Origin of the sequence: Cellulosimicrobium sp. RS (assembly GCF_046159675.1) — a bacterium.
GTDB lineage: Bacteria > Actinomycetota > Actinomycetes > Actinomycetales > Cellulomonadaceae > Cellulosimicrobium > Cellulosimicrobium funkei.
In genome coordinates this window covers 114337-171113 of the sequence record NZ_JBJXVU010000008.1, presented here as the reverse complement: position 1 = coordinate 171113, position 56777 = coordinate 114337, and the positions used below count along the sequence as shown (strand labels likewise).

At 74.7% G+C, this 56777-nt stretch carries 54 protein-coding genes and 1 riboswitch (2 of these 55 only partly in view); of the genes, 13 read left to right on the top strand and 41 right to left on the bottom strand.

Annotated elements, in window-relative coordinates; translation table 11 throughout:
- The 11 genes from carB to ACI769_RS13820 all read right to left on the bottom strand — a co-directional run.
- Positions 1-2433, bottom strand: the 5' portion of a protein-coding gene (carB, locus tag ACI769_RS13870; protein ID WP_409141764.1) for a carbamoyl-phosphate synthase large subunit. It extends 939 nt beyond the left edge of the window; only the first 2433 of its 3372 coding nucleotides appear in the window; its start codon is at positions 2431-2433; its stop codon lies off the left edge, out of view.
- A 2-nt stretch (positions 2434-2435) separates the two neighbouring features.
- Positions 2436-3674, bottom strand: coding sequence for a glutamine-hydrolyzing carbamoyl-phosphate synthase small subunit (carA, locus tag ACI769_RS13865; protein WP_409141763.1), 1239 nt, complete (start codon positions 3672-3674; stop codon positions 2436-2438).
- Between the two features lie 44 nt (positions 3675-3718).
- Entirely contained in the window at positions 3719-4417 is a 699-nt protein-coding gene (locus ACI769_RS13860) for a hypothetical protein (RefSeq protein ID WP_409141762.1), read from the bottom strand.
- On the bottom strand, positions 4414-5775 hold the full coding sequence (locus ACI769_RS13855) for a dihydroorotase (protein WP_051028381.1): 1362 nt from the start codon (positions 5773-5775) through the stop codon (positions 4414-4416). The genes ACI769_RS13860 and ACI769_RS13855 overlap by 4 nt, the downstream gene beginning before the upstream one ends.
- A complete protein-coding gene (locus ACI769_RS13850; protein WP_086150375.1) occupies positions 5772-6863 on the bottom strand; it encodes an aspartate carbamoyltransferase catalytic subunit in 1092 nt (363 codons plus the stop codon). Before ACI769_RS13850 ends, ACI769_RS13855 begins: the two co-directional genes overlap by 4 nt.
- Positions 6860-7543 carry a bifunctional pyr operon transcriptional regulator/uracil phosphoribosyltransferase PyrR gene (pyrR, locus tag ACI769_RS13845; RefSeq protein ID WP_409141761.1) on the bottom strand — a complete coding sequence of 228 codons (684 nt, stop codon included), beginning with the start codon at positions 7541-7543 and terminating at the stop codon, positions 6860-6862. The genes ACI769_RS13850 and pyrR overlap by 4 nt, the downstream gene beginning before the upstream one ends.
- 180 nt (positions 7544-7723) lie before the next feature.
- Entirely contained in the window at positions 7724-8143 is a 420-nt protein-coding gene (nusB, locus tag ACI769_RS13840; RefSeq protein WP_021482611.1) for a transcription antitermination factor NusB, read from the bottom strand.
- 33 nt (positions 8144-8176) lie between these two features.
- A complete protein-coding gene (gene efp / locus ACI769_RS13835; protein ID WP_021482610.1) occupies positions 8177-8740 on the bottom strand; it encodes an elongation factor P in 564 nt (187 codons plus the stop codon).
- A gap of 107 nt (positions 8741-8847) precedes the next feature.
- Positions 8848-9330, bottom strand: a complete 483-nt coding sequence (locus tag ACI769_RS13830; RefSeq protein WP_409141760.1) for a hypothetical protein — start codon at positions 9328-9330, stop codon at positions 8848-8850.
- Positions 9327-9965: a hypothetical protein gene (locus ACI769_RS13825; RefSeq protein ID WP_409141759.1), complete on the bottom strand. Its 639-nt coding sequence runs from the start codon at positions 9963-9965 to the stop codon at positions 9327-9329. Before ACI769_RS13825 ends, ACI769_RS13830 begins: the two co-directional genes overlap by 4 nt.
- A 60-nt stretch (positions 9966-10025) precedes the next feature.
- Entirely contained in the window at positions 10026-10481 is a 456-nt protein-coding gene (locus ACI769_RS13820) for a type II 3-dehydroquinate dehydratase (RefSeq protein ID WP_409141758.1), read from the bottom strand.
- A gap of 197 nt (positions 10482-10678) precedes the next feature.
- Between ACI769_RS13820 and ACI769_RS13815 the strand changes: the two genes are divergently transcribed.
- Positions 10679-11446: a glycerophosphodiester phosphodiesterase family protein gene (locus ACI769_RS13815; protein ID WP_061267279.1), complete on the top strand. Its 768-nt coding sequence runs from the start codon at positions 10679-10681 to the stop codon at positions 11444-11446.
- 16 nt (positions 11447-11462) lie between these two features.
- Here the strand turns inward: ACI769_RS13815 and aroB are convergent, their stop codons facing one another.
- From aroB to aroC, 3 genes are read right to left on the bottom strand one after another with little or no spacing between them, the layout of a single operon-like run.
- Positions 11463-12638: a 3-dehydroquinate synthase gene (aroB, locus tag ACI769_RS13810; protein ID WP_409141757.1), complete on the bottom strand. Its 1176-nt coding sequence runs from the start codon at positions 12636-12638 to the stop codon at positions 11463-11465.
- Complete coding sequence (locus tag ACI769_RS13805; RefSeq protein WP_409141756.1) at positions 12635-13261, bottom strand: shikimate kinase; 627 nt, start codon at positions 13259-13261, stop codon at positions 12635-12637. The genes aroB and ACI769_RS13805 overlap by 4 nt, the downstream gene beginning before the upstream one ends.
- Positions 13261-14478: a chorismate synthase gene (aroC, locus tag ACI769_RS13800; protein WP_043658430.1), complete on the bottom strand. Its 1218-nt coding sequence runs from the start codon at positions 14476-14478 to the stop codon at positions 13261-13263. The genes ACI769_RS13805 and aroC overlap by 1 nt, the downstream gene beginning before the upstream one ends.
- A gap of 181 nt (positions 14479-14659) precedes the next feature.
- On the opposite strand from aroC, the gene ACI769_RS13795 reads away from it, so the two are divergent.
- Positions 14660-15370, top strand: a complete 711-nt coding sequence (locus ACI769_RS13795) for a prepilin peptidase (RefSeq protein ID WP_409141755.1) — start codon at positions 14660-14662, stop codon at positions 15368-15370.
- Between the two features lie 15 nt (positions 15371-15385).
- On the opposite strand, the gene ACI769_RS13790 is transcribed toward ACI769_RS13795, so the two are convergent.
- The 8 genes from ACI769_RS13790 to ACI769_RS13755 all read right to left on the bottom strand — a co-directional run bounded on the left by ACI769_RS13790 (position 15386) and on the right by ACI769_RS13755 (position 24022).
- Positions 15386-16264: a shikimate dehydrogenase gene (locus tag ACI769_RS13790; protein WP_409141754.1), complete on the bottom strand. Its 879-nt coding sequence runs from the start codon at positions 16262-16264 to the stop codon at positions 15386-15388.
- Positions 16261-17415, bottom strand: a complete 1155-nt coding sequence (gene mltG, locus ACI769_RS13785) for an endolytic transglycosylase MltG (protein WP_034654989.1) — start codon at positions 17413-17415, stop codon at positions 16261-16263. Before mltG ends, ACI769_RS13790 begins: the two co-directional genes overlap by 4 nt.
- Positions 17412-17948, bottom strand: a complete 537-nt coding sequence (gene ruvX / locus ACI769_RS13780; protein ID WP_409141753.1) for a Holliday junction resolvase RuvX — start codon at positions 17946-17948, stop codon at positions 17412-17414. Before ruvX ends, mltG begins: the two co-directional genes overlap by 4 nt.
- On the bottom strand, positions 17945-20632 hold the full coding sequence (gene alaS, locus ACI769_RS13775) for an alanine--tRNA ligase (RefSeq protein WP_175008586.1): 2688 nt from the start codon (positions 20630-20632) through the stop codon (positions 17945-17947). The genes ruvX and alaS overlap by 4 nt, the downstream gene beginning before the upstream one ends.
- 66 nt (positions 20633-20698) lie before the next feature.
- Positions 20699-21058 (bottom strand): hypothetical protein, encoded by a 360-nt coding sequence (locus tag ACI769_RS13770; protein ID WP_144682685.1) that lies wholly within the window; start codon positions 21056-21058, stop codon positions 20699-20701.
- Positions 21058-21456 carry a DUF948 domain-containing protein gene (locus tag ACI769_RS13765; protein ID WP_211933590.1) on the bottom strand — a complete coding sequence of 133 codons (399 nt, stop codon included), beginning with the start codon at positions 21454-21456 and terminating at the stop codon, positions 21058-21060. The genes ACI769_RS13770 and ACI769_RS13765 overlap by 1 nt, the downstream gene beginning before the upstream one ends.
- Positions 21457-21703: 247 nt before the next feature.
- Positions 21704-22330, bottom strand: a complete 627-nt coding sequence (gene rpsD, locus ACI769_RS13760) for a 30S ribosomal protein S4 (protein ID WP_021483439.1) — start codon at positions 22328-22330, stop codon at positions 21704-21706.
- Positions 22331-22528: 198 nt separating this feature from the next.
- Entirely contained in the window at positions 22529-24022 is a 1494-nt protein-coding gene (locus ACI769_RS13755; protein ID WP_061267269.1) for a replication-associated recombination protein A, read from the bottom strand.
- Between the two features lie 121 nt (positions 24023-24143).
- Between ACI769_RS13755 and ACI769_RS13750 the strand changes: the two genes are divergently transcribed.
- On the top strand, positions 24144-26390 hold the full coding sequence (locus ACI769_RS13750) for an MMPL family transporter (RefSeq protein ID WP_409141752.1): 2247 nt from the start codon (positions 24144-24146) through the stop codon (positions 26388-26390).
- A gap of 90 nt (positions 26391-26480) precedes the next feature.
- The gene (locus ACI769_RS13745) at positions 26481-27239 is read left to right on the top strand and encodes a response regulator transcription factor (protein WP_061267267.1); all 759 of its coding nucleotides are present in this window, start codon (positions 26481-26483) and stop codon (positions 27237-27239) included.
- Here ACI769_RS13745 and ACI769_RS13740 read toward each other — a convergent pair.
- From ACI769_RS13740 to aspS, 3 genes are all read right to left on the bottom strand, one after another.
- Positions 27215-27607 carry a hypothetical protein gene (locus ACI769_RS13740; protein WP_085387988.1) on the bottom strand — a complete coding sequence of 131 codons (393 nt, stop codon included), beginning with the start codon at positions 27605-27607 and terminating at the stop codon, positions 27215-27217. The two genes, ACI769_RS13745 and ACI769_RS13740, sit on opposite strands and share 25 nt — an antisense overlap.
- Positions 27604-27741 carry a hypothetical protein gene (locus tag ACI769_RS13735; RefSeq protein WP_158097192.1) on the bottom strand — a complete coding sequence of 46 codons (138 nt, stop codon included), beginning with the start codon at positions 27739-27741 and terminating at the stop codon, positions 27604-27606. Before ACI769_RS13735 ends, ACI769_RS13740 begins: the two co-directional genes overlap by 4 nt.
- 197 nt (positions 27742-27938) lie before the next feature.
- Positions 27939-29774, bottom strand: a complete 1836-nt coding sequence (gene aspS, locus ACI769_RS13730; RefSeq protein WP_409141751.1) for an aspartate--tRNA ligase — start codon at positions 29772-29774, stop codon at positions 27939-27941.
- A gap of 283 nt (positions 29775-30057) precedes the next feature.
- Here aspS and ACI769_RS13725 point away from each other — a divergent pair, with 283 nt between their 5' ends.
- Positions 30058-30525: a PPOX class F420-dependent oxidoreductase gene (locus ACI769_RS13725; RefSeq protein WP_043660852.1), complete on the top strand. Its 468-nt coding sequence runs from the start codon at positions 30058-30060 to the stop codon at positions 30523-30525.
- A gap of 6 nt (positions 30526-30531) precedes the next feature.
- Here ACI769_RS13725 and ACI769_RS13720 read toward each other — a convergent pair whose 3' ends face one another.
- Together ACI769_RS13720 and ACI769_RS13715 are read right to left on the bottom strand one after the other, a co-directional pair.
- Complete coding sequence (locus ACI769_RS13720; protein ID WP_144723136.1) at positions 30532-32187, bottom strand: Rv2578c family radical SAM protein; 1656 nt, start codon at positions 32185-32187, stop codon at positions 30532-30534.
- A 43-nt stretch (positions 32188-32230) separates the two neighbouring features.
- Complete coding sequence (locus tag ACI769_RS13715; RefSeq protein WP_034650696.1) at positions 32231-32668, bottom strand: hypothetical protein; 438 nt, start codon at positions 32666-32668, stop codon at positions 32231-32233.
- A gap of 144 nt (positions 32669-32812) precedes the next feature.
- Positions 32813-32932, top strand: a riboswitch (TPP riboswitch).
- 103 nt (positions 32933-33035) lie between these two features.
- Here ACI769_RS13715 and ACI769_RS13710 point away from each other — a divergent pair.
- The 3 genes from ACI769_RS13710 to ACI769_RS13700 are packed head-to-tail and all read left to right on the top strand — an operon-like array spanning position 33036 to position 36392.
- Positions 33036-33740, top strand: a complete 705-nt coding sequence (locus ACI769_RS13710; RefSeq protein WP_081600204.1) for an ECF transporter S component — start codon at positions 33036-33038, stop codon at positions 33738-33740.
- A complete protein-coding gene (locus ACI769_RS13705) occupies positions 33733-35607 on the top strand; it encodes an ABC transporter ATP-binding protein (protein ID WP_409141750.1) in 1875 nt (624 codons plus the stop codon). Before ACI769_RS13710 ends, ACI769_RS13705 begins: the two co-directional genes overlap by 8 nt.
- Entirely contained in the window at positions 35604-36392 is a 789-nt protein-coding gene (locus tag ACI769_RS13700; protein ID WP_409141749.1) for an energy-coupling factor transporter transmembrane component T family protein, read from the top strand. The genes ACI769_RS13705 and ACI769_RS13700 overlap by 4 nt, the downstream gene beginning before the upstream one ends.
- A 17-nt stretch (positions 36393-36409) precedes the next feature.
- Here ACI769_RS13700 and ACI769_RS13695 read toward each other — a convergent pair whose 3' ends face one another.
- From ACI769_RS13695 to ACI769_RS13685, 3 genes are read right to left on the bottom strand one after another with little or no spacing between them, the layout of a single operon-like run.
- The gene (locus tag ACI769_RS13695) at positions 36410-37078 is read right to left on the bottom strand and encodes a M23 family metallopeptidase (RefSeq protein WP_409141748.1); all 669 of its coding nucleotides are present in this window, start codon (positions 37076-37078) and stop codon (positions 36410-36412) included.
- A 28-nt stretch (positions 37079-37106) separates the two neighbouring features.
- Positions 37107-38504 (bottom strand): histidine--tRNA ligase, encoded by a 1398-nt coding sequence (gene hisS / locus ACI769_RS13690; RefSeq protein WP_409141747.1) that lies wholly within the window; start codon positions 38502-38504, stop codon positions 37107-37109.
- A 60-nt stretch (positions 38505-38564) separates the two neighbouring features.
- The gene (locus ACI769_RS13685; RefSeq protein ID WP_396051510.1) at positions 38565-39347 is read right to left on the bottom strand and encodes an MBL fold metallo-hydrolase; all 783 of its coding nucleotides are present in this window, start codon (positions 39345-39347) and stop codon (positions 38565-38567) included.
- Positions 39348-39560: 213 nt separating this feature from the next.
- On the opposite strand from ACI769_RS13685, the gene ACI769_RS13680 reads away from it, so the two are divergent.
- The 4 genes from ACI769_RS13680 (at position 39561) to ligD (ending at position 44069) form a co-directional block, all read left to right on the top strand.
- Entirely contained in the window at positions 39561-40310 is a 750-nt protein-coding gene (locus ACI769_RS13680; protein WP_409141746.1) for a peptidylprolyl isomerase, read from the top strand.
- Positions 40307-42238, top strand: a complete 1932-nt coding sequence (locus ACI769_RS13675; RefSeq protein ID WP_409141745.1) for a DUF349 domain-containing protein — start codon at positions 40307-40309, stop codon at positions 42236-42238. Before ACI769_RS13680 ends, ACI769_RS13675 begins: the two co-directional genes overlap by 4 nt.
- A 90-nt stretch (positions 42239-42328) precedes the next feature.
- On the top strand, positions 42329-42982 hold the full coding sequence (locus ACI769_RS13670) for a hypothetical protein (protein WP_171467848.1): 654 nt from the start codon (positions 42329-42331) through the stop codon (positions 42980-42982).
- A 10-nt stretch (positions 42983-42992) separates the two neighbouring features.
- Positions 42993-44069 (top strand): non-homologous end-joining DNA ligase, encoded by a 1077-nt coding sequence (gene ligD / locus ACI769_RS13665; protein WP_396051504.1) that lies wholly within the window; start codon positions 42993-42995, stop codon positions 44067-44069.
- Positions 44070-44098: 29 nt separating this feature from the next.
- Here ligD and ACI769_RS13660 read toward each other — a convergent pair whose 3' ends face one another.
- The 11 genes from ACI769_RS13660 to pdxT form a co-directional block, all read right to left on the bottom strand.
- A complete protein-coding gene (locus ACI769_RS13660) occupies positions 44099-45205 on the bottom strand; it encodes an ATP-dependent DNA ligase (RefSeq protein WP_409141744.1) in 1107 nt (368 codons plus the stop codon).
- A 70-nt stretch (positions 45206-45275) separates the two neighbouring features.
- The gene (locus ACI769_RS13655; protein ID WP_043651895.1) at positions 45276-47618 is read right to left on the bottom strand and encodes a bifunctional (p)ppGpp synthetase/guanosine-3',5'-bis(diphosphate) 3'-pyrophosphohydrolase; all 2343 of its coding nucleotides are present in this window, start codon (positions 47616-47618) and stop codon (positions 45276-45278) included.
- 74 nt (positions 47619-47692) lie between these two features.
- Positions 47693-48298, bottom strand: a complete 606-nt coding sequence (locus ACI769_RS13650; protein WP_081895974.1) for an adenine phosphoribosyltransferase — start codon at positions 48296-48298, stop codon at positions 47693-47695.
- The gene (gene secF, locus ACI769_RS13645) at positions 48295-49413 is read right to left on the bottom strand and encodes a protein translocase subunit SecF (protein WP_043651870.1); all 1119 of its coding nucleotides are present in this window, start codon (positions 49411-49413) and stop codon (positions 48295-48297) included. Before secF ends, ACI769_RS13650 begins: the two co-directional genes overlap by 4 nt.
- The gene (gene secD / locus ACI769_RS13640) at positions 49413-51410 is read right to left on the bottom strand and encodes a protein translocase subunit SecD (RefSeq protein ID WP_409141743.1); all 1998 of its coding nucleotides are present in this window, start codon (positions 51408-51410) and stop codon (positions 49413-49415) included. Before secD ends, secF begins: the two co-directional genes overlap by 1 nt.
- An 81-nt stretch (positions 51411-51491) precedes the next feature.
- Positions 51492-51950: a preprotein translocase subunit YajC gene (gene yajC, locus ACI769_RS13635; protein ID WP_021483634.1), complete on the bottom strand. Its 459-nt coding sequence runs from the start codon at positions 51948-51950 to the stop codon at positions 51492-51494.
- A 188-nt stretch (positions 51951-52138) separates the two neighbouring features.
- Positions 52139-53215: a Holliday junction branch migration DNA helicase RuvB gene (gene ruvB, locus ACI769_RS13630; RefSeq protein ID WP_043651865.1), complete on the bottom strand. Its 1077-nt coding sequence runs from the start codon at positions 53213-53215 to the stop codon at positions 52139-52141.
- Positions 53216-53217: 2 nt separating this feature from the next.
- On the bottom strand, positions 53218-53853 hold the full coding sequence (gene ruvA / locus ACI769_RS13625) for a Holliday junction branch migration protein RuvA (protein WP_043651863.1): 636 nt from the start codon (positions 53851-53853) through the stop codon (positions 53218-53220).
- Between the two features lie 198 nt (positions 53854-54051).
- Positions 54052-54621 carry a crossover junction endodeoxyribonuclease RuvC gene (ruvC, locus tag ACI769_RS13620; RefSeq protein WP_034654762.1) on the bottom strand — a complete coding sequence of 190 codons (570 nt, stop codon included), beginning with the start codon at positions 54619-54621 and terminating at the stop codon, positions 54052-54054.
- 207 nt (positions 54622-54828) lie between these two features.
- A complete protein-coding gene (locus tag ACI769_RS13615) occupies positions 54829-55590 on the bottom strand; it encodes a YebC/PmpR family DNA-binding transcriptional regulator (protein WP_034654766.1) in 762 nt (253 codons plus the stop codon).
- 6 nt (positions 55591-55596) lie between these two features.
- A complete protein-coding gene (pdxT, locus tag ACI769_RS13610; protein ID WP_043651857.1) occupies positions 55597-56259 on the bottom strand; it encodes a pyridoxal 5'-phosphate synthase glutaminase subunit PdxT in 663 nt (220 codons plus the stop codon).
- Between the two features lie 83 nt (positions 56260-56342).
- Here pdxT and ACI769_RS13605 point away from each other — a divergent pair, with 83 nt between their 5' ends.
- Positions 56343-56777, top strand: partial view of a hypothetical protein gene (locus ACI769_RS13605; protein ID WP_043651854.1) — the 5' portion only. The gene runs 237 nt beyond the window's last position; only the first 435 of its 672 coding nucleotides appear in the window; the start codon lies at positions 56343-56345; the stop codon falls past the right edge of the window.

Below are 56777 nucleotides of genomic sequence, written 5' to 3'. Positions count from 1 at the left end.
CGACACGGGCGGCAGGACGCACGCCGAGTCGCCGGAGTGGATGCCGGCCTCCTCGATGTGCTCCATCACGCCGCCGAGGAAGAGCTCGGTGCCGTCGTAGAGCGCGTCGACGTCGATCTCCATGGCGTCGTCGAGGAACCGGTCGATGAGCAGCGGCGCGGGCAGCGTCCCGGCCGTGCGGTCCTCCGCCGCGGCCGCCACGAGGGCGCGCTCGACGTACCCCGTGAGCTGCTCGGCCGAGTACACGATCTCCATGCCGCGCCCGCCGAGCACGTAGGAGGGGCGCACGAGCACCGGGTACCCGATGCCGGCCGCGACGTCCTTCGCCTCGTCCAGCGAGCGCGCCGTGCCGAACGCCGGGGCGGGCAGGCCCGCCTCGACGAGCACGCGGCCGAACTCGCCGCGGTCCTCGGCGGCGTCGATCGCCTCGGGGCTCGTGCCGAGGATCGGCAGGCCCGCGTCGGCGAGGCGCTGCGCGAGCGCGAGCGGGGTCTGGCCGCCGAGCTGGACGATGATGCCCTTGACCGGTCCCGCGGCGAGCTCCGCCTGGTAGACCTCGAGCACGTCCTCGAACGTCAGCGGCTCGAAGTAGAGGCGGTCGGACGTGTCGTAGTCGGTCGAGACCGTCTCCGGGTTGCAGTTGACCATGACCGTCTCGTAGCGCTCGCGCAGCGTGAGGGCCGCGTGCACGCAGGAGTAGTCGAACTCGATGCCCTGGCCGATGCGGTTCGGGCCCGAGCCGAGGATGATCACGGCCTCGCGCTCGCGCGGGGCGACCTCGGTCTCCAGGTCGTACGACGAGTAGTGGTACGGCGTGCGGGCGGCGAACTCGGCCGCGCACGTGTCGACCGTCTTGTAGACGGGCCGGACGCCGAGCGCGTAGCGGACCTCGCGCACCGTCGCCTCGCCCGCCGGGCCCATGCCGCGCAGACGCGCGACCTGCGCGTCGGACAGGCCGTGCTTCTTCGCCTCGCGCAGCACGTCCTCCGTGAGCGCGGGCGCGTCCGCGACGGCCGCCGCGACCTCGTTGACCAGCTGGATCTGGTCGAGGTACCACGGGTCGATCTTCGTGGCCTCGAACACCTGCTCCACGCTCGCCCCGGCGCGCAGCGCCTGCTGGACGCCGATGATCCGGTTCTCCGTGGGGCGCGCGATGCGCACGAGCAGCGCGTCGAGCTCCGCGCCGGAGACGGGCTCGCCGTCCCAGTGGAAGACCGAGCCGCCCTTGTCGATCGAGCGCAGCGCCTTGCCGAGCGCCTCCGTGAAGTTGCGCCCGAGCGCCATCGCCTCGCCGACCGACTTCATGGTCGTCGTCAGCGTCGGGTCCGCGGCCGGGAACTTCTCGAACGCGAACCGCGGCACCTTGACGACCACGTAGTCGAGCGTCGGCTCGAACGAGGCCGGCGTGACCTGCGTGATGTCGTTGGGGATCTCGTCGAGCGTGTAGCCGACGGCGAGCTTCGCCGCGATCTTCGCGATGGGGAACCCGGTCGCCTTGGACGCGAGCGCGGACGACCGCGAGACGCGCGGGTTCATCTCGATGACGATGACGCGGCCCGTGTCCGGGTCGACGGCGAACTGGATGTTGCAGCCGCCCGTGTCGACGCCGACCTCGCGGATGACGGCGATGCCGATGTCGCGCAGCTTCTGGTACTCGCGGTCGGTGAGCGTGAGCGCGGGCGCGACCGTGATCGAGTCGCCCGTGTGCACGCCGACGGGGTCGACGTTCTCGATGGAGCACACGACCACGACGTTGTCGTTCTTGTCGCGCATGAGCTCGAGCTCGTACTCCTTCCAGCCGAGGATCGACTCCTCGAGGAGCACCTCCGTCACCGGGGAGTAGTGCAGGCCCTGGCCGACGATGCGACGCAGCTCGTCCTCGTCGTACGCGAAGCCCGAGCCGAGGCCGCCCATCGTGAACGACGGGCGCACGACCATCGGGTAGCCGAGGTCGCCCGCGGCCGCGATCGCCTCGTCGACCGTGTGGACGATGACGGAGCGCGCGGACTCGCCGCCGCACGTCTCGACGACGTCCTTGAACTGCTGGCGGTCCTCGCCCTTCTGGATCGCCGCGATGTTCGCGCCGATGAGCTCGACGCCGTACTCGGCGAGGACGCCGGCCTCGTCGAGCGCGATCGCCGCGTTGAGCGCCGTCTGACCGCCGAGCGTCGGCAGCAGCGCGTCCGGGCGTTCCTTGGCGATGATCGACGTGAGGACCTCGGTCGTGATCGGCTCGACGTAGGTCGCGTCGGCGAACTCGGGGTCGGTCATGATCGTCGCCGGGTTCGAGTTCACGAGGACGACCCGCAGGCCCTCCTCCTTGAGCACGCGGCACGCCTGGGTGCCGGAGTAGTCGAACTCGCACGCCTGGCCGATGACGATCGGGCCGGACCCGATGACCAGGACGCTGGAGATGTCGGTTCTGCGAGGCACGGTCAGCTCTCCTTGGTGGTCTGCTCGACGGCGTCGGAGCCCGCGCCCGCCGCGCCGGCGGCGCGACGCGACGTCATGAGCTCGACGAAGCGGTCGAAGAGGTACGCGGCGTCGTGGGGGCCGGCCGCGGCCTCGGGGTGGTACTGGACGGAGAAGGCGGGCAGGTCGAGGCACTCGAGCCCCTCGACCACCTGGTCGTTGAGCCCGACGTGGGACACGACGACGCGCCCGTAGCGGCCGCCGTCGTGCGGGGCGACGGACTCGCCGTCGAGCGGCGCGTCGACCGCGAACCCGTGGTTGTGCGCCGTGACCTCGACCTTGCCGGTGCGGCGGTCCATGACGGGCTGGTTGATGCCGCGGTGGCCGTACGCGAGCTTGTACGTGCCGTAGCCGAGCGCGCGCCCGAGGATCTGGTTGCCGAAGCAGATGCCGAAGAACGGCGTGCCGCGGTCCAGGACGCCGCGCAGCAGCTCGACCTCGTGGGTCGCGGCGCTCGGGTCGCCCGGGCCGTTGGAGAAGAACACGCCGTCGGGCGCGTACGCCTCGATGTCCGCGATCGTCGAGGCCGCGGGCACCACGTGCACGCGCACGCCGCGCTGGGCGAGGCGCTGGGGCGTCATCGACTTGATGCCGAGGTCCACGGCGACGACGGTGGCGACGGGCTCGCCGTCCGGCGTCGTGCCCTCGAAGGGCTCGACGACGTACGCCGTGTCCGTGCTCACCTCGCGGGCGAGGTCGGCGCCGGCCATCGCGGGCGCCGCCTTCACCTCGGCCACGAGGTCCTCCACGGTGCGCGAGTAGCCGTCGCGCACGAGCGCGTCGCCGGAGAAGATGCCCGCGCGCATCACGCCGAGCTCGCGCAGGTGGCGCGTGAGGGCGCGCGTGTCGACGTCGCTGATGCCGACGACGCCCTGGGCCGCGAGCTCCTCGTCGAGGGTGCGCTGCGCGCGCCAGCTCGACGCGCGACGGGCCGCGTCGCGCACGACGTACCCGGCGACCCAGATCTTGCCGGACTCCGGGTCCTCGTCGTTGACGCCCGTGTTCCCGATGTGGGGGGCCGTCATGACGACGATCTGCCGGTGGTAGGAGGGGTCGGTGAGGGTCTCCTGGTAGCCGGTCATGCCGGTGTTGAAGACGATCTCGCCGACGGTCGTGCCGCGCGCGCCGTACGCGCGGCCGGGCTGCACCGTGCCGTCCTCGAGGACGATCAGGGCCCGGTCGGGGGCGGGTGCGCCGGTCACCGAGGTGACTGCGGTCGGTGAGCTCACTGCGTTCGCTGAGGCGGTCAAGGTGCTTCCTCGTCGTTCTCGTCGGTGCCGGGTGCCGCGCTGTCGCGCGTCGGCGCCGGGCCGTCCTGGTCGGTGGGTGCGTCGGTGGCGCTGCTCGGCGCCCCGGTTCGTCGTTCGCGGGTGCCGTCGGCGCCCGCGCTCCGGGGGCGGCCGGCGAGGTCGCGCACGGCCTCCAGGAGACGCGGGACGTCGTGGTCGTGGCGCGGCATGAGGCCGGTGTCGAGCCGGACCTCGGGGTGCGCCGGGGCCTCGGGGGCGTCGGCGGGGACCGGCTCGGCCGGGACGGACCACGTCACCACGACGATGGCCTCCTTCCCGACGAACTTCCCCGCCATGCCCGGGGTGAGCGCGACGTCCTCGACGGCCGCCGCGGGAACCCACACGTCGTCGGCGCCGCGGCGCGCGACGTGCAGGCCGGCGTCGTGCACGGTGACCTGGGCCTGCGCCCGGTCGCCGAGGCCGTGGGCGCCGACGCGCGCGAGCCAGTCGCCCGCGAGCGTGCTCGACACGTACAGCGCGTCGAGCGGGCCGAGCACGACGCCGCCGCGCGCGGCCTCCGGCGGCACGACGGGCGGCGTCGGGACGAAGCCCGCGGAGCGGCGCACGAGCCGGCGGCGGCCGACGAGCACGAGCGTCAGCAGGACGACGCCGAGGACGACCCAGATCCCGGCCGCGACGGGCTGCGGCAGGTTCACGCCCCCACCCCCCGACCGGCGGCGACCGCCTCGACGGGCGCGCCGTCGAGCACGGTGGCCCGGCCCCGCAGGAACGTCGCGACGACCGCACCGGGCAGCTCGCGACCCTGGAAGGGCGTGTTGGTGCTCGCGGTGGCCTGCCCGGCGCCGTCGACCACGCGCCGCGCGGCCGGGTCGACGAGCGTGACGTTCGCGGGCTCGCCGACCTCGAGCGGGCGGCCCTGCGCGCGCTCCCCCGTGTCGATGCGGCCGATGCGCGCGGGCGCGCTCGACAGCACGCGCGCGACGTCGGCCCACGTCATGCGGCCCGTGTCGACCATGGTCTGCTGCACGACGCTCAGCGCCGTCTCGAGGCCCGTCATGCCGAACGCGGCCGCGGCCCACTCGCAGTCCTTGTCCTCGCGCGCGTGCGGCGCGTGGTCGGTCGCGACGATGTCGATCGTGCCGTCGGCCAGGCCCTCGCGCACCGCCTCGACGTCCGCTGCCGTGCGCAGCGGCGGGTTGACCTTGAACGTCGGGTCGTAGCCGCGCGCCAGGTCGTCGGTGAGCACGAGGTGGTGCGGCGTGACCTCGGCCGTGACGTCGATCCCGCGGCCCTTGGCCCAGCGGACGATCTCGACCGAGCCGGCGGTCGACAGGTGGCACACGTGCAGGCGCGAGCCCACGTGCTCCGCGAGGAGCACGTCGCGCGCGATGATCGCCTCCTCGGCGACCGCGGGCCAGCCCGCGAGGCCGAGCTCGGCCGACACGACGCCCTCGTTCATCTGGGCGCCCTCGGTGAGGCGCGGCTCCTGCGCGTGCTGGGCGACGACGCCGTCGAACGCCTTGACGTACTCGAGGGCGCGGCGCATGAGGATCGGGTCGTCGACGCACTTCCCGTCGTCCGAGAACACCCGCACGCGGGCCGCGGAGTCGGCCATCGCGCCGAGCTCGGCGAGCTGCTCGCCCGCGAGCCCGACGGAGACGGCGCCCACGGGGTGCACGTCGACCCAGCCCGCGTCGCGCCCGAGGCGCCACACCTGCTCGACGACGCCCGCCGTGTCCGCGACCGGGGTCGTGTTCGCCATCGCGTGCACGGCCGTGAAGCCGCCCGCCGCCGCGGCGCGGGTGCCGGACGCGATCGTCTCGGCGTCCTCGCGCCCCGGCTCGCGCAGGTGGGTGTGCAGGTCGACCAGCCCGGGCAGGGCGACGAGGCCCGTCGCGTCGACGACGACCGTGCCGTCGTCGTCCGCGGCGCGCGCGGCGCCGACCGGGGCGAGCTCGGCGACCACGCCGTCCGCGAGGACGAGGTCGACCGGGTCGCCGCCGAGCGGGCGCGCGCCGCGCAGGACGTACGTGGTGGTTGCGGCGCTGCTCACGAGGCGGAGACCCTTTCGACGGCGGGGACGGGCTGGGCGGAGGGCAGGGGCGCGGCCGACGCCGCGGCGTCGGCCTCGTCGCTGCCCGCGAGGAGGAGGTAGAGCACGGCCATGCGCACGGCGACGCCGTTCGCGACCTGCTCGACGATCACCGCGCGCGGCGAGTCCGCCGCCTGCGCGGAGATCTCGAGGCCGCGGTTCATGGGGCCGGGGTGCAGGACGACGGCGTGCTCGGCGAGGAGCCCGAGGCGCCGGGCGTCGAGCCCGTACTTGCGGCTGTACTCGAGCGGGTTCGGGAAGAAGGCCCCGCCCCCCGCGCCGGCGCCGCTCATGCGCTCGCGCTGCACGCGCAGCATCATCACGGCGTCGGGGCCGCCGTGCGCCGTGTCGCCCGCGAGGGCCGCGTCCAGGTCGTAGGAGACCTCGCACGGCCACGTCTGGACGCCGACCGGCAGCAGCGTGGGCGGGGCGACGAGCGTCACGCGAGCCCCGAGCGTGTGCAGCAGGTGGACGTTCGAGCGCGCGACCCGCGAGTGCAGCACGTCGCCGACGATCGCGACGTGGCGCCCGTCGAGGCCCGCGCCGCGCGCCGCGGCGTCGTCGGGACCGCTCGCCCCCGGCGACGTCAGGCCCGTCCCGGTGAGGTGGCGGCGCAGCGTGTACGCGTCGAGGAGCGCCTGCGTCGGGTGCTGGTGCATGCCGTCGCCCGCGTTGACCACGGCCGCGTCGAGCCAGCCCGCGTGCGCGAGCAGGTGCGGGGCGCCCGACGCCTGGTGCCGCACGACGACCGCGTCCGCGCCCATCGCCTGGAGCGTCAGCGCGGTGTCCTTGAGCGACTCGCCCTTGGACACGCTCGACCCCTTGGCCGAGAAGTTGATGACGTCCGCCGACAGGCGCTTCGCCGCGGTCTCGAAGGAGATGCGCGTGCGCGTGGAGTCCTCGTAGAAGAGGTTGACGACCGTGCGACCGCGCAGCGTCGGGAGCTTCTTGATCTCGCGCGACTGCGTCGCGGCCATCTGGGCGGCCGTGTCGAGGATGCGGACCGCGTCGGCGCGCCCGAGGTCCTGGGTCGAGAGCAGGTGCCTCATGCGCGGGCCTCCCCGTCCTCGGAGGAGCCCGGCTGCGCAGCAGCGGGCCGGATGACCACCGCGTCGGCGGACGCGTCGCCCGCCGCGGGAGCGCCGTCGATCTCGGCGAGGCGCACGCTCACGCGCTCGGACGTCGACGTGGGCAGGTTCTTGCCCACGAAGTCCGGGCGGATCGGCAGCTCCCGGTGGCCGCGGTCGACGAGCGCCGCGAGCTGCACCGCGCGCGGGCGGCCGAGGTCGCTGATCGCGTCGAGCGCGGCCCGGATCGTGCGGCCGGAGTACAGGACGTCGTCGACGAGGACCACGACCTTGCCGTCGATCCCCGACGCGGGCAGGCGCGTCGCGCCGATCGTGCGCGTCGGGTGACGGTGCAGGTCGTCGCGGTACATCGTCACGTCGAGCTCGCCGACGATCGCGTGCGGGTCGGGCGCGCCGTCTGCCTCGATCGCGGCGAGACGCTCGGCGAGCCGGGCCGCGAGCGGGACGCCGCGCGTCGGGATGCCGAGGAGGACGAGGTCGTGGGCTCCCTTGTTGCGCTCCACGATCTCGTGGGCGATGCGCGTCAGCGCGCGGGAGATGTCCGCCGCCGCGAGGACGACGGTCCCGGCGGTCGGCCCCGTCTCGGGGTCGGCCCCCGGCCGGGGTGCGGATGGTGTGGGCACAGCAGCGCCAGAGCTCATGTCCGGCGACCTCCTTCCCCGCCTCACTGGACGGGCCTTAAAGGATGTCTGACGGTCACCCACCCTACCGCCGGTGGTCCGGCGGCCGGGTGCGCGTCCCGCCCGGTGGGACGCGGCGTCGGTCACACCCGTGACCGACGCCGCGCGAGGCGTCGTCCCGGCCGCGGCCGGGCGCCGCGGTCAGGCCGTGATCGTCGGCTTCATCTCGACGATGCGCGCGAGCAGCCCGTTGACGAACGACGGCGAGTCGTCCGTCGACAGGGAGCGCGCGAGGTCGACGGCCTCGTCGATCGCGACGACGTCCGGGACGTCGTCGTTGAAGAGGATCTCCCAGCCGCCGATGCGCAGCAGCGCCCGGTCGACGGCGGGCATGCGCTCGAGCGTCCACCCGTGGGAGTAGGTCTCGAGCAGCTCGTCGATGCGCTCGCGGTGGGCGAGCACGCCCTCGACGATGTCGACCGCGTACTGCGGCAGCGCGGTCTGCGCCGTCCCGGGGTCGGCGACGCGCTCCGCGAGGAGGGTCGTCGGGTCCACGTGACGCTGCTCCGCCTCGAAGAGGACGTCGAGCGCGCGCTTGCGCGCCTTGGTGCGTGCGGCCATGTCAGTCCGTCGTCTGTCCGTCGGGGCCAGCGGTCAGTCGTTCACGCGGCCGAGGTACGACCCGTCACGCGTGTCGACCTTGACCTTGGTGCCCTGCTCGAGGAAGAGCGGGACCTGGATCTGCGCGCCCGTCTCGAGCGTCGCGGGCTTGGTGCCGCCCGTCGAGCGGTCGCCCTGCAGGCCCGGCTCGGTGTACGTGATCTCGAGGACGACCGAGGCGGGCAGCTCGATGTAGAGCGGCTGGCCGTCGTTCGACGCGATGAGCACGTTCTGGTTCTCGAGCATGTAGTCCTTGGCGTCGCCCACGATCTCGGCACCGACCGTGATCTGGTCGTACGTCGAGGTGTCCATGAACACGTAGTCCGCGCCGTCCTGGTACAGGTACTGGAAGTCACGGCGGTCGACGTTGGCGGTCTCGATCTTGAGGCCGGCGTTGAACGTCTTGTCGATCGTCTTGCCCGTCATGACGTTCTTGATCTTGGTGCGGACGAACGCGCCACCCTTGCCGGGCTTGACGTGCTGGAACTCGATCACGGTCCACAGCTGGCCGTCGAGTCGCAGCACGGTGCCGTTCTTGATGTCGTTGGTGGTCGCCACGTTCGTCTTCCTGTCGGAGGGTCAGCGGTCCCGTCGACGCGCTGCCGCGTGCCGGGACGGCACGACGGGGCCACGAGAGCGGGATGCGGAAATGGGCCTTGACGATCTTACCGGAGCGCGGCGAGGACCGCGTTCGCCACGACGCCCAGGGTCGCCGCCCAGCACATCGAGGCGAGCGTCCCGATGACGAAGCGCTCCGACGCGACGGGGTGCTCACGCAGCTCGGGGTAGCGGCCCAGGCCCTTGATCGCGACGACGAAGGCGATGCCGCCCGGCTCGCCCGCGAGGAGGCAGCCGGTGATCGCGAACCGCTCGAGGATCCCGATCCACGTCCCGCCGCGCAGGGCCTTGACGGCCTCCGTCCCGATCGGCCCCGTCGTCGGAGGGGGCGGCGGGGGCACCGGGACGGCCGCCGGGTCCGCCGGGGCACCGCGCCGCGGCCGGCCGGCGCGCCCTGGGGCGGACGAGCCGCCCGCGCGCGCCGCCGCGCGCAGGACCACCTGGGTCACGGGGCCGCCGCCGAGGACGCTCGCGGCGAGCGCGACCACCCAGACGAGCACCACGAGCACGACTGTCACCGGGTCCGTCACGCCCTCTCCTCCTGCCGATCCACCGGCGGCCCCTCGTGGAGCTCGCCCAGCAGCCTCGCGACCACGGGCCGCGCCGCCGCCTCCTCGGGCCACAGCGCGGTGCGCAGCCGCTGGCTGACCGCCTGCTCGGATACGCCGAGCGCGCGAGCCACATCCTTCTGGGTCCCACCCACACGCGCCAGCGCGTCGACGGCCTCCCACCCGGGCGCGGTGCGCCGGTCCACGACCGCCGCGAGGAGGCGCAGGAGCGCCTCGACCTCCGCGGCGCGCGCCGCGGGCTCCCCACGGACGGCCACGGGCGCGGTGGCCGCGCGCGACTTCGCCTGCTCGACCGCCTCGCGGGCGCGCACGAACGCCGTGCCCGACGCCTCGCGCGACACCGGGGGCAGCGGCTCGTCGACCGGCCCGACGCCGAGGCCGACGCTCCAGCCGCCGTCGCGCAGGAGGTCGAGCACGACCTCGACGACGACCTCCGGGTCGTCGAGGACGCCCTGGACCTCGTCGCCGACCGTCCGGGCGAACGGGACGACGACGCCGTCGCGGCCTGCCAGCATCTCGTCGAGGCGCGCGAGCACCTCGGGGACGCGGTCGGGCCGACCGGTGCTCCCCCGCTGGTCGACGGTCAGCACGTACATGACATCAAGGCTAGATCCTTGTTCGTCGACCATCAAGCCCGGAGGCTTGATCGGAGCAGATCAAGCCTCGGTGGACCGAAGGCGAGCCGCGACGGCCTCCAGCGCGAGCCGGTAGGAGTCGAACCCGAAGCCTGCCACCGTGCCGGTCGCGACCGCCCCCACGACGGAGTGGCTGCGGAACGCCTCGCGCGCCGCCGGGTTGCTGAGGTGGACCTCGACCAGCAGCAGGCCGGACGTCGTGACCTGCGCGGCGGCGTCACGCACCGCGTAGGAGTAGTGCGTGAACGCGGCCGGGTTGAGCACGACGTGGGCCCGCGCGTCGACGGCCTCGTGCAGCCAGCCGACGAGCTCGGACTCGTCGTCGGTCTGCCGCACGTCGACGGCGAGGTCGAGAGCGCTCCCCCACGTCGTCGCCGACTCGCGGAGGTCCGCCATCGAGGCCGAGCCGTAGATCTCCGGCTCGCGCACGCCGAGCCGGCCGAGGTTGGGTCCGTTGAGGACGAGCACGCGTTCCATGGCGCCCGAGCCTAGCCGTGCCGGGGAGGACGACGGCGACACGTCCGGGGCCGCTCCCGACGGGCGACGGACCACGGCCTCGGGCAGGCTGGCGGGGTGACCCTCAGCGCTGCCCGCCCCCGGCCGCCGGCACGGCACCCGCACCTGCGCTCCGCGCCCGTCGCCGCGCCGTCCGGCGCTCGTCCGCGGACAGCCGCATGAGCGCGACGCGCTACCTCGACGCCCCGTTCGCGGCGCTCGCGCACCGCGGCTTCTCGCGCGACGGCCTGGAGAACTCGATGGCGGCGTTCGCGGCGGCCCGTGAGCTGGGGCTCCGGTACGTCGAGACGGACGCCCACGCGACGTCGGACGGCGTCGCCGTGGCGCTCCACGACGCCTCGCTGGACCGGACGACGGACGCGCGCGGCCTGGTGGCCGACCTCCCGTGGCGCACGGTGCGCACCGCCCGGATCGGCGGCCGCGAGCCGGTGCCGTCGCTGGAGGACGTCCTCGGGACGTGGCCGGACCTGCGGGTGAACGTCGACGTCAAGTCGGCCGCGGCGGCCGAGCCCGTCGCGCGCGCGATCGAACGCACGCGCGCGCACGACCGCGTGTGCGTCGCGTCGTTCGCCGCGTCGCGGCGAGAGGCGACCGTGGCGCGGCTCTCGCGCCCCGTGACCGTGTCCGGCGCGCGAGGCGCGGTCGTGGGCATGCTGCTCGCGGGGCGCGCGCGGGCGGACGCGCTCGCCCGCCTCGCGGCCCGCTCGGTCGACTGCCTCCAGGTCCCGGTGCGCGAGGGCTGGGTCCGGGTCGTGGACTCGGCGTTCGTGCGGGCCGCGCACCGGGCCGGCGTCGCGGTGCACGCCTGGACGGTCAACGACGCGCCGACGATGCACCGGCTGCTCGACCTCGGGGTCGACGGCATCGTGACCGACCGCTCGGACGTGCTGCGCGACGTGCTCCGCGGCCGGGGGCTCTGGGCCTGACCCCGCCGAGGATCCGTCAGAGGGCGATCGGCCCCCGGCCCACCGGGGCGTCCGCCGCGATCTCGGCGTAGGCCGCGGCGAGGAGCGTCGGGTCCGGGCCCTCGAGGCGCGTCGGGCGGGCGACGTCGTCGAGCACGACGAAGCGCAGGAGGTCGCCGCGCGACTTCTTGTCGCGGCGCATCGCGGACAGCAGCTGCTCCCACCGGTCGCCCCGGTAGGTGAGGGGCAGCCCGAGCGAGCCGAGGATCGCGCGGTGGCGGTCGACGACGGCGTCGTCCAGCTTCCCGGCGAGGCGCGAGAGCTCGGCGGCGAACACCATGCCGACGGAGACGGCCGCGCCGTGGCGCCACTGGTAGCGCTCGGTGAGCTCGACGGCGTGGCCCAGCGTGTGGCCGTAGTTGAGGATCTCGCGCAGCCCGGCCTCCTTGAGGTCCTCCCCCACGACGCGCGCCTTGACCGCGACCGAGCGCTCGACGAGCTCGGCGACGACGGCCCAGGTCTCGTCCGTCGTCGGCCGGGTGCCCCACGCGGCGAGCGCGTCGGCGTGCTCCTCGACGAGCTCGAGGATGCGCTCGTCCGCGATGAAGCCCGTCTTGACGACCTCCGCGAGCCCCGCGACGAAGTCCCAGCGGCCGAGCGACTCCAGGGCCGCGAGGTCGCACAGGACGCCCGCCGGCGGGTGGAACGCGCCGACGAGGTTCTTGCCCTCGGCGGTGTTGATGCCGGTCTTGCCCCCGACCGCGGCGTCGACCATCGCGAGGAGCGTCGTCGGCACGTGCACCACGCGGATGCCGCGCAGCCACGTCGCGGCGACGAAGCCGCCGAGGTCCGTCGTCGCGCCGCCGCCGACCGTGACGACCGCGTCCGTGCGCGTGAAGTCCAGCTGCCCGAGCACGCCCCAGAGGAACGCGGCGACCTGCGCGGTCTTGGCCTCCTCGGCGTCCGGCACCTCCGCGACGTACGCCTCGTAGCCCGACGCCTTGAGGTCCTCGTGGACGACCTCGGCCGTCGCGGCGAGGGCCGCGGGGTGCACGACGAGCACCCGGCGCACCGAGCCGCCGAGCATCGCGGGCAGCTCGCCGAGCAGGTGGCGCCCCACGACGACGTCGTACGGCTGCTCGCCCGCGACCCGGACGCGCGTCGGCGCGGCAGCGGCCGGGTGCTGGGCGGGGGTGGTGGCGTCGGGGGTCACGCGTTCTCCTGTTCGACCGGGGTGCCGGCGGGGTCGGCCGGCGGGGGTGCGGGCGTCGTGCGCCCCGGGGTGCCGGGCGCGATGTCGCCCGCGAGGTGCCCGCGGATCTCGCGGGCGACCTGGGCGGGCGTGCGCGCGTCGGTGACGACGTGCAGCGTCGAGACCCGCTCGTAGACGGGCCGACGCGCCTCCATGAGGGCGGCCCAGCGCGCCCGCGGGTTGCCGAGCAGGAGCGGGCGCGCCTGGTTGAGGCCGACGCGCGGCGCGGCGTGCGCGAGGCTCACGTCGAGGAACACGACCGTCCCGCCCGCGGCGACGTACGCCGCGAGGGCGGTCTGCGTGTGCTCGTCGAGCACCGCGCCGCCGCCCAGGGCGAGGACGCCGTCGTGCGTCGCGAGCGCGGTCGTCACGGCCTCACGCTCCAGCTCGCGGAAGTGCGGCTCGCCGTGGTCGACGAAGATGTCCGCGACCGGCTTCCCGGCCGTGGTCTCGACGTCGACGTCCGTGTCTCGCTGCGCGAGGCCGAGCAGCTCGGCCAGGTGGCGGGCGACCGTCGACTTCCCGCTGCCGGGCGGGCCGACGAGCACGACGACCGGACGGGTCCCCGGGGCGACGGGCGTCATCAGCGCTGCAGCTCGGGGATCGCGGCGAGGTACGCCTCGGCGTTCCGGCGGACCTCCGCGACCGAGTCGCCGCCGAACTTCTCGAGCGCCTGCTCGGCGAGCACGAGCGCGACCATCGCCTCGGCGACGACCGCCGCGGGCGGGACCGCGCACACGTCGGAGCGCTGGTGCTGGGCCTTGGCGACGTCGCCGGTGACGACGTCGACCGTCGCGAGCGCGCGCGGCACCGTCGAGATCGGCTTCATGGCGGCGCGCACGCGCACCACCTCGCCGTTCGACATGCCGCCCTCGACGCCGCCGGCGCGGTTGCTGCGACGGTGGATGCGGCCGTCGGCGCCGCGCTCGATCTCGTCGTGCGCGGCAGACCCGCGGCGGCGCGCGGTGCGGAAGCCGTCGCCGACCTCGACGCCCTTGATCGCCTGGATCCCCATGAGGACGGCGGCGAGGCGCGCGTCGAGGCGACGGTCGCTCTGCGCGTAGGTGCCCAGGCCAGAAGGGACGCCGTACGCGAGCACCTCGACGACGCCGCCGAGGGTGTCGCCCGCCTTCTGGCACTCGTCGATCTCCGCGACCATGGCCGCGGCGGCGTCCGGGTCGAAGCAGCGCACCGGGTCCGCGTCGAGCGCCGTGACGTCGTCGGGGCCGGGCACCGGCGCGTCCTCGGGGACCTCGACCGGCCCGATGGCGACGACGTGCGACACGAGCCGGACGCCGAGCGCCTGCTCGAGGAACTTCGCCGCGGCCGTGCCGAGCGCGACGCGCGTCGCCGTCTCGCGTGCCGAGGCGCGCTCGAGCACGGGGCGCGCGTCCTCGAAGCCGTACTTGCGCATGCCGACGAGGTCGGCGTGCCCCGGGCGGGGCCGGGTGAGCGGGCGGTTGCGCGCGATCTCCCGGACGTCGCCCGTCCCGGCGTCGACGAGCAGGGCCTCGGGCGGCACCGGGTCGGACGACATGACGTCGACCCACTTGGGCCACTCGGAGTTCGCGATCTCGATGGCCAGCGGCCCGCCCTGGGTCACGCCGTGGCGCAGGCCGCCGAGGACGCGCAGCTCGTCCTGCTCGAACTTCTGCCGCGAACCGCGGCCGTACCCGAGGCGGCGGCGCGCGAGCGCGGCGCGCACGTCGTCCGTCGTGAGCTCGACGCCCGCGGGCAGCCCGTCGAGGATCCCGACCAGCGCCTCGCCGTGCGACTCACCCGATGTCAACCAACGCAGCATGATCGCCATCCTCCCACGTCGGCGCGCCCGTCCCGGCGGGCGCCCGCAGTACGGACCGACGGCGTGCGACGACGGGTCGAGGGGTCCTGAGGGGACGCCGCGGACCGCGCCGTGCTCGTCGATGCGGCGGTCTGTGGACGACGACGTCCCACGCCACCGCGGGCGCGCTACGGTGCCGCGCATGGTCCAGCAGGGGGACGGGACGAGGCACGCCGCGGGATCGCTCCGCGGGTCGGGTGACGACGAGCGGGACGAGGCGCGGGCGGCTGTCGTGACCGCGGACGCGCCGAGGTCGTGGGGACGACGCCGTCGCGCCGACCTCGCCCGGGAGCTCCGGGTCGCGGGCCGGGCGGGTGGAGCGCTCGCGCTGCTCGCGGCGCTGGCCGCGGTGTGGTGGTCGGGCCCGTCGTGGGCGACGCCCGCCGTCGTGGTCGTCGCCGCGGCCGGTGCGCTGCTCGCCGTGGTCGACGCGCGCACCCACCGCCTGCCGGACGTGATCGTGCTCCCGACGGGGGTCGCGGTCGTCGTGCTGCTCGCGGGCGCGTCGCTCGCGGCGGGCGACGGGGAGCCGCTCGTCCGCGCGCTCGCCGGGGGCGCCGTGGGCTTCTGCGCCTACGCCGCGCTGCGGCTCGCGCACCCGCCCGGGCTGGGGTTCGGCGACGTGAAGCTCGCCGGCACGCTCGGCACCCCGCTCGCGTGGCTCGGGTGGGCCGAGCTCGTCGCCGGGCTCCTCCTGCCGTTCCTGCTCGGCGGGGCGTGGGCGCTCGGCCTGGTGGTCTCGCGGCGCGCTCGCCGCGACACCGCGGTGGCCTTCGGCCCCTTCATGGTGCTCGGCCCGGGCGTCGCCGCCGGCTGGGGGCAGACGACGACCGACGCGGTCCTCGGCGGCTGAGCGCCCCCGGCGGGCTCAGACCGGGGCGCCGAGCGCGGAGCCGAGCGCGCGGTCCATCGTCGCCAGCGGCGCCGTCCTGCCGGTCATGAGCCGCACCTGCTCGGCCGCCTGGTGCAGGAGCATGCGCTCACCGCCGACGACGGTGCCGCCGCCCGCGGTCCAGGCGACGGACAGCGCGGTGGGCCGGGGGTCGTAGACGACGTCGAGGAGGACCCCGCCGGGCGTCGCCCCGGCCCGGGACAGCGCGTCCGCCACCGGGTCGGCGGCACGCGACGGCAGGGTGGCCACGACGGCGTCCGTGCGCGCGAGGCGGTCGACGACCGCGGGCGACGCCGGGTCCAGCACCTCGAACCGCGGCTCGACGCCCATGCGGTGCGCGGCGCGCTGGAGGCTGCCCGTGCGCCCGAGCGAGCGCACGAGGACGGTCGGCGCCGCGCAGCCCAGCTGCGCGAGCGCGGCGAGCGTCGAGGCGGCGGTCGCGCCGGCGCCCAGCACGACGGCGGAGCGCACCTCCCGCTCCCCCAGCCCCTCGCGCAGCGCCGCCACGAGGCCGTGCACGTCGGTGTTCGTCCCGACGAACGTCGGTCGCGTCCCGCCCGTGGGCTGCACCACGAGCGTGTTGACCGCCCCGACGACGTTCGCGAGCGGGTCGACGTGGTCCAGCAGCGGGATCACCGCGTGCTTGAGCGGCATGGTCAGGCTCAGACCCGCCCACGAGGCGTCGAGGCCGTTGACGAAGGCCGGCAGCTGCTCCTCGGTCGTGTCGATCGCCTCGTACGACCACCCGTCCAGCCCGAGCGCGTCGTACGCGGCACGGTGCAGCACCGGGGACAGCGAGTGCGCGACGGGGTGACCGAGGACGGCCGCCCGTCGCGGCGGGCGCGTCGCGCTCACCCCTCGTTCTCCTCCAACCACTGCCGGTACTCCTGCTTGAACTGCTCGAACTCCGCGTACTTGTCGGTGAACTTCGTCTCTCCGGTGTCCAGGTTCACGGTGACGTACCAGAGCCACGGACCCTCCGGCGCGTTGAGGACGGCCTCGACGCTCTCCCGGCTCGGGCTCCCGATCGGGGTCGGGGGCAGCCCCTTGTGGACGCGCGACGCGTACGGGAGGTCGGGATTCTGGAACTCCTCGGTCGTGATCTGGCCGGCCGGCTTGCCCAGCCCGTAGACGTCGATCGCGTCCATGCCGAGCGGCATGCCGTCCTCGATGCGGTTGTAGATCACTCGAGCGACCTTCTGCCGCTGCTCCGCGTTCTTGCCCTCCCACTCGACGATCGACGCCATCGTGAGCACCTCTTGGAAGCGCTCGGGCGCGACGCCGAGCTCGGCGAGCTCGCTCGTGGTCTGGCTCACCATGCCCTGGATGATCCCCGTGGCGGTGACGTCGCCCGGCTCGAGGACGTACGTCGTCGGGTAGAGCCAGCCCTCGTAGTTGCCGTTCGCCTCGGCGGGCAGCCCCGTGGCGGCGGTGTCGGCCATGGCCGCCTCGAACTCCGCGACGGAGATTCCCGTGACGGAGGACGACCGCTCGAGGATCTGCTTGACGGTGTAGCCCTCGGGGATCGTGATCTTCGTCTCGACGCGCGAGTCGTTCGCCACGAGACGCGCGACGGCGTCCTTCGCGGACATCCCGAGGAGCAGCGTGTGCGTGCCCGGCTGGATCTTGCCGGCGTTCGGGTTCTCCTCGAACGCGCTGGCGAACGCCGCGGAGCTCGCGACGACGCCCGCCTCGGTGAGCACGGCCCCCATGTCGCGGCCCGTGGACCCGGGCTCGATCACGACGTCGACGGGCTCGGTCCCCGGGCCGTCGAAGTCCTTCGCCTCGAGCGGGTTCGCGAACCCGAAGAGGTCGGAGGCGTTGTTGAGCAGGAGGTAGCCCGCTCCGCCCACCACGAGGAGCGAGACGAGCAGGACCACGAGGGCCCGGCGGCGCCGGCGCTGGCGTCGCTTCTTCGCGGCCCGGCGCGCGCGCTGCTCGGCGCGCGAGGAGCGCGCGGGCTGCTGCTCGCCCTGGACTGCGGGCCGTTCGAACAGGTCGGTCACGGTCGGTGGTCTCCTGTCGGGTCTACAGGTTCTCCGGCGCGCACCCCCGCGCCCCGCTCGGCCTCGAGAGCGGATTGCAGAATGATAACGGCGGCGGCCTGGTCGACGACGCTCCGGTGCTTGCGCCCGGCGCGTCCCGACGCGTGCAGCGCCTGGTGGGCGCTGACGGTCGTCATCCGCTCGTCGACGAGGTGCACCGGCACCGGTGCGACGACGCGAGCCACCGCACCAGCGTACGCCCGCGCGCCCTGGGCGGCGGCGCCCTCCCCGCCCGAGAGGTGCCGCGGCAGGCCCACGTACACGACCTGGGCGTTGCGCTCGTCGACCTCGGCCGCGATGCGGGCGACGTCGGCGGGGACCGCCGCGCCGCCGCGGGTGTCGCGCGCGAGGGTCTCGACGGGGGTCGCGACGAGCCCGTCGGGGTCGCTCGCAGCCAGGCCGACGCGGACGCTGCCCACGTCGACGCCGAGGCGCGCCCCCCGCGGGAGGGGGGCGCGCCCGTCGTCGGCGGGCTGCACGAGCAGGCCGGTCACGCGCCGGCCGCGGCGCCGTCGCGCACGCCCCGGAGGGCGGCGGGCAGCGCGGACACGTCCGTGCCGCCGCCCTGGGCCATGTCGTCCTTGCCGCCGCCCCCGCCGCCGAGCGTCTGGGCCGCGGCCTTGGCGAGCACGCCGGCGCGCAGCCCGGCCGCGCGCGCGGAGGCGTTCGTCACGACGACGACCTGCGGGCGGCCCTTGGCGACGCCGCCGACGGCGACGACCGCAGGCTCCGCCTCGCCGAGCCGGCCGCGCACGTCGAGCGCGAGCGCGCGCAGGTCGTCCGCGGACGCGACCTCGCCGGCGTCGTGCACGACGACGCGCGTGCCACCCACGAGCTCCGCCCCGGCGGCGAGCGTGCCGGCCGCCGCGAGGAGCTGCGCCTGCCGGAGCTGGGCGAGCTCCTTCTCGGCGTCGCGCAGGCGCGACACGAGCGTGCTCACGCGGTCGGGCAGCTCCTCGGTCCGCACGTTGAGCAGGCCCGTGAGCTGGCCCACGAGCGCGTGCTCCTTCGCCTGGAAGCCGTACGCGCCGTCCCCGACGAGCGCGTCGACGCGCCGCACGCCCGAGCCGATCGACGACTCGCCGAGCAGCGTGACGAGGCCGAGCTGGCCCGTGCGCTGCACGTGCGTGCCCGCGCAGAGCTCGCGCGACCAGTCGCCGCCGATGGAGACGACACGCACGGTGTCGCCGTACTTCTCGCCGAACAGCGCCATCGCCCCCAGGGCGCGCGCCTCGGTGATCGGCATGAGCTGGTCGGTGACCTCGAGGTTCTCCTGGAGCTGGGTGTTGACCCGCTCCTCGATCTCCGAGAGCGCGCCCGAGGGCACGGCGGACGAGCGGCGGAAGTCGAAGCGGATGCGGCTGGGCGCGTTCTCCGACCCGGCCTGCGTCGCGTCCTTGCCGAGCGACTCCTGGAGCGCCTTGTGGATCATGTGCGTCGCCGAGTGGGCGCGGCTGATCGCCTTGCGGCGGTCGCGGTCGATCGTCGCGGTTCCGGGGTCGCCGAGCGCCGCGGTGCCCTCGACCAGGCGGCCGCGGTGCACCGACAGGCCCTTGATGGGGCGCTGCACGTCGTCGACCTCGATGGTCGCGCCGCCGTCGAGCACGATCGTGCCGTGGTCGGCGAGCTGGCCACCGGCCTCCGCGTAGAACGGGGTGCGGTCGAGCACGACCTCGACGTCCGCCGGGGCCGTCGCGGCCGGGGCGGGGACGCCGTCGACCAGCAGGCCGGCGACGCGCACCGCCGCGGACGACTCGGTGTACCCGAGGAACTCCACGGGCGCCGCGAGCTCGGACGCGAGCGACTCGTACGCGGCCGTGTCGACGCCGCCGGAGCGCTTCGCGAGCGCGTCGGCGCGCGCCCGCTGGCGCTGCTCGGTCATGAGCGCGCGGAACGCCTTCTCGTCGACCTGGACGCCCTGCTCGGCGGCCATCTCGAGCGTGAGGTCGATCGGGAAGCCGTAGGTGTCGTGCAGCGCGAACGCCTGGTCGCCGCCGAGCAGCGGCGTCCCGCCCGAGCCGGCCGCGGCCTTCGCCCGCGACACGGCGGTGTCGAGGATCGTCGTGCCGGCCGTGAGCGTGCGACGGAACGCGTCCTCCTCGGTGTAGGCGACGTCGGAGATGCGCGCGAAGTCCGTCGCGACCTCCGGGTACGACGGCGCCATCGCGTCGCGGCTCACCGGGAGCAGCGCGGGCATGGCGCGGTCCTCGACGCCGAGCAGGCGCATCGCGCGCACCGAGCGGCGCAGCAGACGGCGCAGCACGTAGCCGCGGCCCTCGTTGGACGGGCGCACGCCGTCGCTCATGATCATGAGCGCCGAGCGGACGTGGTCGGCCACGACGCGCATGCGGACGTCGTCCTCGTGGTTCGCGCCGTAGCGCTTGCCCGAGAGCGCCTCGGCCGCGGTGATGACGGGGAACACCTCGTCGATCTCGTAGAGGTTGTCCTTGCCCTGGAGCAGGTACGCGACGCGCTCCAGGCCCATGCCCGTGTCGATGTTCTTGCGCGCGAGCTCCGAGACGATCCGGAACTCCTCCTTGGATTTCACGTCGTCGATCGCGTACTGCATGAAGACGAGGTTCCAGATCTCCAGGTAGCGGTCCTCGTCGACGACGGGGCCACCCTCCTGACCGAACTCCGGACCGCGGTCGATGTAGATCTCCGAGCACGGGCCCGCGGGGCCGGGCTGGCCCGTGGACCAGTAGTTGTCCTTCTTGCCGCGGGCCTGGATGCGCTCGTCCGGCAGGCCGGCGATGCGCTTCCAGAGCTGCCGCGCCTCGTCGTCGTCGTGGTAGACGGTGACCCACACGCTCTCCGGGTCGAAGCCGTACTTCCCCTCCTCGCGCGCGCCCGTGACGAGGTCCCAGGCGTAGGTGATCGCGCCTTCCTTGAAGTAGTCCCCGAACGAGAAGTTGCCGTTCATCTGGAAGAACGTGCCGTGACGCGTCGTCTTGCCGACCTCGTCGATGTCGAGGGTGCGCACGCACTTCTGGACGCTCGTCGCGCGGTCCCACGGCGGGGTCTGCTCCCCCGTCATGTACGGGATGAACGGGACCATGCCCGCGATGGTGAACAGCGTGGACGGGTCCGGGGAGACGAGCGACGCCGACGGCACGACGGTGTGGTCGCGGTCGGCGAAGTAGTCGAGCCAGCGCTTGCGGATCTCGGCGGTGCGCATGATGTCCTTCGGAAAGAGGTCGGTGGTCGTGCGGGGTGGTGCGGTGGGCGCCGCGGGCTCGGCGTCCTAGAAGGAGTAACCGAGCAGGTCCTCGACGTCATCCGCGTCGTCGAACGCGTCCCGGTCGGCGCCGGCGGGGCGCGCGTGGCGTCCGGCCGCGCGACGCGCGCGGACGGCGTCCGGGTCCTCCTGGCCCTCGGCGAGCAGCGCCGCCATGAGCTCCTGCTCGCGCGCGTCGCGCGCGAGCACGAACTCCGTGCGGAAGTCGCGGGCGATCTCGACGACCTTCTCGCCGAGGCCGTTCACCTGCTCCGTCGCCTGGTCCACGAGCGACGCCGGCGCGTAGCGCGCGAGGACCTTCTTGCCGCGCACGACGACCACGACCGTGATCGCGACCCCGACGCCGATCCAGAAGACCCGGCGCATCAGCGCGACCCCTCGGCGCGGCTCGCGGAGCTGCTCGACGACCGCCGGCGGCCGAACGAGCGCGCGGCAGCCTGGCGCACGCCGTACGTGAACGCGGCGACCTTGACCAGCGGCGCACCGAACGTGGCGGCGTACAGGCCCGTGAGCGCGGAGACGTTCTCGCTCACCTGGGCGGCCGACGTGGTGATGGTGTCGACCTTGACGAGCTGGCTGTTCGTCGTGGCGACGGTCGTCGCGGCCTCGTCGAGGATCGGCACCGAGTGGTCGGTGACCTCCTTGATGCTCGCGCGCGCCTCGTCGAGCACGCGGCCGAGCTTGAGGAGCGGCACCGCGAGCAGGCCGACGAGCAGCACGAAAGCGACGGCTGCGATGAGGCCGGCCACATCTCCCAGGGACATTCTTCCTCCAGTGCCAGTCACGGTGCCGCGGGCGCGGCACCCGCGCGCCGTGCGCGCGGGACGGTCGTCGCCGCGGGCTCCTCGCGGACGTACCCACGGCTCCGCGAAACACTACCCGCACCAGGGCGGGGACCGTCGTCGGGCACGGCGCAACGGCGCCCTCGCGGGGGCGGGCCGACGCACCGGCCCGGACGCACGAACGCCCCGCTCGCCGACGAAGCGGTGAGCGAGGCGTCCGGAGCGGGACTCAGCGAGCGTAGTACTCGACGACGAGCTGGACCTCGCACTGCACGGGGACCTCGGCGCGCTTCGGGCGACGCGTGAGCACCGCGCTGAGCTTCTCGAGCTGGACGTCCAGGTAGCCCGGGACGGCCGGCAGCACGTCGCGGTGCGCGCCCGCGGCCGCGACCTGGAACGGCGTCGTCGCCTGGCTCTTCGGCTTGACCTGGAGGGTCTGGCCGGGCTTCACGCGGAACGACGGGCGGTCCACGATCTTGCCGTCGACGAGGATGTGGCGGTGCGTGACCGCCTGGCGTGCCTGCAGGATGGTGCGGGCGAAGCCGGCGCGGAGCACGAGGGCGTCGAGACGCATCTCGAGGTTCTCGACGAGCGCCTCACCGGTCAGGCCCTTGTCCTTGCGGGCGTCCTCGTACGCACGCGCGAGCTGCTTCTCGCGGAGCATGTACTGGGCGCGCAGACGCTGCTTCTCGCGGAGACGGACCGCGTAGTCCGACTCGGTGCGGCGGCGGGCGCGGCCGTGCTCACCCGGGGGGTACGGGCGCTTCTCGAAGTGCTTGACGGCCTTCGGGGTGAGGGCGATGCCCAGGGCGCGGCTCAGGCGGACCTGGCGGCGCGAGCGCTTGACAGACGTCACAGCGGTATCTCATTCCTGTCGTTCGGGTTCTGACGTCACACCTGGTCCCGAGAACCGGGTCCGGGTGCGGGACCAGCCGATGGACCGCGCGCTCCACCGCGAGGAGGGGCGAGGGGTCGGGGCCGAGGTCCCAGGTGGTCGCCGTGAAGGCAACCTGAGCAGTCTACCGCACGTGGGGCGTCGTGGTCCCCGCCCTCGTCAGCGCGCGGGGCCGTCCTGGTCGAGGATGTCGCGGATGCGCCCGAGGCGCTCCGTGACCTGCCGCTCGTACCCGCGGTCCGTGGGCGTGTAGTACCGCGACCCGACGAGGGAGTCCGGAAGGTACTGCTGCGCCGCGACACCGTGCGGCGCGTCGTGCGCGTACCGGTAGCCCGCGCCGTGCCCCAGCTGCTTGGCGCCCGGGTAATGCGCGTCGCGCAGGTGCGGCGGGACGGAACCCGCCCTCCCGGCCCGCACGTCCGCGAGCGCTGCGTCGATCCCGAGGTAGGCGGCGTTCGACTTGGGCGCGGTCGCGAGGTGCACGACGGCCTCGGCGAGGACGATGCGTCCCTCGGGCATGCCGATGAGCTGGACGGCCTGGGCGGCGGCGACGGCGGTCTGCAGGGCCGAGGGGTCGGCCATGCCGACGTCCTCCGCGGCGGCGATGACGATGCGGCGGGCGATGAAGCGTGGGTCCTCCCCCGCCGCGATCATGCGGGCGAGGTAGTGCAGCGAGGCGTCGACGTCAGAGCCGCGCATCGACTTGATGAACGCGGACACGACGTCGTAGTGCTGGTCGCCGTCGCGGTCGTACCGCACGGCGGCGACGTCGACGGCGCGCTCGACCGCGTCGAGGTCGACGGGCACGGGCGGGGGGCCGGCGTCAGGCGTGCCGCTCCCCGCACCCTCGGGGAGCGCGGCGTCGTCGTCGGCCGGGACGGCCGTCGCGGGCACGGGCACCGGGGCGTCGGACAGCGCGGCGCCCGCGGCGGCCTCGAGCACGGTGAGCGCCTTGCGCGCGTCGCCGCCCGCGAGGCGCACGAGGTGGTCCTCGGCCTCGTCGGTGAGCGCGACGAGGCCGCCGAGCCCCCGCTCGTCGGCGACGGCGCGCCGCACGAGGGCACGGACGTCGTCGTCCCCGAGGGGCTGGAGCGTGAGCAGGAGCGAGCGGGAGAGCAGGGGCGAGTTCACGGAGAAGCTGGGGTTCTCCGTGGTCGCCGCGACGAGCGTGACCCAACGGTTCTCGACGCTGGGCAGGAGCGCGTCCTGCTGGGACTTGGAGAAGCGGTGCACCTCGTCGATGAAGAGGACGGTCTCCTCGCCGCCGGTGGCGAGGCGGCGCCGGGCGTCCTCGACGACGGTGCGCACGTCCTTGACGCCCGCGGTGACGGCGGAGAGCTCGACGAAGCGGCGGCCGGAGGCGGTCGCGATGAGGTAGGCGAGCGTCGTCTTCCCGGTGCCGGGCGGGCCCCAGAGGATGACGGAGCCGGGTGCGGCGCGGCCGCCGGACGCGTCGCTCTCGCTGCCGGACCGGATGAGCCGCCGCAGGGGCGAGCCAGGCACGAGGAGGTGGGACTGGCCCGCGACCTCGTCGAGGGTGGCGGGGCGCATGCGCACGGCGAGCGGGGCCCCCGGTCCGGGTCGCGGCGTGCCCTGCGCGCCGGACGTGGCGGCACCGAAGAGGTCGCCGCCGAAGAGATCACCGGTGGACATGGCTCGAGCCTACGCACCGCCGCCCACGCGGCGGTGCCGGGTCGAGGAGGTCGGGTGAACGTCCGGCCCCGGGGCGTGGGGGATCTGACACGCGGCGCGGGCGGGTGGGATGCTGGCGCTCGTGTTCTCGAGCCTCGGTCGTCGTGTCGCCCGCCACCCGCGTCTCACCGTCGTCGTGTGGGTCCTGCTGACAGCGCTCGGCTTCGCGCTGGCGCTGTTCGGCGTCCACGGGGAGAGCGTGTTCGACCGTGTGACGACGGGCGCGCCGACGATCCCGGGCTCGGACAGCGAGCGGGCGTCGCAGGTCCTCGCGGAGAACGACGAGGGCGGGACGGAGATCACGCTCCTGGTGTCCGGCGTCGACCCGGCGGACCCGCAGGTCGTGGAGGCGATGACGGGGGTCGACGCCGACCTCGTCGCCATCGAGGGCGTGGACACGGTCATCGACCCGTACGTGATCCCGGGCGGCGTGGAGGACCCGGCGGCGCAGTCGCTCGTCGCGCAGGACGGTCGCGGCTTCCTCTCGGTCGTGACGCTGCGCACCGACCTCGACGCCGAGCGCACCGACGCGGTCGCGGACCGCGTCGTGGAGCAGCTCGAGGCCGTGCCGGACGTGCTCGCGGACGCCGCCCCGGAGGCGGCGGGGGACGCGACGGGCCTCGTGGGGTCGAACGGGCTCATCGTCGAGGCGATCACGAGCCAGGTGAAGGAGGACCTCACGACGGGTGAGGCCGTCGCCCTCCCGGTGGCGCTGCTCATCATGGTGCTCGTCTTCGGCGGGTTCCTCGCCGCGGCGATGCCGATGGCCGGGGCCGTCGCGTCGATCGGTGCCGGTCTCGGGGTGCTGCTGGGCCTGACGTACGTGCTCGACGTCGACGCCTCCATCGTCAACGTCGTCACCCTGCTCGGCCTGGGCCTGTCCATCGACTACGGGCTGCTCGTGGTGTCGCGGTTCCGGGAGGAGCTGCACCGGCTGATCGAGGCGGGCGACGACCCGTCGCTGCGCCGGCGGCGCGGCGACGGCGTGGTGCACGCGGCGCTCGTGCGCACCATGGAGACCGCGGGCCGCACGGTCGCGTTCTCGGCGCTGACGGTCGCGATCTCCATCGCGGGGCTCATGGTGTTCCGCCCGGACATCCTGCGCGCGGTCGGCGCGGCCGGGCTCGGCGTCGTGCTCGTGGCCGTCGCGACGGCGCTCACCCTCGTCCCGGCGCTGCTCGCGTACTCGGGCCGTCGCCTCGCCCGCCCGGGGCTGCTCGGCCGGGTCCCGGGCCTGCGCCGCGTGCTCGCCCGGACCGCGGACGTGCAGTCGGACGAGGGCGCGTTCTCCCGTCTCGCGGGGCGCGTCCAGCGGCACCCGCTGTGGGTGCTGCTCACCACGGCGGCGCTCCTCGTGGTCCTCGCGCTGCCGGTGCTCGGGCTGCAGCTGCGGAACTCCGGGATCGAGCTGCTCCCCCAGGGCTCTCCCCAGCGCGAGTTCGTGGACGAGCTCGCCGCCCAGTACCCGTCGAGCGCGGGTGCCCAGGTCGTCGCCGTCGTGGACGCGAGCGTCGAGGACGCCCAGGCGTGGGCCGACGACGTGGCGGCGCTCGACGGGGTCGAGAGCGTCGACCCGGCGGCGCCGCTGGGGTCGTACGCCGTCGTGGGCGTGCACGTCGACGCGGACGACGCCGGTGGCCCGGAGGCCGTGTCGGTCGTGCGGGAGGTCCGCGCGACGGACCCGGGCTTCGACGTGTGGGTCACCGGCCAGGCGGCGGGGCAGGTCGACTTCCTCGAGGCGCTCGGCGAGCGCGTGTGGTGGGCCGTGGGGATCGTCGTTGGCGCGACGCTCGTGCTGCTGTTCCTCATGACCGGCTCCGTCGTCGTGCCGGTGAAGGCGCTCCTGACGAACGCGCTGTCGCTCGCCGCCTCGCTCGGGGTCCTCGTGTGGGTCTTCCAGGACGGTCACCTCGAAGGGCTGCTGAACTTCTCGTCCGTGGGCGGGATCGAGACGTACGTCGTCGCGCTCGTCGTCGCGTTCGCGTTCGGTCTCGCCATGGACTACGAGGTGTTCCTGCTCGCGCGCATCAAGGAGCTGTACGACGCCGGGCTCTCCAACGACGAGGCGGTCCGCCTGGGCCTGCAGCGCTCCGGGCGGATCATCACGTCGGCGGCGGCGATCATCGTCGTCGTGTTCGCGGGCTTCGTGTTCGGCGACCTGCTCGTCATCAAGGAGGTCGGGTTCGCGCTCGCCGTCGCCGTCCTCATCGACGCGACGATCGTGCGCCTCCTGCTGGTCCCCGCGACGATGACGCTGCTCGGGCGGTACAACTGGTGGGCACCCGGGCCGCTGCGCCGGGTGCACCGTCGGCTCGCGATCACCCACTGAGACGCTCCGACCGGCGGGGACGGTTCGTGCGCGGGCACTCCCGCGGGCGGCTACGGTAGGCGGCAGACTCAGTCGCACGGGGGGAGACGGATGGCGGACAACACACGCACCGCAGTCATCGTCGAGGACGACGCGGAGATCCGTGATCTCCTGCAGACGGTGCTCGGTCAGGCAGGCTTCGTCACCGAGGCGGCCGCGACCGGCGTCGAGGGCGTGGAGCTCGTCCGGCGGACCGACCCGGTCGTGACGACCCTCGACGTGAGCCTGCCCGACATCGACGGGTTCGAGGTGTGCCGGCGCATCCGTCAGATCTCCGACACCTACATCGTGATGCTCACCGCGCGCACCGACGAGATCGACACTCTCATGGGCCTGGACGCCGGTGCCGACGACTACCAGACGAAGCCGTTCCGCCCGCGCGAGCTGCGCGCCCGGATCGAGGCCCTCCTGCGGCGCCCGCGACGCGGCCTGCCGTCGGACGGTGCCGACGCCGCCCGGCCCGCCCCGGCGGACCACGAGCCGACCCTCGTGGGGTCGGACGGGCTCCTGCTGGACGTCCCGCGCCGCACCGCCACGGTCGACGGCGAGGCCGTCCACCTCACGCGCAGCGAGTACGACCTCCTGGGAGCGCTCGTCGAGGCGGCGGGTCGCGTCGTCAGCCGCAACGAGCTCGTCCGCGTCCTGTGGGGCGAGGAGTACGACGCCGGCACGTACGTCACGGACGCGGACCGGCGCAGCGTGGAGGTGCACATCGCGAACCTGCGCCGCAAGCTCGGCGACGGTCCGTCGTCGCCCCGGTGGATCCGCACCGTGCGCGGCGTCGGCTACCGGTTCGACCCCACGGGCTGACCGACGGCGGGCGGCGGGTCGCCGAGCAGCAGCGCCACCTCGTCGCACGCGCTGCGCGCGGCGGCCCGCAGCGTCGCGAGCGCGCGCGCCTCGTCCGCGGTCGTGCGGTGCCCGGCGCGGTGCCGGTCGAGCACCGCGGAGGCGGCGTCCCCGACCTCCGCGGCCCCGACCATGAGCGACGTCGACCGCACCGTGAGCAGCGTGCTGCGCGCCTCCTCGTCGTCGCCCCGGGCGAGCGCGACCGCCGCCGCGTCGACCCGTGGGACGACGAGGTCCCGGTACGCGACGAAGAAGCGCCGGACCGCCTGCACGTCGCCGTCCAGGTCGTCCGTGAGCGCCGTCCACGCCTGGCGCAGGTCCTCCCTCACGTGCGGGGGCCGTGGTGGCGGCCCGGGACGCCCCGGGTCTCGTCGGGCGTGCACCGATCACGGTCGAGCCGGGCGCCGTGGGGCGCAGGCTCGACGACGTCGACCGCGTCGCGGTCGGTGAGCAGGGCGGTCATGAGTGCCTCGTTCTCGTGGTGTCCGACGGGATCGATCCTGCGCGCCCTGGCGCGAGGGACCCGCCGCGTCGGCGCAGCGAAACCTCAGGATCTGCTCAAGATCCTGAGCTCGCGGCAGCGGGATCAACAGCTTCCGGACGCGCGGAGGGCGCGCCACCCGGCAGGGTGGCGCGCCCTCGGCGTCGAGCGTGCTGGGGTCAGGCGTCCGTGCGCCCGCTCTCACCGGTCGTGTCGCCGTCCGCGCCGCCCTCGGTGCCGCCGTCGCGCGACGGGGCGGCGGGCTTCGCGTCGACGCCCGCCTCCTTGCGCTGCTCGGGCGTGATCGGGGCCGGTGCCTGCGTCAGCGGGTCGTACCCGCCGCCCGACTTGGGGAACGCGATGACGTCGCGGATGGAGTCCGACTTCGTCAGCAGCGCGACGATGCGGTCCCAGCCGAACGCGATCCCGCCGTGCGGGGGCGCACCGAACTTGAAGGCGTCGAGCAGGAAGCCGAACTTCTCCTGCGCCTCCTCGGGCCCGATCCCCATGACGTCGAAGACGCGCTCCTGCACGTCCCGACGGTGGATACGGATGGACCCGCCGCCGATCTCGTTGCCGTTGCACACGATGTCGTAGGCGTAGGCGAGCGCCTCGCCCGGGTTCTGCTCGAACGTGTCGACCCAGTCCGGGGTGGGCGACGTGAACGCGTGGTGCACGGCGGTCCAGGCGGAGTGGCCCAGGTCGACGTCGTCGTCCTCACCGGTCGGCTTGAACAGCGGCGCGTCGACGATCCAGACGAACGCCCACGCGTCGTCGTCGATCTGACCCGTCCGCTTCGCGATCTCCTGGCGCGCGGCGCCGAGCAGTGCGCGCGAGTCCGACGTCTTGCCCGCGGCGAAGAACACGGCGTCCCCCGGCTGCGCGCCGGTCGCGTCGCGCAGGCCCTCGCGCTCGGCGTCGGACAGGTTCTTCGCGACGGGGCCGCCGAGCGTGCCGTCCTCGCCGAACGTCACGTACGCGAGGCCGCGAGCGCCGCGCTGCTTGGCCCACTCCTGCCACGCGTCGAACTGGCGACGCGGCTGCGAGGCCCCGCCCGCCATGACGACGGCGCCGACGTACTCGGCCTGGAACACGCGGAACGGGGTGTCCTGGAAGTAGTCCGTGAGCTCGACGAGGGGGTTGCCGAACCGGAGGTCGGGCTTGTCGGACCCGTACAGCCGCATGGCGTCGTGGAAGGTCATGCGCGGGATGGGCGTCGGGATCGTGTACCCGATGAGCTCCCACAGCGCGACGAGGATCTTCTCGGCGAGCGCGATGACGTCGTCCTGCTCGACGAAGCTCATCTCGACGTCGAGCTGCGTGAACTCGGGCTGGCGGTCGGCGCGGAAGTCCTCGTCGCGGTAGCAGCGCGCGATCTGGTAGTAGCGCTCCATGCCCGCGACCATGAGGAGCTGCTTGAACAGCTGGGGCGACTGCGGCAGCGCGTACCAGGAGCCGGGCGCGAGGCGCGCGGGCACGAGGAAGTCGCGCGCGCCCTCGGGCGTCGAGCGGGTGAGCGTCGGCGTCTCGATCTCGACGAACTCCTCGGCGTCGAGCACGCGGCGTGCGGCCTGGTTCGCCTTGGCGCGCAGGCGCAGGGCGTGCGCGGGGGCGGGCCGGCGCAGGTCGAGGTAGCGGTGCTTGAGGCGCGCCTCCTCGCCGATCGTCTCGGTGTCCGCGAGCGCCGTCGACACCTGGAACGGCAGGGCCTCGGAGGTGTTGAGCACGACGACGTCGGTCGCGACGACCTCGATCTCGCCCGTGGGCAGGGACGGGTTCTCGTTCCCGTCGGGGCGGCGCGAGACCTCGCCCGTGACCTGGAGGACGAACTCGTTGCGCAGCGGGTGCGCGACGGCCTCGTCGCGGATGACGACCTGGGCGATGCCGGAGGCGTCGCGCAGGTCGATGAAGGCGACGCCGCCGTGATCGCGCCGACGGTCGACCCAGCCCGTGAGGGTGACGGTCTGACCGGTGTGCTCGGCCCGCAGTGAGCCGGCCGTTCGGGTGCGCAGCACGGAGGGTTCCTTCCAGGTGGGCGGTGGGGGGTCGCGCTCCCGGAGCGGGGGCGCGTCCGCTGAAGTCTAGTGCGGGCGGGCGGGCGGCTCGACCGGATACCTCCGACCGGAGGCGGTCGACGGTCGGCTCTCGACCGGCGGGGGCGACCGGATACCGTGGCGGTGCCGCCGCGACGTCCCGTGGCGGCACCGCCGGGACCGGCGCGGCGCCTGCGGGCGCGCACGGGCCGACCGGCCGCGGCAGGGCCGTCCGGCCCGCCGCCCGCACGAAGGAGGGTGACCCGTGGCACGCACCATCGCGACGAACCGGCGCGTCGAGCGCGACGAGCTCGAGGAGTTCCTGCGCTCCCGGCACGACGGCGTCCTCGTCACCACCCGCGCCGACGGCCGTCCCCAGCTCAGCCCGGTCACGTACGGGGTCGACGACGCGGGTCGGGTCGTCGTGTCGACGTACCCGGAGCGCGCCAAGGCGGTCAACGTGCGCCGCGACCCGCGCGCGTCGCTGCTGTCCCTGGGCGAGCGGTTCTCCGACCCGTGGGTGCAGGTCGACGGCGAGGCGGAGGTGATCGACCTGCCCGAGTCGGTCGAGCCGCTCGTCGACTACTACCGCGCCGTGGGCGGCGAGCACCCGGACTGGGACGAGTACCGCGCCGCGATGGTCACCCAGGGCAAGTCGCTCGTGCGGCTGACGATCACGCGCTGGGGACCGGTGGCGACGGGCGGCTTCCCGGCGCGCCTCGCCGACGCCTGAGACAGGTCAGAACAGGACCTGCTCCACTCCCCCGCCGACGACGTCGAGCCCGCCGCCGTCCACGGGCATGCCCGCGAGCGCCCCGCCGTGGCCGTGGCGCGCGTCCTGCGGCGCCGGGTCGACGGCGAGGCTGCCGGCCGGGTAGGCGCCGTCCGTCGGCGGCCCTGGCCGGCGGTGCCGGTCGCCGGGCTCGCCGCGGCGGAACCGGCCCTCGACGCCCGCGGGGCCGCGGTGCCCCGCGACGGCGAACCCGCGCGCCTCGAGCATCGGCCGCACCCGGTCCCACAGCCAGGACCGGTACGCCGTCGAGGCGTACGTGCCGCAGCCGTACACGCGCTCGTAACCGGGGACGAGCCGCGGGTGCTCGCGCGCGAGCCAGCCCATGTACCACTCGCGAGTGCCGGGCTTGAGGTGCAGCGGCAGCACCGTGACGCCGGTCGCGCCCGCGTCCTTGACGGCGTCGAGCAGCTCGGTGAGCGCGCGGGTCGAGTCGGTGAGCCACGGCAGCACGGGGGCGACCATGACGCCGCACGGCAGACCGGCCTCCCGGACCGTGCGGACGAGGTCGAGCCGCGCGCGCGGCGAGGGCGTGCCCGGCTCGACGCTCGCCTGGAGCTCGGGGTCCAGGAGCGCGAGGGACACGCCGATCCCGACCTCGACGCGCGAGGCGGCGTCGACGAGCAGGGGCAGGTCCCGGCGCAGGAGCGTGCCTTTAGTCAGCACGGACAGCGGCGTGCCCGACCCGGCGAGCGCGTCGATGATGCCGGGCATGAGGCGGTAGCGACCCTCGGCGCGCTGGTACGGGTCGGTGTTGGTGCCGAGCGCGACGGCCTCGCGCGCCCAGGACGGGCGGGCGAGCTCGGCCCGCAGCACGTCGTCGACGTTGACCTTGACCACGACCTCCCGGTCGAAGTCCTCCCCCGCGTCGAGGTCGAGGTACTGGTGCGTGGGGCGGGCGAAGCAGTTGTGGCTCACGACCCCCGCGGCGACGAAGTCGCGCGTGCCGGTCGTGATGTCGACCAGCTCCGTCGTCTCCCCCGGCCCGTCGAGCGCTTCCAGGGAGTCGACGCGCAGCGCCTCGCCGCCGGTGACGTCCTGGCCGTCGAGGACGGGCCGCCCCTCCGCGAGCGCCGCGGCGCCCGGCCCGACGAGTACGTCGCCGAGCGCCAGGCGGGCACGGTGCCCGGCACCGCCGACGACGTGGCGCCACCCGCGCTCGGTGAGGAACCGGTGGTCGCCGCTCGCGACGAGGCGCGTGCCGTCGGCGAGGGTCACGCGGTAGGCGCGCTTGCGGGTGGTCCAGCGGTCGAGCACGCGGGTACGCACGTAGCGCCGGTACGCGCCGTGCGGGACGGTGCCGACGATCTCGTCGCCGACACGCAGCTCGCCGATCGGCCGTTGCGCGCCGTCGGCCAGCAGCACCGGGGTGGCGGGCGCGAGGCAGTAGGAGCACGCGTGGCTGCACCCGCGGTACGGGTTGACGGTCCACCGGAACGGCATGCGCGACATCGCCGGCACCTTGGACAGCGCGCTCTTGGCCGTGACCTCGTGGAACGTGATGCCCGCGAACTCGGGCGTGCGCACGCTGCGGACGAGGCCGACCCGCTCCAGCCCGGGGAGCGCGCCGTCGTCCGCGCCGAGCACCTGTCCGTCCCACCGCATCGCGCCATTCGAACAAACGTTCGAACGCGCTGTCAAGAGCGGGTCAGCCGTCGGCGGACCACGCCTTGAGCAGCGCCAGGTTCCCGAGGGGGATGTGGTGGCCGATGCGCGGGTGGTCCAGCGCGACACCGACGACCCCGGCCGCGCCGAAGGACGCGACGTAGTCGATCGCCGCCGGCACAGGTACCCCGAGCAGCGGCACGGAGCCTGTCTCGTCGTCCGCCAGACCGAGCGCCCGGGCCGCCTCGTCCGCGCGCGCGGCGCTGCTGTAGAGGCAGATCATGGGCCCCTGGTCCGCAGCGACGGCGTACGGACGGGGCTGGTCCTCGGACCCCCGCGCGATGAAGAACCACGTGCCGAGGCGCACCGTCTGCCGCCACAGCGCGATCTGCGCCGACGTGTCGCCCGCGGGCGCGCTCCGCACGGCCTCGTCGAGGCGGTCCAGCTCTGCGACCGCGGCGGAATCGTTGTCTCGGGTCATGCGCGCTGCCTCGTCCCTCGTGGTCGGAGCCCGTCCCCGGTCCGCGCGGGCTCCTCGTCGCCGTCACCTTCTCACGGCGGCCGGGCGTCCCGGTGGGTGAGACGCCGGGATTGTCCGGCGGGCGTCCAGGCCCTAGGGTCGGGCCGAACGCCCCCGGGGAGCGCACGAGCGCTGAGAGTGCAGGCCGGACACCCGTCCCCCCTGCAGACCCGTGGAACCTGATCTGGTTCGTACCAGCGAAGGGAGCAGGGCGGACGTCACCGTCCCCTGCCCGCTCGTGCCCGCGCCCCGCGCGTGCCGTCCGCGCGGGGCGCGGTGGCGCGCCGTCGTGCACCCCTCGCCCCGGGGGCCCGACGGAGGGAACCGCATGACCGAGCCCCGCACCACGCCGCCCCGGGCGACCCCGCCCACCGCCACGCCCGACGACCGACCCGACGGCGTGGGTCCCACGCCCGCCCCCCGGGACCGCGCCGTCGCCGCTCCCCCGAGCCGTGCCCGACGCCGCGGCCTCACCCTCCACGAGACGGTCCTCGTCGCCGTGCTGGGGGTCGTGTTCGGGTTCGTCTACTGGGCGTTCGTGCAGCTCTGGGCCCCGCTCCAGCTCGCGATGGGACCGCTCGCGGACCTCGCCGCCAACGTGCTCGCCGGCGCGTGGATCGTCGTCGGCCCGCTCGCGACGTACATCGTGCGCAAGCCGGGCGTCGGCATCCTCACCGAGACGCTCGCGGCGCTCGTCGAGGTGGTCTTCCTCGCGTCGCCCGCCGGCCCGCTGCTCGTCCTCGTGGGGCTCGTCCAGGGCGTGGGTGCCGAGATCCCCTTCGCCCTCACCCGGTACCGCCGCTACGGCTGGTGGGTCTTCGTCGCGTCGGGCGTCAGCGCGGCGCTCGTCACGTACGCGTTCAACGCGGTCCGCTTCGGCTGGCTCGGGCAGGACTACGCGATGCTCCGGCTCGGCGTGCAGGTCGTCTCGTGCGTCGTGCTGTGCGGGATCGCGGCGCGCCTCCTCGGCGACGCCCTCGCCCGCACCGGCGCGCTCGACGCCTTCGCGATCGGGGCTGACCGCCGTGGCTGAGGCACCGACCGCCGCACCGGACGTCACGCCGGACGCCGTGCCCGGCGACCTGCCCGACGCCGTCGCCGCCGCCGGCCTGACCGTCACCGTGGGCCACGACGGCACGCGCGTGCTCGACGACCTCACCCTCACCGTCCCCGCGGGCACCGGGCTGCTCGTGCTCGGCCCCTCGGGCTGCGGGAAGTCCACGCTGCTGCGTGCGCTCGTCGGCGTCGTGCCCCACACGCTGCCGGGCTCCGTCGCGGGGGACCTGCGCGTGACGGGCGTCGACCCGCGCGACACGACCCCGGCGGCGCTCGCCGCGCGCGTCGGCCTCGTCCAGCAGCGGCCGGGCGACCAGCTCTGCCTCGCCCGCGTCGACGACGAGCTGCGGTTCGCGCTCGAGAACCGGGCCGCGGACCCGCGCACGATGGACGCCCGCGCCGCCACCGCGCTCGCCGCCGTCGGTGCGGACCACCTGCACGACCGGCCGACCCACGCGCTGTCGGGGGGCGAGGCGCAGCGCGTCGCCCTCGCGGCGGCGCTCGTCGCCGACCCCGAGCTCGTGGTCCTCGACGAGCCGACGGCGTTCCTCGACCCGGCCGCGGCGCACGAGGTCGGGACGCTCGTGGGCGGGCTCGTCCGGGCGCCCGGACGGGACGCGCCCGACACCCCCGGCCGGTCGGTCGTGCTCGTCGAGCACCGCCTCGACGACGTCGGGACGCTCCCGGACGCGACGCTCGTGCTCGACGACACCGGCCGCGTCGTCGCGCACGGCCCCACGACCGCCGTCCTGCGCGCGCACGCCGCCACGCTCGCCGAGCTCGGGTGCTGGCTGCCGCTCGACGTCCGGCTCCGGCAGGCAGGAGCCCCGGGCCCGCTCGGCGCGCCCGCGACCGACGACTGGCTCGTCGACCTCGCGCGCACCGCCCCCCGCACCGTCGACCCCCGCGCCGTCGACCCCCGCGCCGTCGACCCCCGCGCCGCGGACCCCCGTGACGCGGACGCCGGCCCGGCGGCGCTCGCCCCTGACCGCCCGGTCGCCCTGCGTGCCCGTCGCCTCGCGGTGCACCGCGCCGCGGCAGGCCGCCGAGGGCGCGGGCGGGACGAGACGCCGGTGGTGCGCGACGTCGACCTCGACGTGCGAGCGGGCGAGGTGCTCGCGGTGGTGGGGCCGAACGGCGGCGGCAAGTCGACCCTCCTGCGCGGGCTGGCGGGACTCGAACGGACCACGGGCGAGGTCACGACGACGCCCGGCGCGCCCGTCGCGATGGTGTTCCAGGACCCGGAGCACCAACTCCTCGCGCGCACGGTCCTCGACGAGGTCGCCTGGTCGGCCCGGCACGCGCGGCTCGACGACGTCGACGGACGCGTCGCGCGCACCCTCGACGCGTTCGCCCTCACGCACCTCGCCGACGCGAACCCGTACCGGCTCTCCGGCGGCGAGCAGCGGCGACTGTCCCTCGCGACGGCGACGGTGCTCGACCCACCCGTCCTCCTCGCCGACGAGCCCACGTCGGGGCTCGACCGCTCCCAGGCGGACGCCGTCGCCCACGCGCTGCGCGAGCGCGCCGACGCGGGCGGCGCGGTGGTCGTCGTCACGCACGACCTCGCGCTCGTCGCGGCCCTCGCCGACCGTGTCGCCGTCGTCGTCGGCGGCCGGCTCGTGGCGCTCGGGCCGCCCGCCACCGTGCTGGCCGACGACGCGCTGTGCCGGCGCGCCCGCCTGAGCCGTCCTCCCCTGCTCGCGTGGTGGGCCCGCACGGGCCGCCGCCACGGCGTGGACCCGGGCGCGCTCGTCCGGGCGCTCGACGCAGCCTCGGGCACCGCCGTCGCGGCCGAACCCCCAGAGACCGCGCCCGCAGCCCTCGCGGAGGTCGCCCCGTGAGCGCGCCGCACAGCACGCCCCTCGGGCGCTGGAACCCGACGGTCAAGCTGGCGACCGTCCTCGTCGTGTCGACGGGTGCGCTGCTCGTCACCGACCCGTACACCCCCGCGATCGGGTGGGTGCTCACGGTCGCGGCGCTGCTGGTCGCGGGACGCGTCCCCGTGCGCACGCTCGCCCTGGCGCACGTGCCCTTCCTCGTGTTCGCGACGAGCCTGCTGGTCGTCAACGTCGCCACCCGGCCCGGCGGCGACCCGGTCGACCTGGGGCCGGTCACCGTCGGCTCCGACGGCCTGACGATCGGCGCCGGGCTCGCCGTGCGCACGCTGCTCGTCGGCGCCCTCTCGCTCACGGTCGCGGTGACGACCGACCCGGTGCACCTCATGACGAGCCTCCACCAGCACGGGCGGCTGCCCCTGACGTGGACGTACGCGGTGCTCGCGGCCCACCGGCTGCTCGTCGAGCTGCCCGACGCCTGGCACACGATCCGCTGCGCGCAGGCCGTGCGCGACCCGCGGCGGCGGCCCGGCACGCTCCCCCGGTCCCCCCGCGCGCTCGGGACCGCCGCGTTCGCCCTCCTCGTCGGCGCCGTGCGCCGGTCCGAGCGCCTGACCGTGGCGCTCGAGTCGCGCGGCCTGGGCTCCGGTCCACGCACCACGGCGCGGCCCGTCCCGCTCGGCGTGCCCGACGTCGTCGCCGCGGTCGTCGTGCTCGCCGTCGCCGCGGCGGTGGTCGTCGTCGGGGTCCGTGCGGGCTGGGTCACGGGGCTGGGCGCGCTCACGGCGTGAGGCTTGCCGGACCGCGGTCACGCAGGCTCGACGACCGCGCCCTCCGCCGGGACGCCGAGGTCCACGACGCGCGACGAGCCGTCGCGGGACCGCTCGCGGAAGCCCCGGAAGACGAGCGGCAGCCCGCGGGCGGCGAGCGCGTCCGGCGCGTCCATGACCTGCAGGTGCACGTGCGGCTGCGTCGAGTTCCCCGAGCTCCCGCACCGGCCCAGCTCGTCGCCCGCCTCGACCCGTCGGCCGGGCACGACGGCCACGGACCCGGCGCGCAGGTGCGCGAGGACGACGTACGTGCCGGGCGGGTCGAGGGCGAGCACCACGTGGTTGCCCGCGAGCGCGGCGGCGCCACCGCGCGCCCGCGCCGCCTGCGTGAGCGCGTAGCCGAGCAGCGCGGTGGGCGACCGGCGGGCCTCGTGGTCGGGCTCGCCGTCGTGCACCGCGACGACGGTGCCCGCCGCCGGGGCGAGCACGGGCCGCCCGAACGCGACGAACCGTTCGGGCGGCTCGGTGCTCAGCACGGTGCGCCAGTCGCGCACGGCGGCGGTGCGCCGCCCTCGGACGGCGACGAAGTCGATCGCGTACGTCGTCGCGAAGAGGTCGGTGCCGTGGCTCGGCACGCGGCGCGCCGGGCTGTTGCGCACGAGCCACGTCCCCTGGAAGGGCAGGGCGAGCTCGACCGGTCGCGTCACGTCGCCCTCCCCTCCCCGGTGCGGCGGGTCAGCCCTCCGCGGGCACGACGCGCGGGAAGAGGTCCCCGGCGGGCGGCTCCCACGTCGCCGCGTCGGCGTCGACCTGCTCCCCCGAGCGGATGTCCTTCACCTGGTCGGGCGAGCGCGTGCCGTCGTCCTCGACGCGCCCGGGGAACCAGACGAACGGGATGCCGCGCCGGTCGGCGTAGCGGATCTGCTTGCCGAACTTCGCGGCCGCGGGCGCCACCTCGACCGGGACCCCGCGGGCGCGCAGCGCGTGCGCGACCGCGTCGGAGGCGTCGCGCGTCTCCTCGCTCGTGACGGCCACGACGACGGCGCTCGGCACCGACCGCGTCGCGCGCACGAGGCCGGCGGAGAGCAGGCGCGACACGAGCCGGGACACGCCGATCGACAGGCCGACGCCGGGGTAGGTGTTCGCGCCGTCGGACGCGAGCGTGTCGTAGCGCCCGCCCGAGCAGATCGAGCCGAGCTGCTCGTGGCCCACGAGCACGGTCTCGTAGACGGACCCGGTGTAGTAGTCGAGGCCACGCGCGATCTTGAGGTCGGCGACGACGACGCCCGGGGCGCGCACGCTCGCGGCCTCGATCAGCGCGCCGAGCTCGCCGAGCCCGGTCTCCAGCAGCTCGCTCTCCACGCCGTGCTCGGCCGCGAGCGCCCGCACGCGGTCGACCACGCCGGAGTCGCTCCCGCTGATACCCGCGAGCGCGAGGCACGCCTGCGCCTGCTCGGGCGTCGTGCCGGCCTCGGACTCGAGCAGCGCGGCGACCCTCTCGGGGCCGACCTTGTCGAGCTTGTCGATCTGGCGCAGGACCTCGTCGACCGCGTCGATGCCGAGCCCGCGGTAGAACCCCTCGGCGACCCGGCGGTTGTTCACGAGGACGCGGACCTCGGGCACGCCGATGTCGCGCAGCGCGCCCAGGGCCTCGGCCATGACGAGCGGCAGCTCGACCTCGTAGTGGTAGGGCAGCTCGCCCGCGCCGACGACGTCGACGTCGGCCTGGGTGAACTCGCGGAAGCGCCCGTCCTGGGGGCGCTCGCCGCGCCACACCTTCTGGATCTGGTAGCGCTTGAAGGGGAACGCGAGGTGCCCGGCGTTCTCGAGCACGTAGCGCGCGAACGGGACGGTGAGGTCGAAGTGCAGGCCGAGCTGCTTGTCGCCCTTCGCGGCCGACCCGGCCGCGGCGTCGTCCTGCGTCTCTTCCTGGAGCCTGCGCAGGACGTAGACCTCCTTCGACGTCTCCCCCTTGCGCAGGAGCTGGTCGAGCGGCTCGACCGCGCGCGTCTCGATCCCGGCGAACCCGTGCAGCTCGAACACCCGGCGCAGGGTGTCGAGGACGTGCTGCTCGACGATCCGACCGTCGGGGAGCCATTCGGGGAAACCGGAGAGGGGTGTGGGCCTGGCCATGGGTCAGATCTTCCCAGACACCGGGACCGACGACCGCATCGTCCGGCCCCGGCCCGTCGCTCAGCGGGCGAGGAAGGGGTTCGTCGCCAGCTCGCGCGCGACCGTCGTCGCGGGGCCGTGCCCCGGGAGCACGTCCCAGGCCGGGTCCAGGTGCGCGACGACGTCGCGCAGGGTCCGGGCCATCGTCGCGCCGTCCCCGCCCGGCAGGTCGGTGCGGCCGACGGAGCCCGCGAAGAGGACGTCGCCGCTGAGCACGAGACCCGCTCCCGGCTCGCCCACGAGGTAGAGCGTGGAGCCCTCGGTGTGCCCGGGCGCGCCCACCGCGCGCAGCGCGACGCCGCCCCAGCGCAGCTCCTGCTCGCTGCCCGCGGGTACGTCGAACGTCTCGACGAGGCCCGGCTCGCGGTAGTCCTGCGGCCCGGCGCCGGCCGCCGCGAGCGCCGCGCCGAGCGGGCCCGACACGACGGCGCCCGGACGGCTCGCGGCGCGCCCGCCGTGCTCCAGGCTCCCGAACGGGTCCGCGAGCCGGTACGCGTCGGCCGCGTGCAGCACGACGGGCACCCCGAAGCGGTCGGCGAGCGCCGCGGCGTCCCACGTGTGGTCCACGTGGCCGTGCGTCGCGAGCACGGCGCGAGGCACGAGGCCGGCAGAGCGGACGTGCGCGACGACGGCGTCCGCGACCCCGGCCCCCGCGTCGACCACCACGCAGTCGCCGCCCGGGGCGCTCACCACCGTGCAGTTCGTGCCGAAGACGGGCGCCACCACCACGTGCACGGCCGGTCCGGGCGGGGTCGCGCCGTGCTCGGCAGAGGGAGTCGGCGTCGTGCCACGAGGTCGGTCCACGAGGGCGAGGGTAGCCCGCAGCACGGGCGGCGGGGCGGCTCCGGGCGGGCGCAGCGCGGGTTGCGGGCCGGCGCCGTCGATACCGGACCGTGACCTGCGCGCGGCAAATCCTCCCGCCACCAGGGTTCTCGGTGCCTAGACTGTCCCGTACCGACCACGGCCGCACCGGGGTCGACCGTGCGCGCCGTCGCGGCGCCGGACGAAGGAGCTGGGGTGTCGACGAAGAGTCGCGAGCGCGAGCAGGCGCGTCGTCGTGAGGAGAAGTGGGACCGTCACGTGGCCCAGCTCCGGGCGAAGCGCCAGCGCACGTGGTCGATCGTGGGCGTCGTCGTCGCGCTCGTCGTGATCGGTGTCGCCGTCTGGTGGGCGCTCGCCGCCACCCAGGATCCCGGCACCGACCCGGGCGGCGACACGGGCGCGGCGCCCTCGGGCGAGCACACCCTGCCGCCCGCGTCCGCCGCCGAGGGCCGTGACTGGACCACCACGCTCACCACGAGCGCGGGCGACCTCACGCTCACGCTCGACGGCGCGGCCGCCCCCCAGGCGGTCGCGAGCTTCGTGTCCCTCGCCGAGTCCGGGTACTTCGACGGCACGTCGTGCCACCGCCTCACGACGTCGGGCATCTACGTGCTCCAGTGCGGCGACCCGACGGGCACCGGCACGGGCGACCCGGGCTACAAGTTCGGCCCCATCGAGAACGCCCCCACCGACGACGTCTACCCCGCGGGGACCGTCGCCATGGCCCGCCAGGGCGGGGACGCCGACTCGATGGGCTCGCAGTTCTTCCTCGTCTACGAGGACTCGACCATCCCGTCCGACGCAGCGGGTGGTTACACGGTGTTCGGCACCATCACGTCCGGCCTGGACGTCGTCCAGGCAGTCGCTGACGCGGGGACGCAGGACGGATCCGGCGACGGGTCCCCCGCCACCCCGGTCACCATCGAAGGAGTTGAGACCCAGTGAGCGATCCCGCCCAGAACCAGGCGAGCGCACCGGCACCGGAGCCCGCGGAGGCGAGCGAGACCGGACGGGTCGACGCGACAGACGTGGAGCCGACGCCCGAGACCACCGAGGCCACCGAGGCCACCGAGGCCACCGAGGCCACCGAGGCCACCGAGGCCACCGAGGCCACCGAGGCCACCGAGGCCACCGAGGCCACCGAGGCCACCGACGAGGGTCCCACCTCCGCCGCGGCCGAGGAAGTCGCTCCGGCCGAGCAGGTGGAGGCCACGCCTGCCGCCGAGGCCGAGGCGACCGACGCACCGGCAGCGGAGGCCGAGACCGCCCCCGAGGCCGAGCAGACCGAGGCCCCCGCGGCCGACGACGCTCCCGCCGCCGAGGCCGAGACCGACGCGTCCGCTGACGCGGCACCGGAGGCGCCTGCCGCCGACGCAGCTGAGGCAGCCGAGGCAGCCGACGACACTCCCGCCGCCAAGGCTCCTGCCGCCGAGACGACGGCACCCGCCGGGGCGGCGCCCCGGCCCGCCGCCCCGCGTCCCGGGCCGCGGCCCAAGCCGTCGGCGCTCCCGCACCCGCCGCGCAAGCCGGCCGCCCCGGCCGCGGGCGCTCCCGCCGCAGCGGCCGTCGTGCCGGAGGTGCCCGCCGTCCCGGCGCTGGCCGACGACTCGGCCGCCGCCAAGGCCGCCGCCGCGTTCGGTCGGGTCGACGAGGACGGCACGGTGTACGTCCGCGAGAGCGCGGGCGAGCGCTCCGTCGGGCAGTTCCCGGGCGTCGGCGCCGACGAGGCGCTCACGCTGTACGTGCGCCGCTACCTCGACCTCCAGGCGAAGGTCGCGCTGTTCGAGGCGCGGCTGACGAGCACGGACCTGTCGGTCAAGGAGATCGACCAGACGATCGCCCGGCTCACCGAGGAGACGGCGGAGCCCTCCGCGGTCGGCGACCTCGACGGGCTCCGGGCGCAGGTCGAGTCGCTGCGCGGCGCCGCTGCCGAGCGTCGCGCGCAGCTCGAGGCGGAGCGCGCCGCGGCGAAGGCCGCGGCTCTCGAGGCCCGCACGGAGATCATCGAGGCCGCCGAGAAGATCGCCGCGACCGACCCGAGCCGCATGCAGTGGCGGCCCGCGGGCGAGGAGCTGCGCGGGCTGCTGGAGCGCTGGAAGGAGGCCCAGCGCTCGGGCCCGCGCATCGACCGCGCGAGCGAGGAGGCGCTGTGGAAGCGGTTCAGCCACGCGCGCACCGCGTTCGACCGCGAGCGCCGGCACTACTTCGCCGAGCTCGAGCAGCGCAACGCCTCCGCGAAGGCCGCGAAGGAGAAGCTGGTCGCGGAGGCCGAGGCGCTGTCGTCGAGCACGGACTGGGGCCCGACGGCGGGCGCGTACCGCGACCTCATGGCGCGCTGGAAGGCCGCGGGCCGGGCGAGCCGCAAGGACGACGACGCGCTGTGGGCCCGCTTCCGCGCCGCCCAGGACACGTTCTTCCAGGCGCGCGACGCGGTGAACTCCGCGACCGACGCCGAGTACGCGGCGAACCTCGAGGTCAAGGAGGCGCTGCTCACCGAGGCGGAGGCGCTCGTGCCCGTCAAGGACCTCGCCGCGGCCAAGGCGGCGCTGCGCGACCTCCAGGAGCGCTGGGAGGAGGCCGGCCGCGTGCCGCGTGGCGACCTGCAGCGCGTCGAGGGCCGCCTGCGTGCCGTCGAGAACGCGGTCCGCGACGCCGAGCAGGCGCAGTGGACGCGGAGCAACCCCGAGACGCGCGCCCGCGCGGAGGGTGCGGCGGCGCAGCTCGAGGCCGCGATCGAGGCGCTCGAGGCCGACCTCGCCGCCGCGCAGAGCCGCGGGGACGCGCGCGCGGTCAAGGAGGCCGAGACGGCGCTCGCCGCGCGGCGCTCCTGGCTCGAGCAGGTCGTCCGCGCGGCGGAGGACTCGCGCGGCTGACGCACGTCCCGCTCGTCGCAGGGCCGGCGCTCGTCCACAGACGGGTGCCGGCCCTTCCGCGTCCCCACGGCCGTGCGGCACGGTAGGGGCGTGCCCGCAGCCACGACCGCGCCCGACCACGCCGCATCCGCCCGCGCCACGGGGCACGTCCCCGCTGCCGCGCTCGCGCACCTGCTGGCTCCGCCGGGACCGGAGGTCGGCCTGCTCGTCGTCCCGGAGGACGTCGGCGGGCCGGCGGCCTTCCAGGAGCTCGTCCGCGCGGGCGCCCTGCGTCGGCTGTGGGGCGACGTCGCCGCTCCGGCGAGCGTGCCCGTCACCCCCACGCTCCGCGCGCTCGCCGTCCGCGACCAGGTGCCGCGCGGCACGGTGCTCGCTGGCGCGGCCGCCGCGTGGGTGCTGTGCGGCTCCGCGCCGCCCCGCGTGCTCGACGTCGTCCACCCGCCCGGGCGTCACCGTCCGCCGCCGCGGCAGGGCCGGGCCGCGCGGCAGGCGCACGTGCTGCGCGACGAGACGACCCTCGTCGCGGGCGTGCTCGTCACGTCGGTGCTGCGGACCGCGCTCGACGTCGCCACCCGGTGCGAGCCGGTGCAGGCGCTGAGCACCCTGCGCCGGCTGGACGCGGTGTGCGGGCTCGACGCCCGTGCGGCGGCACGGTCGCTCGAGCTGCGCCACCGGTGGGCCGGCCGGCCGCAGGCGCGACGCACCCTCGCGCTCCTGCTCGCCGGGACCGACGACCCGGTCTAGGTTGGTCGGCATGGCCGCAGCCACGACTCCCCCCGTGGAGCTCGACGTCCGAGGAAGGACCGTGCGCGTCACGAGCCCGGACCGCGTCGTCTTCCCCGCGCGCGGGCTCACCAAGCTCGACGTCGTGCAGTACTTCCTCGACGTGGGCGACGGCATCCTCGGCGCCCTGGTCGACCGCCCGACGACGCTCGAGCGCTGGCCCAAGGGCGTGTTCGAGGGCGCGCGCATGAGCACGCGCACGGACAACACCGGCGACGCGTTCTACCAGAAGCGCATCCCGAAGGGCGCGCCCGAGTGGGTGCAGACCGCGCGCATCGCGTTCCCGAGCGGGCGCACGGCCGACGAGGTGTGCCCCACGGAGCTCGCCGTCGTCGCCTGGGCGGCCAACCTCGGCACGCTGACGTTCCACCCGTGGCCCGTGCGCGGCGGCGACGTCGAGGCGGTGGACCAGCTCCGCATCGACCTCGACCCGCAGCCGGGCACCGACTTCGACGACGCCGTGCGCGTCGCGCCGCACTTGCGCGAGATCCTCGACGAGCTCGACCTCCCCGGCTACCCCAAGACGTCGGGCGGCCGCGGGATCCACGTGTTCGTCCCGGTCGCGCCCGAGTGGGACTTCGTGGCCGCGCGCCGCGCGACGATCGCGATCGGTCGTGAGCTCGAACGCCGCCTGCCGGACCAGGTCACCACGAAGTGGTGGAAGGAGGAGCGCGGCGCCAAGATCTTCGTCGACTACAACCAGATGGCGCGCGACCGCACGATCGCGTCGGCCTACTCGATCCGCTCCAACCAGCGCGCGACGGTGTCCGCTCCCCTGCGCTGGGAGGAGCTCGGCGACGTCCACCCGGACGACTTCGACGTGCTGTCGATGCCCGCGCGCTTCGCCGCGGTGGGCGACCTCTTCGCACCCCTGCGCGCCGACCGGGAGGACCCGGGCGCGTCGCTCGAGCCCGCCCTGGAGCTGTCCCGCCGCGACGAGGCCGAGCACGGGCTCGGGGACCTCCCCTACCCGCCCGAGTACCCGAAGATGCCCGGCGAGCCCAAGCGCGTCCAGCCGAGCAAGGACCGGGACCGCGCCCGGGACTGACGTGCCGCGCCCGCGCGGCGCGTGGGGCGTCAGTCGACGCCGGGCGCCCCGGGCAGGATGCCCGTGAGGTCGTAGCGCACCGGCTCCTCGAGCTGCTCGTAGGTGCACGACTCCGGGTCACGGTCGTCGCGCCAGCGCCGGAACTGCGCGGTGTGCCGGAACCGGGAGCCCTCCATGTGGTCGTAGGCGACCTCGACCACGCGCTCCGGACGCAGCGGCGTGAACGACAGGTCCTTGCCCGAGCTCCAGCGCGACACCGCACCCGGCATCCGCTCGCCGGCGGGGTTCTCCCACCCGGACCACGGGTGCGCGTCTGCGTCCGGCGTGCCCGGCTCGACGACGAGCGGCGCGAGCTCCTCGACCAGCGCGGCGCGCCGCGCCGTCGGGAACGACGCGGCCACGCCCACGAACTGGAGCTGGCCCGCGTCGTCGTACAGGCCGAGCAGGAGCGAGCCGAGCAGCGGCTTCGCGAAGGTCGACGTCTTGTGCAGGCGGTACCCCGCGAGCACGACGTCCGCCTCGCGACCGTGCTTGATCTTGAGCATCGCGCGCTTGTTCGGCTGGTACGTGCCGTCGAGCGGCTTGGCGACGACGCCGTCCAGGCCCGCGCCCTCGAACGTGTCGAACCACTCCCGCGCCACGGCGACGTCGCGCGTGCGGGGCGTGGCGTGCACCGCCGGGCCGTCGAGGCCCAGGGAGTCGAGCACCTCCTGCCGCCGCGCGAGCGGCGCGCGCGTGAGGTCCTCGTCCCCCAGCGCGAGCACGTCGAACACGACGAGGGCCGCGGGGGTCTGCTCCGCGAGCAGGCGCACGCGCGAGGCCGCCGGGTGGATGCGCTGCTGGAGCACCTCGAACTCGAGGCGACCGTCCCGCGCGACGACGATCTCGCCGTCGACCACGCACCGGGGCGGGAGCGCGGCCCGGACCGCTTCGACGACCTCGGGGAAGTAGCGGTCCATGGGCCGCGCGTTCCTGCTGTCGAGCCGCACCTCGTCGCCGTCGCGGTACACGATCGCGCGGAAGCCGTCCCACTTCGGCTCGTACACGTACCCGCCGTCGACGGCGTCGGGCTCGGGCACGGCGGGCACGGACTTCGCGAGCATGGGCAGCACGGGGGGCATGACGGGCAGGTCCATGTGCCGATGCTGCCACCGGGCCTGCCGCCCTGCGCGGCGTGGTGCCGCCGAGCCGCCTCCCGGCCCCGGCTCAGGCGGGGAGCTGCGCCGTCTCGGCGGCCTTCGTCCCCGTGATGCGGTAGACGTCGAACACGCCGTCGACCTTGCGGACCGCGCTGAGGACCTGCGCGAGGTGCGCGGGCTCCGCCATCTCGAAGACGAAGCGGGACATCGCCACGCGGTCGTTCGAGGTCGAGACGGTCGCCGAGAGGATGTTCACGTGGTTGTCCGACAGGACGCGCGTCACGTCGGAGAGCAGGCGCGCGCGGTCGAGCGCCTCGACCTGGATCTGCACGAGGAACATGGCGTTGCTGCCCGTGGTCCACGAGACGTCGACGATCCGCTCGGGCTGGTTGCGCAGCCCGACGACGTTCGCGCAGTCCGCGCGGTGCACGCTCACGCCCTGCCCGCGCGTGACGAACCCGATGATCTCGTCGCCCGGGACCGGGGTGCAGCACTTCGCGAGCTTGACCCAGATGTCGTCGACGCCCTTGACCATGACGCCCGGGTCGCCCGTGCGCACGCGGCGCGCGGTGTTCCCGGGGCGCGCGGTCTCGGCGACGTCCTCGACCGTGCCCTCCTCGCCGCCCATCGCCTGGACGAGCTTGGAGACGACGTTCGCCGCCGACACCTGGCCCTCGCCGATCGCCGCGTACAGCGCGGTGACGTCCGCGAAGCGGAGCTCGTTGGCGAGCGCGACGAGCGACTCGTGCGACAGCAGGCGCTGGATCGGCAGGTTCTGCTTGCGCATCGCCTTGGCGATCGCGTCCTTGCCGTGCTCGACGGCCTCCTCGCGGCGCTCCTTGGAGAACCACTGCCGGATCTTGTTGCGCGCCCGCGGGCTCTTGACGAAGGCGAGCCAGTCACGGCTCGGACCCGCGTTCTCGGACTTCGAGGTGAGGACGTCGACCGAGTCGCCGTTCTCGAGCGTCGAGTCGAGCGGGACGAGCCGGCCGTTGACGCGCGCGCCCATGGTCCGGTGCCCGACCTCGGTGTGCACCGCGTAGGCGAAGTCGACCGGCGTCGAGCCCGCCGGCAGAGCCATGACGTCGCCCTTGGGAGTGAAGACGTAGACCTCCGCGCCGCCGATCTCGAAGCGCAGCGAGTCGAGGAACTCGGCCGGGTCGGCCGTCTCGCGCTGCCAGTCCACGAGCTGGCGCAGCCACCGCATGTCGTTGGCCGCGGCGTCGTCCTTCGCCGTCTTGCCGCCCGACTTCGCGGTCTCCTTGTACTTCCAGTGCGCCGCGACGCCGTACTCCGCGCGCCGGTGCATCTCGTGCGTGCGGATCTGGATCTCGACCGGCTTCCCGCCCGGCCCGATGACCGTCGTGTGCAACGACTGGTACATGTTGAACTTCGGCATCGCGATGTAGTCCTTGAACCGCCCCGGCACGGGGTTCCACCGCGCGTGCAGCGCACCGAGCGCGGCGTAGCAGTCCCGGACGCTGTCCACCAGGACGCGCGCGCCGACGAGGTCGTAGATCTCCGCGAAGTCGTGGCCGCGCACGATCATCTTCTGGTAGATCGAGTAGTAGTGCTTCGGCCGGCCGGTGACGGTGGCCTTGATCTTCGCGCTGCGCAGGTCGGCCGTGACCTGCTCGCGCACGACGGCCAGGTACTCCTCGCGCGCCGGCGCGCGCTCGGCGACGAGGTGGACGATCTCGTCGTACACCTTGGGGTACAGGGCCTGGAACGACAGGTCCTCGAGCTCCCACTTGATCGTGTTCATGCCGAGGCGGTGGGCGAGCGGCGCGTAGATCTCGAGGGTCTCGCGCGCCTTGCGACCCGCCGACGACGACGACACGTACTTCCAGGTGCGCGCGTTGTGCAGGCGGTCGGCGAGCTTGATGACGAGCACGCGGATGTCCCGTGCCATGGCGACGACCATCTTGCGCACCGTCTCGGCCTGCGCCGCGTCGCCGTACGTGACCTTGTCGAGCTTGGTCACGCCGTCGACGAGCATGGCGATCTCCTCGCCGTACTCCTCGGTGAGCTGCGCGAGCGAGTAGTCGGTGTCCTCGACCGTGTCGTGCAGCAGCGCGGCGGCGAGCGTCGACCCGTCGAACCCGAGCTCGGCGAGGATCGTCGCGACCGCGACGGGGTGCGTGATGTACGGGTCGCCGCTCTTGCGCAGCTGGCCGCGGTGGGCGCGCTCGGCGGTCTCGTACGCGCGCTCGATGACGCTCAGGTCCGTGCGCGGGTGGTTGGTGCGGACGGCCTGGAGCACCGGCTCGAGCGCCGGGCTGCCCGCGTTGGGGCGCGCGCCGAAGCGGACCAGGCGCGAGCGCACACCGCGCCCGCCCGAGCCGCCGGTGCCGGAGGTCGGGGCGCCCGCGCGCTCAGGAGCGCGCGACGTCCGGGTGTTCTCGCTCATGCGCGCCTCCTTCCGCAGGGCGGCCGCCACCGGCACGATGCCGGCGACCAGCCGAGACGACCGGAGTGGCAATCCTACGACTCGACGTGGACCAGCGTGGCCACCTCGCGGCCCGCGAGCCGCTCACGGCCGCCCAGACCCTCGAGCTCGAGGAGGAACGCCAGGCCCACCACGACGCCTCCCCCGCGCTCGACGAGCTCGGCGCCCGCGGCCGCCGTGCCCCCGGTCGCGAGCACGTCGTCCACCACGAGAACACGCGCACCCGGGGGCAGTGTTCCCGACCGGAGCTCGATGGTCGCGGTGCCGTACTCGAGGTCGTACGTGACGGTGTCCGTGGGCGGCGGGAGCTTGCCCGCCTTGCGCAGCGGCACGAACCCGACGCCGAGGTGCGTCGCGAGCGGCGCCCCGATGAGGAAGCCCCGCGCCTCCATGCCCGCGACGAGGTCGACCCCGCCCGCGGCGCGCGCGACGTCGCCGAGCGCCTCGACCACGTGGCCGAAGGCGTCGCCGTCCGCCAGCAGGCCGGTGATGTCCCGGAAGACGATCCCTGGTCCCGGGTAGTCCGGGACGGCACGGACGAGCTCGAGCACGCGCGAGGCGCGCTCCGGGCCGAGCCCGGCGAGGTGGACGGCGCGCAGGCCGCCCGCCTCGCCGGCCGGCACGTGACCGGGTGCCGTCATCGGGGACGACGGCGGCGCGGCTGCGCCTTGTTGCCCTGGTGCGCGCCCGGCTGGAGCTGGCGGTGCCCCGCCCCGACGCCGGCCGCCGCGAGCGCGGCGTCCTCCTCGTCGCCCGCGACCTCGGCCCGCTCCGCGCGCAGCGCGAGGACCTTGGCCGTGTGCTCCTGGATCGGCTTCTCGCGCTCGCGCAGCGCGACCTCGAGCGGCGTCGCGAGGTACACCGACGAGTACGCGCCGACGGCCATGCCGACGAAGAGCGCGAGCGCGATGTCGCGCAGCGTGCCCGCGCCCAGCAGGAACGCCCCGATGAAGAGGATGCCCGCGACGGGGAGCAGCGCGACGACGGACGTGTTGATCGAGCGCACGAGCGTCTGGTTGATCGCGAGGTTGGCCCGCTCGGCGTAGGTGCTGCGCGTCTGGTCGAGGACGCCCGCGGTGTTCTCGCGGACCTTGTCGAAGACCACGACGGTGTCGTAGATCGAGTACGCGAGGATCGTCAGGAGGCCGATCACCGTCGCCGGCGTGATCTCCCAGCCGATCGCCGCGTAGATGCCCACCGTGACGATGAGGTCGTGGAACAGCGCGATGACCGCGGCGAGCGCCATGCGCCAGTTCCGGAAGTAGATCGTCATGACCAGGCTCACGAGGAGCAGGAAGACGACGAGGCCGACGATCGCCTTCTGGGAGACGTCCTTGCCCCAGGTGGGGCCGATGTACGAGCTCGTCACCTCCCCCTCGGACACGTCGTACGCGCTCGCGAGCTCGACGGCGACCTGCTCGACCTGCGCGTTGCTGAGCTCCGCCGTCTGCACCCGCACGGTGCTGGAGCCCACCGAGGTGACGCGCGGCACCTCCTCGGGGGCGACCGCCGCGACGGCGTCGAGCGCCGGCTGCTGCGAGGTGTCCGAGACGCCCGAGACGGTGAACTCCGACCCGCCGCGGAACTCGATGCCGAGGTTGAGCCCGTCACCGGCGATCCGGACCCCGATGATGCCGAGGGACAGGACGACCAGGACGAGCGCCACCACGAAGTAGGCGCGCCGCTTGGCGACGATGGCGTAGGACCGGCGGCCCGTGTACAGGTCGTTGCCCCACTGGGCGAAACCGCTGGCCATCAGTGCTTCTCCTCGTTCTCGTCGCCCGCCGCGTCAGCGGCCGGGGACCCCTCGTCGCCGTCCGCGGAGGCGGCGGCCCGCCGCTCGGCGGCACGGCGCTCGGCGATGGTCATGCGCGGGCCGTCGGACCGGCCGACGCCGGCACCGACCGTCTCCCGGACGGGCGCCGTGCGCTCGCGCGCCGGGGCGTCCTGCACCGGCGCGTCCTCGACGACGTCGCCGCCGTCCGCGGGTGCCGTCGAGGTCGCCCCGACGACGCGGCCGCGACCTGCGTACCGCGTGCCGCGCACCCCGAGGCGCCGCGGGTCGAGGCCCGACGCCGGGTGGCCGTTCGCGAAGAACTTGGTCCGGGCGAGGAGCTGCATGAGCGGGTGCGTGAAGAGGAACACCACGATCAGGTCGACCAGGGTGGTCAGGCCCAGCGTGAACGCGAAGCCGCGCACGCCGCCGACCGCCAGGTAGTACAGGACCACCGCGGCGACGAAGTTCACCGCGTCCGAGGCGAGGATCGTGCGGCGGGCGCGCTGCCAGCCCTTCTCCACCGCGGAGTTCAGCGTCCGGCCGTCGCGCAGCTCGTCGCGGATGCGCTCGAAGTACACGATGAACGAGTCCGCGGTGATACCGATCGCGACGATGAGCCCCGCGACGCCGGCGAGCGACAGGCGGTACCCGATCGTCCACGAGAGCACCGAGATCACGCCGAACGTCACGACGGCCGCGATGCCGAGCGACGCGACGGTGACCAGGCCGAGCACGCGGTACTGGAAGAGCGAGTAGATGACGACCAGCAGCAGGCCGATCGCGCCCGCGAGCAGACCCTTCTCGAGCTGCTCGGAGCCGAGCGTCGCGGAGATCTGCTCCTGGCTCTGCACCTCGAACGTCAGGGGCAGCGAGCCGAAGTTGAGCTGGTTCGCGAGCGTCGCCGCGCTGTCGCGCGTGAAGCTGCCCGAGATCTCGGCCTTGCCGTCGGGGATCGCGACCTGCGAGACGGGTGCCGAGATGACGAGGCCGTCGAGGACCATCGCGAACTGGTTCTGCGGCGACGGGAGCGTCGTGAGACGCGTCGTGACGTCACGGAAGGCCTTGGTGCCCTCGGAGTCGAACTCGATGTTGACGACCCACTCGTTGGTGACGACGCCGTTCTGCCCGACGCGCAGGCCGGAGCTCGCGTTCGAGATGTCGGTGCCCTCGATCTCGACCGGGCCGAGGATGTACTTGGCCGTGCCGTCGTCGGCGCACGAGACGAACGCGCTGTCGGTCGGGCCGCTGTCGCCGCCCACGAGGTTCTCGGGGAGCGTGCAGTCGAGCGCGTCGAACTGCGCCTGCAGTTCCGGCGTGATCTGCGCGAGGTCGCTCGGGTTCTCCGGGCGGGTCGTCTCCGGCGCCGGGTCCGTCGTGGCGTCGTCCGCCGGGGCGTCCGTCGCTGCGTCGGCCGCCGGGTCCGTGCCGTCCTCGGCCGCGGGGTCCGTCGCGCCGTCGGTGGCCGCGTCCGCGGACTCCGTCGCGTCCGGGGCGTCCTCGGCCGCGGCGTCGTCGCCCGCAGCCGGGTCGGTGGACTCGTCGGCGGGCGTCGCCGTCGGCATGCCCACGGAGAGCACGGGGCGGAAGCGCATCTGGGCCGAGGTGCTGACGAGGTCGATGGTCTCCTGGGACGGCTGCCCCGGGATGCCGACGACGATGTTGTTGCGGCCCTGGCTTGTGATCTCGGCCTCGGAGACACCCTGCGCGTCGATGCGCTGGCGGATGACGTTGATCGCCTGGTTGATGTCCTCGGCCGTCGGCTGCGAGCCGTCGGTGGTGACGGGCTCCAGGATGATCTGCGTGCCACCCTCGAGATCGAGCGCGAGGCCCGGGGTGAGGCTCGCCCCGCCCGGGTTGTCCTCGGTCTTCGGGTCGAGCTTCGTGCCCGCGAAGAGGGACCCGAAGAGGACGACGATGAGGATTCCCAGGGCGACGAGGGTCCGTACGGGCCTCGCTCGTGTGCTGCTGGTGGCCAACTGTCCGTCTCTTCTCGTGCGTGTGCGGTGGGCCTCGCGGCCCACCGCGTCAGGCCGGTCGCGGCAGCGACCGGCATAGGGTCACTTGATGTCGGTGCCGTCGTCCCGGCGTCCGCGGTCCTTCTCCGACCGGTCGTCGGTCAGACCGGAGAGGTCGTCGGGCACGACGAGGTCGTCGACGTCGCCCTTCGTGGTGGTCCCGGCGTCGGCACCGGCGGTGCCGTACTCGGCCGCGTCCTCGGACGCGTCGTCCGCCGTCGTCTCCTCGGTCTCCTCGACCGGGGGCTCGACGAGCTTGGCGATCGCGGCGCGCAGCCACCGGGACTGGTTGCCCGGCGTCGACTCGATGGTGATGACGTCGGCCTCGTCGTCGACGTCGACGACCGTGCCGAACATGCCCGAGCCCGTCATCACCTCCTGCCCGGGGGCGAGGGTCGCCCGGAAGTTCTGGGCCTCGCGCTGCTGCTTGCGGGTGCGGCTGGTCATGAGGAACATCGCACCCGCCGCGAGGGCGAGGATGAGGATGAAGCTGATATCCATGACGGAGTCTCGTGTCCTGTTCTGTGCGGGATCTGCGCGCAGTCTAGGCGTGCGCGCACGGTTCACCAACGAGCCGTCTCGCCGCGGAGTTCCGCCCGCCCGGGTCCGACCATTCTAGGACCACCCGCGGAGCGCCTGTGACCGCCGTCACGGAGCGTCCTCGCGAGCCCGTGACCGCCGGCGTCGCCTCAGGCGTCGAAGAGCGTGCCGCCCTCGCGCGGCGGGGTGAGCCCGAGGTGTGCCCAGGCGGCCGGGGTCGCGACGCGGCCCCGCGGCGTCCGCCCGATCAGCCCCTCGCGCACGAGGTACGGCTCGGCCACGGTCTCGACCGTCTCCGCCTCCTCGCCCACCGTCACCGCGAGCGTCGTCAAGCCCACGGGACCGCCGTTGAAGCGGGTGCACAGCGCGGTGAGCACCGCGCGGTCGAGCCGGTCGAGGCCGATCGGGTCCACCTCGTAGACCTCGAGGGCCGCGCGCGCGGCCGCGAGGTCCATGGTCCCGTCGCCGCGCACCTGCGCCCAGTCGCGCACGCGCCGCAGCAGGCGGTTCGCGATGCGGGGCGTCCCGCGCGAGCGCCCCGCGATCTCGCGGGCGGCCTGGGGGTCGAGCGCGACGCCCAGCAGGCCGGCCGAGCGCGTCAGCACGCGCTCGAGCTCGTCGCCCGAGTAGAAGTCCAGGTGCCCGGTGAAGCCGAACCGGTCGCGCAGCGGCGCGGGCAGGAGCCCGGCGCGCGTCGTCGCGCCGACCGCCGTGAACGGCGGCAGCGAGAGCGGGATGGCGCTCGCCCCGGCCCCCTTGCCCACGACGACGTCGACGCGGAAGTCCTCCATCGCCATGTAGAGGAGCTCCTCGGCCGGTCGCGCGAGCCGGTGGATCTCATCGATGAACAGGACCTCGCCCTCCTCGAGCGAGGACAGCACCGCCGCGAGGTCGCCGGCGTGCTGGATCGCGGGCCCCGACGTCACGCGCAGCGACGTGCCGAGCTCCGCGGCGATGATCATGGCGAGCGTCGTCTTGCCGAGCCCGGGCGGACCCGACAGGAGCACGTGGTCGGGCGCGCTCCCCCGCGCGAGCGCGGCCTGGAGCACGAGCGAGAGCTGGTCGCGCACGACGGTCTGGCCGACGAACTCCTCCAGCCGGCGTGGCCGGAGCGCGGCCTCGGCCGCGCGTTCGAGGTCGTCCGCACCCGCCGCGACGATGCGCTCGGACGAGAACGTGCCGTCCCCGCCGAGGTCGTCGAGTCCCACCTGGTCGAAGGTCGCCATCGTCAGCTCCTCGGCCCGCCGAGCACCCGCAGCGCGGCACGCAGCGCGCCCGCCACGTCGGGTGCCTCGACGACGTCGACGCCCGCCTCGGCGAGCACGGTGGACACCGCGTCGTCCGCGGCCTTGAGGTTCCAGCCGAGCCCGACGAGCGCCTCGACCACCTGGTCGCGCCGGTCCTCCGGACGCGGCGCCGACGCCGAGGCGGTCGATCCCGCCTCGGGGGCGTCGGCGCCCGTGGGCGGGCCGAGCTTGTCGCCGAGCTCGAGCGCGATCCGCTGCGCACCCTTGTTGCCGATGCCCGGGACGCGCACGAGCGCGGCGATGTCCGCGCCCGCGACCGCACGGCGCAGGCCGTCGGGCGTGTGCACGGCGAGCATCGCGAGCGCGAGGCGCGGACCGACGCCGCTCACGGTCTGGACGGTCTCGAAGACGGCGCGCTCGTCGTCGTCGGCGAAGCCGTAGAGCGTGAACGAGTCCTCGCGCACGACGAGGCTCGTCGCGAGGCGCGCCGTCTCCCCCACGCGCAGGCCGGCGAGCGTGGCGGGCGTGGCGTGGACGAGGTAGCCCACTCCTCCGACCTCGAGCACGGCGCGGTCGAGCTGGACGCTCGCCACGACACCGCTCAGGGACGCGATCACGCAGGCTCCTCTCCCGGCCGGCAGCACCGACCTGGTCCGATGGTCCGCCGGCCCCGAGGACCGCCGTCGGGCCGCGCGCCGAGGGGCGCGTCGAACACCCGTACGACCGCGGTCACTCTAGCAAGGGCCGCCCACCCGCCGACCGACCGACACGGACCGCCGGCACCCCCACCGGCACGACCGGCGGAACCGGCGCCGCTAGCGCGGCGCGCGCCGTCCCTTCGCCGCGTGCTCGGCGGCCGCCCACGCGCGCTGCGCGGCCGTGAGCTCGTGCCGCTCGCCGCCCTGCAGGGCGCCCGCGGGGCGCCAGAGGTGGCAGATCGCGAGCGCGAGCGCGTCGGCCGCGTCCGCGGGCTTCGGCGGCTCCGCGAGGCCGAGGATCCCCGCGACCATGCGCTGGACCTGCTCCTTGCCGGCGCGTCCGCTCCCCGTGACCGCGGCCTTGACCTCCGACGGCGTGTGCAGCGCGACGGGGACACCCCGCTTCGCCGCCCCGACCATCGCGATGCCCGCGGCCTGCGCGGTGCCCATGACCGTCCCGACGTTGTGCTGCGCGAACACGCGCTCGACCGCCACGACGTCGGGCACGTGCTCGTCGAACCACGCGTCCAGCCGCTCCGCGATCCGCAGCAGCCGCAGGTCCACGCTCAGCTCCGGGTCCGTCCGAATCACCCCGACCGCGACGAGCTCGGCCCGCCGCCCCCGCGCGGAGTCCACCACCCCGACACCGCACCGGGTCAGCCCAGGATCCACTCCGAGAACGCGCACCCCTCGACCCTTTCACGTGAACGGCACGGACCGGCCGTGCCACGCGGTCCGGCGACGGACCAGCCAGCGGTGGGGCCGGGAGGTCGGTGCGCGGTCGTGGCGGGCCTGGCGGGAGCGGCGCGAGGCACGAGCGCCGCGGATGGTAGACCGCGCGCCGACCTCCCGGCCGCGCCGCGACCCGATCATCCGGACGCGACCTGAACCGGGTCAGTCGTCGTTCTCGAGCTCCGCCATGACCTCGTCCGACGCGTCGAAGTTGGCGTAGACGTTCTGCACGTCGTCGCTGTCCTCGAGCGCGTCGATGAGGCGCAGGATCTTGCGCGCGCCCTCGGCGTCGACCTCGACCTCCATCGACGGGTGCCAGATCGAGTCGGCGGAGTCGTACTCGATCCCCGCCTCCTGGATCGCGCTGCGCACGGCGACGAGGTCGCTCGCCTCGGACAGCACCTCGATGACGTCGCCGGAGTCGGTGACCTCCTCGGCCCCCGCCTCGAGCGCGGCGAGCATGACGTCGTCCTCGGTCACGCCCTCCGCCTTCGGCACGACGACGAGGCCCTTGCGCGCGAAGAGGTAGGACACGGAGCCCGGGTCGGCGAGGTTGCCGCCGTTGCGGCTGAACGCGAGGCGGACCTCGGAGGCCGCGCGGTTCTTGTTGTCGGTGAGGCACTCGACCAGGACGGCGATGCCGTTGGGGCCGTAGCCCTCGTACATGATCGTCTGGTAGTCGACGGCGTCGGCGCCGGTGCCCGAGCCGCGCTTGACGGCGCGGTCGATGTTGTCGTTGGGGACCGACGACTTCTTCGCCTTCTGGATGGCGTCGAACAGCGTCGGGTTGCCCGCGGGGTCACCGCCGCCCGTGCGCGCCGCGACCTCGATGTTCTTGATGAGCTTCGCGAAGAGCTTGCCGCGCTTGGCGTCGATGGCCGCCTTCTTGTGCTTGGTCGTGGCCCACTTGGAGTGCCCTGACATGCGTTCCTACCCCTTCGCGATTCTGACGAACAGCTCGTGCACGCGCGCGTCCCCGGAGATCTCCGGGTGGAACGAGGTGGCGAGCAGCGATCCCTGCTGGACTGCGACGATCCTACCGGCGGCAGCCGCCGGGATGCCGGGTGCGCCGTGCTCGGGGATCCGTGCGAGCACCTCGACCCCGGGCCCGGCCTCCTCGACCCAGGGCGCCCGGATGAACACGGCGTGCACCGCGTCCCCGTCCTGGCCCGGTCTCGGTGCGCCGTCGCGCCCGTCGTCCGCCGGCGCCAGACCCGCGAACGCGAGGTCGGTCTCGAACGAGTCGACCTGCCGGCCGAACGCGTTGCGCCGGACCGTCACGTCGAGCCCGCCGATGGTGCGCTGGTCGGCGGTGCCGCCCAGGATGCGGTCGGCGAGCAGGATCATGCCGGCGCACGAGCCGTAGACGGGCAGGCCCTCGGCGATGCGCGCGCGCAGCGGCTCGTCGAGCTCGAAGATGCGCAGGAGCTTGTCGATGGTCGTCGACTCGCCGCCAGGGAGCACGAGCCCGTCGACCGCGGCGAGCTCCTCGGGGCGGCGGACGCCGACCGTGCGGGCGCCCGCGGCCTCGAGCGCGGCGCGGTGCTCGCGCACGTCGCCCTGGAGGGCGAGGACACCGATCGTGATCGTCACGAAGGGGAATGATACGTCGGCGGCTCCGCCGCTTGTCCCGCGGTGGGCCTCCGGCCGCGCCCACGGTTGCTAGCCTCGCCGTCGTGACGTACCCGCCCGCCCCCGGCCAGCCCTACCCCGCGCCCGGTCCGGCGCCGTACCCCGGGGCGGCGCCGCGGCCCCCGCGCAGCACGCGCGGCGCCACGACGATGATCGTGGTCGGCGCCGTCGTGCTCGTGCTCGCGCTCGTGGCCGGGGTCCTCGGCGTGACGACGTTCGTCCGGGCGCTGCCGACCGGCGTGATCGACGGCGCGGGCCGGCCCGGGTCGGCGGCGCTCGCGTCGGGCGACGTGCCGGGCGAGGCGGAGCTCGAGGTCACGGGCGGCCAGCCGTACAGCATCTGGGCGGTAGGCCGCGCGGGGTCCTCGGACGGCGCGGGCCTCGACGTCGAGGACGTGACCGTGACCTGCGCCGACGGCGACCTCACGGTGAGCGCCCCGTCGGTGTCCGGCAGCTCCGGCCTGGGCTCCTCCCAGGCG

Excerpts from the sequence above, each read along its gene's own strand:
- ACI769_RS13850 (WP_086150375.1), bottom strand. The coding sequence starts at position 6,863 with ATGAGGCACCTGCTCTCGACCCAGGACCTCGGGCGCGCCGACGCGGTC.
- pyrR (WP_409141761.1), bottom strand. The coding sequence starts at position 7,543 with ATGAGCTCTGGCGCTGCTGTGCCCACACCATCCGCACCCCGGCCGGGG.
- nusB (WP_021482611.1), bottom strand. The coding sequence starts at position 8,143 with ATGGCCGCACGCACCAAGGCGCGCAAGCGCGCGCTCGACGTCCTCTTC.
- ACI769_RS13825 (WP_409141759.1), bottom strand. The coding sequence starts at position 9,965 with ATGTACGTGCTGACCGTCGACCAGCGGGGGAGCACCGGTCGGCCCGAC.
- ACI769_RS13820 (WP_409141758.1), bottom strand. The coding sequence starts at position 10,481 with ATGGAACGCGTGCTCGTCCTCAACGGACCCAACCTCGGCCGGCTCGGC.
- ACI769_RS13815 (WP_061267279.1), top strand. The coding sequence starts at position 10,679 with ATGAGCGCGACGCGCTACCTCGACGCCCCGTTCGCGGCGCTCGCGCAC.
- ACI769_RS13805 (WP_409141756.1), bottom strand. The coding sequence starts at position 13,261 with ATGACGCCCGTCGCCCCGGGGACCCGTCCGGTCGTCGTGCTCGTCGGC.
- aroC (WP_043658430.1), bottom strand. The coding sequence starts at position 14,478 with ATGCTGCGTTGGTTGACATCGGGTGAGTCGCACGGCGAGGCGCTGGTC.
- ACI769_RS13795 (WP_409141755.1), top strand. The coding sequence starts at position 14,660 with ATGGTCCAGCAGGGGGACGGGACGAGGCACGCCGCGGGATCGCTCCGC.
- alaS (WP_175008586.1), bottom strand. The coding sequence starts at position 20,632 with ATGCGCACCGCCGAGATCCGCAAGCGCTGGCTCGACTACTTCGCCGAC.
- ACI769_RS13770 (WP_144682685.1), bottom strand. The coding sequence starts at position 21,058 with ATGCGCCGGGTCTTCTGGATCGGCGTCGGGGTCGCGATCACGGTCGTG.
- ACI769_RS13765 (WP_211933590.1), bottom strand. The coding sequence starts at position 21,456 with ATGTCCCTGGGAGATGTGGCCGGCCTCATCGCAGCCGTCGCTTTCGTG.
- ACI769_RS13755 (WP_061267269.1), bottom strand. The coding sequence starts at position 24,022 with ATGTCCACCGGTGATCTCTTCGGCGGCGACCTCTTCGGTGCCGCCACG.
- ACI769_RS13745 (WP_061267267.1), top strand. The coding sequence starts at position 26,481 with ATGGCGGACAACACACGCACCGCAGTCATCGTCGAGGACGACGCGGAG.
- ACI769_RS13735 (WP_158097192.1), bottom strand. The coding sequence starts at position 27,741 with ATGACCGCCCTGCTCACCGACCGCGACGCGGTCGACGTCGTCGAGCCT.
- ACI769_RS13720 (WP_144723136.1), bottom strand. The coding sequence starts at position 32,187 with ATGCGGTGGGACGGACAGGTGCTCGGCGCGGACGACGGCGCGCTCCCC.
- ACI769_RS13715 (WP_034650696.1), bottom strand. The coding sequence starts at position 32,668 with ATGACCCGAGACAACGATTCCGCCGCGGTCGCAGAGCTGGACCGCCTC.
- ACI769_RS13710 (WP_081600204.1), top strand. The coding sequence starts at position 33,036 with ATGACCGAGCCCCGCACCACGCCGCCCCGGGCGACCCCGCCCACCGCC.
- hisS (WP_409141747.1), bottom strand. The coding sequence starts at position 38,504 with ATGGCCAGGCCCACACCCCTCTCCGGTTTCCCCGAATGGCTCCCCGAC.
- ligD (WP_396051504.1), top strand. The coding sequence starts at position 42,993 with ATGGCCGCAGCCACGACTCCCCCCGTGGAGCTCGACGTCCGAGGAAGG.
- ACI769_RS13660 (WP_409141744.1), bottom strand. The coding sequence starts at position 45,205 with ATGGACCTGCCCGTCATGCCCCCCGTGCTGCCCATGCTCGCGAAGTCC.
- ACI769_RS13655 (WP_043651895.1), bottom strand. The coding sequence starts at position 47,618 with ATGAGCGAGAACACCCGGACGTCGCGCGCTCCTGAGCGCGCGGGCGCC.
- ACI769_RS13650 (WP_081895974.1), bottom strand. The coding sequence starts at position 48,298 with ATGACGGCACCCGGTCACGTGCCGGCCGGCGAGGCGGGCGGCCTGCGC.
- secF (WP_043651870.1), bottom strand. The coding sequence starts at position 49,413 with ATGGCCAGCGGTTTCGCCCAGTGGGGCAACGACCTGTACACGGGCCGC.
- yajC (WP_021483634.1), bottom strand. The coding sequence starts at position 51,950 with ATGGATATCAGCTTCATCCTCATCCTCGCCCTCGCGGCGGGTGCGATG.
- ruvB (WP_043651865.1), bottom strand. The coding sequence starts at position 53,215 with ATGGCGACCTTCGACCAGGTGGGACTCGACGACCTCGGCGGGGACGGC.
- ACI769_RS13615 (WP_034654766.1), bottom strand. The coding sequence starts at position 55,590 with ATGTCAGGGCACTCCAAGTGGGCCACGACCAAGCACAAGAAGGCGGCC.